The organism is Pontibacter deserti (assembly GCF_023630255.1).
Taxonomy (GTDB): domain Bacteria; phylum Bacteroidota; class Bacteroidia; order Cytophagales; family Hymenobacteraceae; genus Pontibacter; species Pontibacter deserti.
The window spans coordinates 576,715-634,385 of record NZ_JALPRS010000002.1 but is presented as its reverse complement, the minus strand read 5'-3'; the positions used below and the strand labels follow the sequence as shown (position 1 = coordinate 634,385).

The 57,671-nt window shown below is 43.7% G+C and carries 35 protein-coding genes (2 of these 35 only partly in view); 11 read left to right on the top strand and 24 right to left on the bottom strand.

Annotated elements, in window-relative coordinates:
• Window positions 1-418, bottom strand: partial view of a FecCD family ABC transporter permease gene (locus MJ612_RS14745; protein WP_187030895.1) — the 5' portion only. Its footprint begins 590 nt before the window's first position; 418 of the gene's 1,008 nt are visible here — the first part of the coding sequence; its start codon is at window positions 416-418; its stop codon lies off the left edge, out of view.
• Window positions 415-1,365: an ABC transporter substrate-binding protein gene (locus tag MJ612_RS14740; protein ID WP_250419202.1), complete on the bottom strand. Its 951-nt coding sequence runs from the start codon at window positions 1,363-1,365 to the stop codon at window positions 415-417. The genes MJ612_RS14745 and MJ612_RS14740 overlap by 4 nt, the downstream gene beginning before the upstream one ends.
• 22 nt (window positions 1,366-1,387) lie before the next feature.
• On the opposite strand from MJ612_RS14740, the gene rfaD reads away from it, so the two are divergent.
• Window positions 1,388-2,353 (top strand): ADP-glyceromanno-heptose 6-epimerase, encoded by a 966-nt coding sequence (gene rfaD, locus MJ612_RS14735; RefSeq protein ID WP_187030897.1) that lies wholly within the window; start codon window positions 1,388-1,390, stop codon window positions 2,351-2,353.
• A 142-nt stretch (window positions 2,354-2,495) separates the two neighbouring features.
• On the top strand, window positions 2,496-2,954 hold the full coding sequence (locus tag MJ612_RS14730) for a YciI family protein (protein WP_187030899.1): 459 nt from the start codon (window positions 2,496-2,498) through the stop codon (window positions 2,952-2,954).
• A 116-nt stretch (window positions 2,955-3,070) separates the two neighbouring features.
• Here the strand turns inward: MJ612_RS14730 and MJ612_RS14725 are convergent, their stop codons facing one another.
• The 19 genes from MJ612_RS14725 to MJ612_RS14635 all read right to left on the bottom strand — a co-directional run bounded on the left by MJ612_RS14725 (window position 3,071) and on the right by MJ612_RS14635 (window position 27,190).
• Window positions 3,071-6,556 (bottom strand): hypothetical protein, encoded by a 3,486-nt coding sequence (locus MJ612_RS14725; protein WP_187030901.1) that lies wholly within the window; start codon window positions 6,554-6,556, stop codon window positions 3,071-3,073.
• Window positions 6,549-10,256 (bottom strand): sensor histidine kinase, encoded by a 3,708-nt coding sequence (locus MJ612_RS14720; protein ID WP_250419201.1) that lies wholly within the window; start codon window positions 10,254-10,256, stop codon window positions 6,549-6,551. Before MJ612_RS14720 ends, MJ612_RS14725 begins: the two co-directional genes overlap by 8 nt.
• Window positions 10,257-10,322: 66 nt before the next feature.
• The gene (locus MJ612_RS14715) at window positions 10,323-10,709 is read right to left on the bottom strand and encodes a DUF983 domain-containing protein (protein ID WP_187030903.1); all 387 of its coding nucleotides are present in this window, start codon (window positions 10,707-10,709) and stop codon (window positions 10,323-10,325) included.
• On the bottom strand, window positions 10,693-10,968 hold the full coding sequence (locus MJ612_RS14710; RefSeq protein WP_250419200.1) for a hypothetical protein: 276 nt from the start codon (window positions 10,966-10,968) through the stop codon (window positions 10,693-10,695). The genes MJ612_RS14715 and MJ612_RS14710 overlap by 17 nt, the downstream gene beginning before the upstream one ends.
• Window positions 10,969-11,000: 32 nt before the next feature.
• On the bottom strand, window positions 11,001-11,558 hold the full coding sequence (locus MJ612_RS14705; protein WP_187030905.1) for a DUF420 domain-containing protein: 558 nt from the start codon (window positions 11,556-11,558) through the stop codon (window positions 11,001-11,003).
• Entirely contained in the window at window positions 11,536-12,162 is a 627-nt protein-coding gene (locus MJ612_RS14700; RefSeq protein WP_250419199.1) for an SCO family protein, read from the bottom strand. Before MJ612_RS14700 ends, MJ612_RS14705 begins: the two co-directional genes overlap by 23 nt.
• Window positions 12,163-12,214: 52 nt before the next feature.
• Window positions 12,215-12,556 carry a cytochrome C oxidase subunit IV family protein gene (locus MJ612_RS14695; RefSeq protein ID WP_187030909.1) on the bottom strand — a complete coding sequence of 114 codons (342 nt, stop codon included), beginning with the start codon at window positions 12,554-12,556 and terminating at the stop codon, window positions 12,215-12,217.
• A 73-nt stretch (window positions 12,557-12,629) separates the two neighbouring features.
• A complete protein-coding gene (locus tag MJ612_RS14690) occupies window positions 12,630-13,376 on the bottom strand; it encodes a cytochrome c oxidase subunit 3 (RefSeq protein ID WP_187030911.1) in 747 nt (248 codons plus the stop codon).
• A gap of 20 nt (window positions 13,377-13,396) precedes the next feature.
• Window positions 13,397-13,975: a cytochrome c oxidase subunit 3 gene (locus tag MJ612_RS14685; RefSeq protein WP_187030913.1), complete on the bottom strand. Its 579-nt coding sequence runs from the start codon at window positions 13,973-13,975 to the stop codon at window positions 13,397-13,399.
• 2 nt (window positions 13,976-13,977) lie between these two features.
• A complete protein-coding gene (gene cyoE, locus MJ612_RS14680) occupies window positions 13,978-14,838 on the bottom strand; it encodes a heme o synthase (protein ID WP_250419198.1) in 861 nt (286 codons plus the stop codon).
• A 44-nt stretch (window positions 14,839-14,882) separates the two neighbouring features.
• Entirely contained in the window at window positions 14,883-15,956 is a 1,074-nt protein-coding gene (locus tag MJ612_RS14675) for a COX15/CtaA family protein (RefSeq protein ID WP_187030917.1), read from the bottom strand.
• Window positions 15,957-15,964: 8 nt separating this feature from the next.
• A complete protein-coding gene (locus tag MJ612_RS14670; RefSeq protein WP_187030919.1) occupies window positions 15,965-17,797 on the bottom strand; it encodes a cytochrome c oxidase subunit I in 1,833 nt (610 codons plus the stop codon).
• Window positions 17,798-17,816: 19 nt separating this feature from the next.
• Window positions 17,817-18,884, bottom strand: a complete 1,068-nt coding sequence (locus MJ612_RS14665) for a cytochrome c oxidase subunit II (protein ID WP_187030921.1) — start codon at window positions 18,882-18,884, stop codon at window positions 17,817-17,819.
• Window positions 18,885-18,908: 24 nt separating this feature from the next.
• Window positions 18,909-20,168: a quinol:cytochrome C oxidoreductase gene (locus MJ612_RS14660; RefSeq protein WP_187030923.1), complete on the bottom strand. Its 1,260-nt coding sequence runs from the start codon at window positions 20,166-20,168 to the stop codon at window positions 18,909-18,911.
• 26 nt (window positions 20,169-20,194) lie between these two features.
• Window positions 20,195-20,842 (bottom strand): c-type cytochrome, encoded by a 648-nt coding sequence (locus tag MJ612_RS14655; protein WP_250419197.1) that lies wholly within the window; start codon window positions 20,840-20,842, stop codon window positions 20,195-20,197.
• Window positions 20,843-20,853: 11 nt separating this feature from the next.
• Entirely contained in the window at window positions 20,854-21,378 is a 525-nt protein-coding gene (locus MJ612_RS14650) for a DUF3341 domain-containing protein (RefSeq protein WP_187030926.1), read from the bottom strand.
• Window positions 21,371-22,807 (bottom strand): NrfD/PsrC family molybdoenzyme membrane anchor subunit, encoded by a 1,437-nt coding sequence (gene nrfD / locus MJ612_RS14645; RefSeq protein WP_187030928.1) that lies wholly within the window; start codon window positions 22,805-22,807, stop codon window positions 21,371-21,373. Before nrfD ends, MJ612_RS14650 begins: the two co-directional genes overlap by 8 nt.
• Window positions 22,808-22,827: 20 nt before the next feature.
• The gene (locus MJ612_RS14640) at window positions 22,828-25,818 is read right to left on the bottom strand and encodes a TAT-variant-translocated molybdopterin oxidoreductase (protein WP_187030930.1); all 2,991 of its coding nucleotides are present in this window, start codon (window positions 25,816-25,818) and stop codon (window positions 22,828-22,830) included.
• Window positions 25,819-25,861: 43 nt separating this feature from the next.
• A complete protein-coding gene (locus tag MJ612_RS14635) occupies window positions 25,862-27,190 on the bottom strand; it encodes a c-type cytochrome (RefSeq protein ID WP_250419196.1) in 1,329 nt (442 codons plus the stop codon).
• Window positions 27,191-27,681: 491 nt separating this feature from the next.
• On the opposite strand from MJ612_RS14635, the gene rpsF reads away from it, so the two are divergent.
• The 6 genes from rpsF to priA all read left to right on the top strand — a co-directional run bounded on the left by rpsF (window position 27,682) and on the right by priA (window position 34,651).
• On the top strand, window positions 27,682-28,047 hold the full coding sequence (rpsF, locus tag MJ612_RS14630) for a 30S ribosomal protein S6 (protein ID WP_187030932.1): 366 nt from the start codon (window positions 27,682-27,684) through the stop codon (window positions 28,045-28,047).
• Window positions 28,047-28,298: a 30S ribosomal protein S18 gene (gene rpsR, locus MJ612_RS14625; protein WP_007652662.1), complete on the top strand. Its 252-nt coding sequence runs from the start codon at window positions 28,047-28,049 to the stop codon at window positions 28,296-28,298. The genes rpsF and rpsR overlap by 1 nt, the downstream gene beginning before the upstream one ends.
• Window positions 28,299-28,311: 13 nt before the next feature.
• Entirely contained in the window at window positions 28,312-28,755 is a 444-nt protein-coding gene (rplI, locus tag MJ612_RS14620; RefSeq protein WP_187030934.1) for a 50S ribosomal protein L9, read from the top strand.
• Between the two features lie 129 nt (window positions 28,756-28,884).
• Window positions 28,885-29,868 carry a GSCFA domain-containing protein gene (locus tag MJ612_RS14615; protein ID WP_187030936.1) on the top strand — a complete coding sequence of 328 codons (984 nt, stop codon included), beginning with the start codon at window positions 28,885-28,887 and terminating at the stop codon, window positions 29,866-29,868.
• A gap of 78 nt (window positions 29,869-29,946) precedes the next feature.
• Window positions 29,947-32,004 carry a thioredoxin domain-containing protein gene (locus MJ612_RS14610; RefSeq protein ID WP_187030938.1) on the top strand — a complete coding sequence of 686 codons (2,058 nt, stop codon included), beginning with the start codon at window positions 29,947-29,949 and terminating at the stop codon, window positions 32,002-32,004.
• Window positions 32,005-32,119: 115 nt separating this feature from the next.
• Window positions 32,120-34,651, top strand: a complete 2,532-nt coding sequence (gene priA, locus MJ612_RS14605; protein WP_187030940.1) for a replication restart helicase PriA — start codon at window positions 32,120-32,122, stop codon at window positions 34,649-34,651.
• Window positions 34,652-34,848: 197 nt separating this feature from the next.
• Here the strand turns inward: priA and MJ612_RS14600 are convergent, their stop codons facing one another.
• Window positions 34,849-35,022 carry a hypothetical protein gene (locus tag MJ612_RS14600; RefSeq protein ID WP_187030942.1) on the bottom strand — a complete coding sequence of 58 codons (174 nt, stop codon included), beginning with the start codon at window positions 35,020-35,022 and terminating at the stop codon, window positions 34,849-34,851.
• 137 nt (window positions 35,023-35,159) lie between these two features.
• The gene (locus MJ612_RS14595; RefSeq protein ID WP_187030944.1) at window positions 35,160-37,718 is read right to left on the bottom strand and encodes a M14 metallopeptidase family protein; all 2,559 of its coding nucleotides are present in this window, start codon (window positions 37,716-37,718) and stop codon (window positions 35,160-35,162) included.
• A gap of 138 nt (window positions 37,719-37,856) precedes the next feature.
• Here MJ612_RS14595 and MJ612_RS14590 point away from each other — a divergent pair, with 138 nt between their 5' ends.
• Window positions 37,857-38,543: a TIGR02117 family protein gene (locus MJ612_RS14590; protein WP_187030946.1), complete on the top strand. Its 687-nt coding sequence runs from the start codon at window positions 37,857-37,859 to the stop codon at window positions 38,541-38,543.
• Window positions 38,544-38,789: 246 nt separating this feature from the next.
• On the opposite strand, the gene MJ612_RS14585 is transcribed toward MJ612_RS14590, so the two are convergent.
• The gene (locus MJ612_RS14585) at window positions 38,790-45,812 is read right to left on the bottom strand and encodes an Ig-like domain-containing protein (protein WP_187030948.1); all 7,023 of its coding nucleotides are present in this window, start codon (window positions 45,810-45,812) and stop codon (window positions 38,790-38,792) included.
• 655 nt (window positions 45,813-46,467) lie between these two features.
• Between MJ612_RS14585 and MJ612_RS14580 the strand changes: the two genes are divergently transcribed.
• Both MJ612_RS14580 and MJ612_RS14575 read left to right on the top strand, forming a co-directional pair.
• Window positions 46,468-49,047 carry a M14 metallopeptidase family protein gene (locus MJ612_RS14580; protein ID WP_187030950.1) on the top strand — a complete coding sequence of 860 codons (2,580 nt, stop codon included), beginning with the start codon at window positions 46,468-46,470 and terminating at the stop codon, window positions 49,045-49,047.
• Between the two features lie 466 nt (window positions 49,048-49,513).
• A protein-coding gene (locus MJ612_RS14575) for a gliding motility-associated C-terminal domain-containing protein (protein ID WP_187030952.1) crosses the window boundary here: on the top strand, window positions 49,514-57,671 show its 5' portion. Its footprint extends 1,190 nt past the window's final position; only the first 8,158 of its 9,348 coding nucleotides appear in the window; it begins with the start codon at window positions 49,514-49,516; its stop codon lies off the right edge, out of view.

The window sequence follows — 57,671 nt, the reverse complement described above, 5'->3', positions numbered from 1 at the left end:
TGCGGTAACCAAGTATAACCACCACCAGCGTAACTATAAAAGCGCCCGCCATGGCCAGCATCGGCGGCATGTAAAAACTACCGATAGTTATCTCTATAAACCCAAAGAAAACCAGCACCGCCCCCAATGATGCACCTGAAGCTGTACCAAGCAAGTATGGATCAGCCAGCCCGTTGTTTACCATCGCCTGCATCAAATACCCACAAAAAGCCAGCGCAGCACCAACAACCAAGGCCAGCAGCAAGCGCGGCAAGCGCAGATGCACAATAGCGTAATGAGTTGTATTATCGGGGTTATAATTCAAGAAAGCCTCGGCTATAGTTGCCAGGCCAGATTCGAAAGAACCCACCTGTAACCCCAAAACTATAACTATAGCGATGAGCAGCAGGGCAAGTATAAAGTATAAGCCGCGCATCATGGGTACAGAAATCCTTCCAGCTCTTTAAGCGACTCCACAATTCTCGGTCCCGGCCGCTCTATCAGGTTGCCGGTTGGCGCGTAAATTCTGCCGTCTTTGTATGCTTTTATCTTGCGCAGCTCAGGGTATTGGCTGAAAAAAGTCTGCTCCAGTTTTTCTTTGGTGCCGCCCATCAGCACATCCGGGTTCAGCTTTAAAATATATTCGCGGGTAAGGGCTGGGTAAGGCTGATCAAAGGTTTCCTTCACAGCGTTCTCCGCTCCTAAAATGCGGAGCTTATCAGTTAAAAGCGTGTTTTGCCCATACACATAGATCGGGTCGGTCCAGGTTATAGTTAGCACCTGCAGCTTGCTCTGGCGGTTTTTATACTTTGCTTCCAGCTGCTGCACTTCTTTTCTGAGTGAGTCTGCTAAATGATTAGCTACCTGCTCACGGCCTGTAATGCGACCAATGTCTTCTATCCCTTTTAAAACATCTTCTACAGTTCTGTACTTCTGGTAATACACCGGAATGCCCAATTCCTGCAGTCGGGCGGCATCATCGAGTGGCGTCATGCCTTCGCTGGTAAAGATCAGGTCTGGTTTCAGGGCAAGCACCTGTTCCATATCTACAGGGTAATTGCTAACGATGGGTTTGGTGTAAACACCAGCAGGATAATCGCAATCGGGTGTTCGGGCAATGATGTTGGCGGTATCAACTATAGCAAATAGCATTTCAGCCATTGCCGAAGTAAACCCGAAAACTCTTTTAGGTTGCTTAGGCAGATGTAGTTCCCGACCCAGATTATCGGTTATAGTTATCCCCTGCTTTTGTTCTTCAGGCTTTTGCTGGCAACTAACTATAGTTTGCAGCCCAAGTATAAGGCTCAGGAAGTATAAAGTATAAACTATGGTTTTGTTCTTCATCGGGGCAGGACCTGCTCTGGATATTTTCGTAAATTTACGCAAAATCTAACATAGCCCTAATTCTATGATCGTAGTAACCGGTGCTGCCGGGTTTATTGCCAGTTGCCTGGTAAGCCGATTGAACGCAGCGAACTTTAATGATATCGTGGTGGTGGATAATTTTTCTGTCGCTAAAAAAGAAGATAACCTGAAAGGCAAAAAAATAAAGGAGTTTGTAGACCGCGACACCTTTATAGAATGGCTGGACAAGAACTACGAAGAAGTAGAATTCATCTTCCACCTGGGCGCCCGCACCGATACCACAGAGTTTAACAAAGATGTATTCGACCTGCTGAACCTGAACTACTCCAAAGCCATCTGGAACGCCTGCTGCGAATACCAGATCCCGTTGGTGTATGCATCTTCGGCAGCAACCTATGGTTCTGGCACGTTAGGTTATGATGATGATGAAGCAACTATTCCGTTACTGAAACCGCTGAACCCATACGGTGAGTCGAAGAACGATTTTGATATCTGGGCACTGGAACAAACGGCAAAACCTTTCTTCTGGGCCGGCTTGAAGTTCTTTAACGTGTATGGCCCAAATGAGTACCACAAGGGCAAAATGGCGTCAGTTATTTTCCATGCCTACAACCAGATTAAGGCCCACGGCAGCATGAAGCTCTTCCGCTCGCACCACCCTGATTTTAAGGACGGTGAGCAGATGCGCGATTTCGTGTATGTGAAAGATGTGGTGGAAGTTTGTATGTTCCTGATGCACCACCGCAAAAACTCCGGTATCTATAACTTAGGTTCCGGCCAGGCCCGCACCTTCCTGGATCTTGCCCTGAATACCTTCGATGCCATGGGCGTAACCCCAAACATCGACTTTATGGATACTCCAGAAAACCTGCGCGACAACTACCAGTACTTCACGGAAGCCAACATGAGCAAACTCCGCTCTATAGGCTACGACAAGCCTTTTTATAGTTTAGAAGAAGGTGTGAAAGATTACGTGCAGAATTACCTGATTCCGGGGAAGTATTATTAGGAATTATGAATTATAAATGCTGAATTATGAATTGAAGTTCTTTGTTCAGCAAAACTTCTGAAAAGTGCAAGTATAGTTCAGGTGCTATGCTTGCACTTTTATTTTGAATCTGTAACTTGATGGCTGCTTCAAACTTATACTTATGAAATACATTTTCACACTTGCTATACTTTGCTGCCTGGGCTTTGCCGCAAACGCCCAAACACAAAACCCAACCTATAATAAAGCTCTGGCCGACTCGCTAGGTGCCGACAACTATGGCATGAAACAGTATGTGCTGGTTATACTTAAAACCGGCTCCAACACCACTACCGATAAACAGAAGCTGAATGAGTACTTCCGTGGCCATATGGAGAACATCGGCAGATTGGCGAAAGAAGGAAAGTTAGTAATAGCTGGCCCACTTGGCAAAAACGATAAAGCTTACCGTGGCATTTTTATACTGGATGCTAAAACCGTAGAAGAAGCTCAGAAGTTAGTAGAAACCGACCCTGCCGTTAAAGCCAAAGTTTTTGATGTGGAACTTTACCCTTGGTATGGTTCTGCTGCCCTACCTGTATACTTAGATACGCACAGCAAAATATCGAAGGAGAATCCGTAGGTCTGAACCTGGACTGACTGCTTGACCTCCGAGTGTTGATAAACCTCGGAGCGTCTTTTGGATCAGCCCTTGCTTCGTAGTAAAGACGCTCGTAGGAGCTGCGCGCGCTACGAGGTCTAGAAGAGCACCGACACCTGCGTGCGACCTGTATGCACCGCATTTATACCATTAGCTTTACGACCGTCGTAGTTTAAGGAGATGTTGAGGCCATTGCTCAGGCGTTGCTGCACATTCAGATTCCACGTTATGTTATTGCCAGGCCGAAGTGCGTTTAATATCTCATAACCCACATAAGAATTCTCATCTCCGGTATAGCCGATTTTTACATAACGCAAAGTACCCGTAACAGCGCGTTTGTTTACCTGGCTCAGCTTCGTCTCCAGGCCCAGTTCATGGAAATTAGCTTTCTGTTCACCTTCTGCTGTATTTAGCTCATCCTGGCGATGGGCGAACAGGTAGGTGCCTGTAAAACGTAGTCTTGTGTTGGGTTGATAAGCCAGTTCCGGAGTAAGTTCAGTTGACCGTATTCTGAAGTTCTTAGATTCTAAAAAATTCGATTGGTTCTCCCGCACATTCATGCCTATAGTTAGCTTAGAACTCAGCACTTCGTTCAGATTCATTCTGCCTATCATACTATGGCTGCCCACATTGCGGGTTTCGGTACCATTGGCAAGTAATGATTTCTGCTGGTTCTGCTGAAAAGTATATTCCAAGCCATACTGCGGGTTGCTGCGATTAAAGTATACCGAGTTGCGTAAGGTTCTCGCCATTGAGATCAGGAACTCATCTTCAACATCCTGACTAAAAGGATTAAAACGGTTCTGCAGGTCTTCGTCAGTTGTTTTTTTATCGATGCTGATAAATGTGAGCACAGCAAAACGCGAAGCAAACCCTCTTATACCTGCATCGGTGCGCCAGCTGCGGGGAGCGTTTGTGTTCAGGCGGTACGTAAACTGGTTGGTATAAGCGTTTATGTATTCGTCTGTTGGCAGAAATATCTTAATGTAACGCTGCTGGTCTACCGTCTGGGCTTCCAGGTAATCGTTCAGGTCGTTGGGATTTCCGCCTTCGCGCAGGTAATGTGTACCCTGCCCTGGCAAAGTCTCTCTAAAAATAAAAGTACGCTTGAGTTCGCGGCCAGTGCCTACGGCATAGGTCAGCTCAGACTGGAAACTGCCATCCAGAAAACCTGCATTCCAGTCTAAGCGGTTCTGTACCGTTTCTTCCAGTTTGCCATCCGATAGTTTCAGCTTTCGGTACGTTGCCTGCAGAGCCAGATCGCTTTCTGCACCTATAGGTGTGCTGAGAGCTGCATTATAGGTTTGCCCCACTTCGGGTGTACCAAATTCGCCATTCTTGGTTGGCCGTTGGTCGGTACGATGGCTGTAGTCTATCCTGAAACGGGTGCGGGCCGTGTCGTTACTTTCTACATAAAACAAGTGTTCGTCAAAGTACTGGGCTGAGCCAATTACAGAATCGGTACCTGTACTTGTGATCCTGTTCTTATCGAAGCGGTACAGGTAGCCCGGCGAAAAATTCTTAAATCTATACCTGGCTCCCACATCACCCCGATACCAGTCAGACTTATTGGTACCTTGCTCACTGTTCAGCATAAAAAAATTGTTGCGCAACTCTATTCTTCCGAGCTCCTTTAATAAATCCAGGTAATGCTGCACACCATTCAGCTGGTTTTCGCGGTAACGACGGCTGATGCGGTAACTATAGAGATTCTTTACATCTTTTAAAGCGCCTACCGAAAAATTAAAAATATGATCTTCGGCTTTTTCTTCCAGGTTCTGAAGACTCCAGTCGCGGTCAAATTCTATCGGGCGGTAACGGTCTATCGGCGCAAAGTTCTCGTCGATGTATTCATAGTTTAGCGTGCTGTTCAGTTTATACTTACCAAGTATAGGCAGGTCTTTATTTTCCACCTGGTAACCTACCCGCATCGCTTTTCCATTATCATCGGCAGCATCAAGAGGAGAAAAACGGTTTAGGTCGTTTTGCGATGCAGCACCTTCCATAAAAACCTTTATTCCTTTCTGTAGCTCATAGCCAGCTCCCATTGTTATCAGCTGCTTTTTACGGGGCGTTGGCACAATGCGCACCGGCAGGTAATTACCCTGGCGCACCCCATTTACAGGAGCCACCCATCGGTATACCCTTCCGTTTACAGTTGTATTTGCTACTACATAATCGCCGCGTCCCTGCCCTACTTCAGAGAAACGCACATTATAATAAGCAGAATCCGGATTGGTAGAGTATACATAAATCTCTGCCGGGAAACCATTAACTATAGTATCACGGCGGGCATACAAAACCTGGTTCGGATCAAAGACCACGCTATCCGCACCCGGAATAACAGCCTGCTCCAAGTCATCGCCTATACTTGCCAGTAGTTCCTTATCCTCATCGCTCAGGTCCAGGTTCAGCAGGTTATTCGGGTTATCCTGTTCGTTGTAGTAGTTACCGTAAATACTGAGTTTGTTCAGTTGCTGATAATGGCTCAGGTTGTAAATGCCGCGGCTATAGTTCTGGTCAGAGTACTCGAAGTCTACTTTAATGCGGGAGTTTTTAGTGATGATATGTCGGGTGGTAAACGTGATCTCCGCCTGATTATAGTCTATAGTATAATCGTAATCATAGCCGCGTACCAGTAGTTTGCCGTCCAGAAAAACCCGCTCTGAGTTTGCCAGCACAATAATAAAACGCTCGTTGTTCGGCCCTACCAGGCGGTACGGCCCCAAAACACCTTCCAGCGGCTGAATTTCCTGCGATGCAAACTTTCCTTTAGAGGCTGATGCTGCCACCGAAGTTATACCTTGTCGTTCCGGCGTTTTGCCTATAGTTGTTTCGAAGGCTGCACCTTGTACATTTTTATAGAACTGCAGAAAGTATGATGGCTTGTTCCGCAGTACCACATCGCCAGCCGTAAGCTGCCATAGCCTGTGTTTTAAGGTAATGTATACTTTATCAAACTCCTGCAACTGCTGTGTATTTCCTTCCGGCTGAAACGGGATGTTCTGGTCTGTGATGGCAGCGGTTATACTTATTTCATCGGTTAATTTACCATCGAGCTGCAGGTTAAGAGCAGAGTTAACAAACACATTTTGTGTATTACCAAACGAAATCCCACGACTTATACTTCCGGTTTTGTTCAGTCCGGGTGTCCTGAATATCTCTTCACGTTGGGTAATGTCTTCCTGGTAAAAGCCTTTGTTAAAAGAGCTCATGTCCAGTTTGTTAATATCCCTTCTGAAAGCTGGTTTAGTCAGGTTTAGAGGCAATATACGATAGCAGATCAATACCGAATCCGGCACAGCTTGCATCGTACCAAGTGTATCTATGGCTACAGAATCCGGGGCAGGAAAGCTGGTAAACGTAAACTCGTTGCGGCTATAGTTGTAATCAAATTGGTACTGGTCTTTTTCAGGCCCGAAGAACTCTATGGTAGAGGGCAGCACCGTCATGGAGTCCAGCATGATAGGCTCGGTTGTAACCCGTAACCACTGGCAGCGCCTGTTGCTCAGGGGCGTTTGGGCCAGCACAGGCAGGCAAATAAAGAAAAGTAGTACGCTAAGTATAAGCTTTTGCCTATGCATGGTTAGCCAGCGGTAATGTAATCTTAAAGGTAGTTCCTTTACCGTTTTCGGTCTCAAACCATATTTTACCACCTGCATTTTCGATACCGCGCTTGGCCACTGCCAGCCCTATACCTGAACCTGTATACTTGGTACTGAAGTTAGGTACAAAAACTTTATGCCGTATCTCTTCCGGTATGCCGCTGCCGTTATCCTTTATATTGATGTGTACCAGCTCCGAATTGCGGTGCAGCTCTACTTTAATGTGCGGTTTCCGGGTAGTAGGCACAGCCTGTATCGCATTTAGCAGCAGGTTGTTAAACGTACGCACCAGCAAACTTTCATCGGCCATCACCATTACTTCCTCAGCCGGAATGTTCGTGGTAATATTTGCGGAAGCAGGGTCGTTGTGCAGGTCAGCCGCTTTACGCAGTGCAGCAGCTACATCTACCAATTCCGCTTTTGGCTCCGGCATTGATGTAAAACTGGAGAACGATGTAGCGATATCACTCAGGATATTGATCTGTGTAATCAGTGTCTGTGAGATCTTACTGATGAGCTGCTCGGTGTTTGGTCTGTTCTCAGAGATCGCCTTCTGCAGGTATTGCAACGAGAGCTTCATCGGTGTTAACGGGTTCTTGATCTCGTGCGCTACCTGTCGCGCCATTTCGCGCCATGCGGCTTCTTTTTCCTGTATAGCCAAATCCTGCTTGTTCTGCTCCAGCGTTAAAAGCATTCTGTTGTACTCATTCACCAGCATACCAATCTCATCGGCCCCCTCATACGCCAGCATTTCGTTTTTCCCAGTCAACGAAGTACGTTTCAGTTTATCGGCAAGCAATCGTAACGGCACAGTAAGTGCACGCGATGCAAAGAAGGTAAGCAACATGAACATGATGAACATCACGGTAAAAATGTTCATCGTGGTTGTAATCAGCTCGATCAGTTTCAGGTCCAGCTGTTTTTCAGAGTCAAAGAACGGTATGCCTACAAAACCTGATAAGGATGACGGATCGTTATTAACGCGCAAGGGAAGGTATACGGCATTAAAGGTCAGGTTTCCGGCTTTCTCTTCAACTAAAACGCGAAGTGCCTGATGTTCCGAAATGGCTGCATACGCCTGCGGATTCACGAGCTTAGACAATAAGCCAGCTTCAAATATCAGGGGCTGACTTGTAATCAGCAAGCGTCCGTTGCGGTCGTATAAGTTAATATCGGTCTCGGAGATTGCCGCCAGCTCTGTAATCCGGGTTTGCAGTTCGTTCTTACTTGCCACATTACCTAAGCTAAGCAGCGAACTCAGCGTTTCCTGTACTACCCTGCCGCGTTGCTCATAGGTAGTCATCAGATCTCTTTTATAGGATGCTGTAACCAAACTGGCAGTAGTTATACTTACCAGTAACAACGGCAACAGTATACCGAAATTTAAAAATACCTGAATCTTGGTACTAAAGTTTGGCCGGAACTCCTGCAGGTAATTTCGTCGGAAGAACAGGATCAGAAGGCCAAGCAATATAAACCCAGCCATAAATACCAGGAACAGGTATGAGAAGTTTGATAGTATCTCTTTAGCGCTATACTTTTCAGTAGTAACTACCAGTACTCTATTCTTGCCTTCTTTAACTCCAAAATGGTGGTAATCTCCCTGGTTATGACCGTCTCTGTAAAATTCTGAGTGCCCAATGTGCGCCGGATCAAGATCCGATGCATAATCGTATTCTCCTTCACTAAAGCTTAGGTTTCTATCATCGTAAATAGCGTAGCTGAGCAGGTCCATCCGGAAAGGCTGGTTATGCTGCTGATCGCTCAACAACTCTGGCACTAAACTATGCGGAAGCAATTTCTGTAAGTTTAATTGCAGCACAATGGTACCTTTCTGCTGATACCCCAGCGGCACTTCGATCAGTTTTAAGTATAAGCGGGAATTATACCTGGCCGGATCCTGAATCAGAAATAGGTTCTTACGCTCTGTTCTGTTTTCCGGGGTGTCATACTTTTGCAGTAATTCCTGTAGTGTAGCTGCCGTTGTATCAGCGCTCTCCAGTGATCTCCCCTGGCTATCGAACAGCAATACATTGGTTTCATACTTATCAAAGTATTCTCTTAAGTACTGCTTTGTAATCTTACGTTTAATGAATGAGGCATCTACATATGGCCCCAGCATTTTAGATCTGATCAGCTCATCTGCAGCAATCTGGGAGGCCACTTCATCCAGAAAATACTCCCCGACCACATCGTTACCCTGCATTATACCGGAAGCAAAGGCCTGCTTATATTGCCTTACCTCGCTTTGGTAATGTCTGAAAAGCGCAAAGGCACCAATCAGTGCGCTCATCATGATAACTAGGAATATAAACAGGTAACTGCGGTAAGCTGCACTAACTATATTTTTATGCTGTGCCGATAAGATAATTATGAACCAGAAAAGGGTTCCGACAATCATTACCGTCCAGAACTTCAGGTTTGCCAGTACTGCTATCAACAATAGTGTTAACCCGATAAGCAGCAGCAGCCTGTATGCCCAGTACTTCTTTTCTTTGTATATGAGTACAATAAAGGTTGTAGCCAGCATATACGTAAAACCACATAGAGCCAGCGTATGCAGCAGCATGATGGAATAAAGTATAACCTTATACTTCGTAAACTCCATCGAGTGGTTAATGTCCAGTATTAGTGGGGAGTTATGGTAAATGCCATAATAGAACCTGAACAGCACGATCAGCAGCATGTATAAAGAAAGTATACAACAAACTGCAACTATCCGGCTTTGTTTTCTCGGTAACAGTTTCAGTTGCGCCTGCATATCATACCTGCTGTACAAGTATAAACCAGCCACTGACACTAACAACAGCAACAACATATTCAGACCAAGATCGCCGAGAGACGGTGACCAGCGCGAAGCCGCATATAATTTCGGATCAAATAATTCTATGTCGGCAATGGCAAAAGGCAGGTTTAAGAGCAGCAACATAATGCGCAGCACGATCATTAATACCAGTAGTGTAATAACACCCCTGCCATAGTTTCTGCGCCTGATCTCCTGAACACAGTAAGCAATTGCAGCTGCTATATAAAGTGCTAACCCCGACAGCAGCAGGATAAGCTGTATTATCTGCCGGCTTTCATCCACTTCAGGCTGTGTGAGATTCACAGAATAAAGGTATTCACCATCAGGCGATTTTATCTGCGGCAGTTTAGATCTTTCATCCAGTACTATACTAGTTAGTGGCTCCGCAAATATTTCTTTTGAAAGCGTTTTATTTAAGTATTCATTCCTGATCCGGTAATCAATTTCCAGCGGAATGTATACATAGATCTGGTAGCCACGTGCCTGGTGCGGAACAACTATAAGAGAACCATACTCACTACTAACAATGCCTACCTTTTTTGCTTCCGGTATCATATCCAGATCAGTATTCACCGAATGGTCGGACCAGAATAGAAGGTTGTTATTTTTATATACCAGTGTAGGATACTCTGCTTTAGATAATAAAGAAGAGAAAGAAATTGTTTTAGAGCCTATGCTCTGGCCTATAGTTACAGCCTGTATTTTTGCTCTGGAGATGCAATCATTTGTACGAGTCTGAATAGCACTTATTTCTTTATCCTCATCAGTAAATGCAACCGGGATTGCAATAAAATTAAAATGGACCGCCGCTGTAGCTATAAAACATAGCAACGACAGAGTAAATAGTATAAAGGGAGTTGCCTTCTGATTCAAGTTTTAACAGTTTATCCCACGAATTTAACTAAAACGCAGGATAAGCCCTATTGATTCAGTATAGATTTATACTTTGTTATAGGTTGGATTATAGTTAATTCCGGAAAAGAAATGCAGCATTAATATACGGGAATACCGGAAAAGCAAAGGCGCGGCAATTATTACTATACCGGCAACTGTTGTAATGTAAACCCAAGTTGGCGGATCTCCTGCAAAGTTGTAGAGCAGTATGCCCACCAACAACACTATCCCAACGGAGAAGCCATAACTGATATACATTGCCCCATAGAACAAACCTACTTCTACTTCATAATGAAGGCCGCAGACCGGGCAGTCTTCATACATGCTATCAAACTTACGCAGGTTATAGGCCGGATGCGTAAAGACTTTTCCTTGACGGCAACGTGGGCAAAGGCAGTTAATAATGGCTTCAGCTTTAGATGGTGCTGCCATTCTTTTTTTTCTTGTTGCTCTTATACCATAGAAATCCAACCGTACCTATCAGGATATAAGGGATCACCATCAGGTATAAGATACCGGTGTTTAATCCGGAACCAACTTCAGACTCAGGTTCTTTACTGCCTGTTCCTACATTAGATTCTACAGTTGCACGGCACATGGCGCACTGACTATAACCTTGCGTAGCTGTAATAAGCATCAAGCCTAACACCAGGCTAAAAACAAGAAGCACTTTTTTTATAGGGGTAATCATAAGACTCAAATTGTTAATCTATCTTACGTAACTCAGCTGTAGTACGGTGAAATAAGTAGATACACTAATACACCTGTTATGGCCACATACAGCCATATCGGGAATGTCCATCTGGAAATACGGCGATGACGCGAAAGCTGATTGGTAATACCAAAGTATACCGATAATAATACCAGCGGCACAATTACTACTGCCAATACTATATGCGTTAACAGTACAAAGTAATAGATATACTTCAGTACACCATCCCCGCCATAGATCGTTCTTTCCCCTAAAAAATGGTACGTTACATAAGAGACTAGAAATATGGCCGATAACCCAAATGCTGTTAACATAGCAGCACGATGTACCTTTACATTCTGCTTCTTAATGTTGATATAACCTACAACTAAGGCAATCGCTGTTAAAGAGTTAAGTATAGCATGCAATGGTGGCTGAAAAGATACATCAACAGCAGCATTGGCCGTAGATTTATCTAAAAAGAAAAGCGCTGCTACTGCCAGAGGTATAATTACTGATAGCACGGCTATCAGAAACATCATTTTCTTATCTCGGGCAGTGGTGGTATTATCTACTTTTACTGTACTCATCGAGTAAAACATTAATTTCTAAAATCATGCGATCAACTTCAGCAGGATCTGTCCCTTTATATACGCCTCTTACTTTTTGTTCTTTATCAACCAGCATAAAGCTATCATTGTGTATAAAGCCTTCTGCTCCTCCTGTTTTCTGTAGTGGCAAATGGAAGCCCTCTTGTGCTAGCTTATAAATTTCTTCTCGCTTACCTGTCAGGAAGTGCCATTGTGTGGTATCTGCTTTATAAGCTTCTGCATACTTGCTTAACACACTGGCTGAATCCTCTTCCGGCTTAACTGAGATAGAAACAAGCTGTATAGTTGGATTGTTCTGATAAGCTTCCTGCACCCGAACCAGTTGTGCATTCATCTTCTTACACATGTCAGGGCAATCTGTAAAAAAGAAACTAGCTATATAGATTTTGCCCTTCAGGTCTTCCTGAGAAAAACTTGTAGCGCTTTGGTCAATCAAGTTAAATTCTGGTACAGAGTTAAAAAGTGTATCACCTTTTGCATCTCGTAGTACCTCACCTTTATCATCAAGTTTCGGGAAGTATGATCTCAGCGTGAAATGATGCTCACCGAAAGTATAGATAAATATAAAAACGAAAATAGGCACTAATAGTAGGAGTCCTAATATTAGTGCCTTTAACTTAGTCATTCAGTACTTTTTATTTGAAATAGTTCGTTACCGACTCGAAGTAATAGCTTCCTTCTGCAATCAGGGCTACCATTAACCAGGCTACCAGTGCCATAGGTATAAGTACAGACCAGATCAAAGCTTTTGTCTCATGCTTTAAGTGCATAAACTCCCCTACAATGTAGAAAGCTTTGAAGATAGTAAGTATAATGAAGATTGCATTTCGTAGTGTTCCTGCATCCATAGTGAACGCAAAAAGGAATTCTACTGCAGTTAAACCTACCAGAATGATAAAAGTTCTCCAGATAGCTTTGGTCTGCGGCTTCGGAATTTCTCCGGTTGTATTATAATCGTGATCGTGATGCGTTGCCATTTTTTATAACATTTATACCTGAGTTTTCTTCCTTTCAAATACTACTTCAGGTCGTAGTTTATACTTTGTTCTATTAGATCAGGTAGAAGAATGTGAACACGAATACCCACACAAGGTCTACAAAGTGCCAGTAAAGACCAACTTTTTCAACCATTTCGTAGTGTCCGCGCTTATGGTAAACACCATTTACAGTATTAATGAAGATCATGATCAATAATACTACACCTGATAATACGTGCGTACCGTGGAAACCTGTTATAAAGAAGAACAGGTCAGCAAACAATGGCGGGCCGTACTGGTTTAATGTTAAGTTAGCACCAAATACGCGAGTACCATCTGCTAACAGCATACCAGTATCATCACCTGTTATAAAGTGAGTCCACTCCCACGCCTGGCAACCAAGGAAAGTCGCACCAAAAAGGATAGTCCAAAGCAACCACTTCTGCACATCATTTTTATCCATTCTGTGTCCTGCTTCTACGGCAAGTACCATGGTAACAGAACTTAAGATCAGGATCATGGTCATCAATGCCACGAATGCAAGCGGAAGATCAACACCATGTAATCCAGGGAAAGCATTAAATACCTTTTCTGGTATCGGCCACCATTCTGTAGAGAAAGTGAACGCTTCCGGTTCGCCTGTATAAGGCAAATGCTTATGGCGAGATAATCCGTAAACAATTAGGAAAGCTCCAAATGTGAACGCATCAGAAAGCAGGAAAAACCACATCATGAGTTTTCCATAGCTCGCTTTCATTGGTTCATTACCACCGTCCCATGTACCTGTGTTAGGTGCTTCCAGCGTAGTTGAAGTAGACATAGTTTATGTATAAAACGTGTTTAGTGATTTACCTGTAAAAAGAAGTACAAATATAGCCAAAGTCCTCCTAAAAAATGCCAGTATGTAGTACATAACTGTATACGCAGCATATTTTTTGAATGCACTTTATATTGAAGACTGGCTATCAGTACCATTAATAAAAATATAAGTCCGGTAATAAGGTGAAAACCGTGGACACCAGTAAGTACATACAGAAATGAGCCTGCCGGGTTGCTGTCTGCACCACCAAAGTATATGTTATTCTGTACCAGGTCGCCCCATGCGTTAAGCTGACCGTAAAGGAAAGCTGCACCTAATCCCATAGTAAGTAATACCATAATCTTTACCAGGTTCAGGTTATTCTTCTTGGCTGCAAAGTATGCCCATTGCATGGTAACGCTGCTTAACAAGATGATCACAGTGTTGATCACAAACATGCTAGGCAGGTCGAACTCCAGCCAGTTCCCTTCTTCTCTTCTCACGATGTATGCACTCGTAAAAGCGCCAAACATCATCAGGATACTGATAATGATCAGCCAGAGAGTAAATTTCAGCGGATGTACTCCGCCTGTAGTTTCGTTATCTATATTCGCAACCATAACTATAGGTTTACTTTATCTAAAACAAATGCGATCTGAACGATCGGTAAATATAAAAATGAACCAAACATGATATTCATGGCAGCCTTTTTAGAGCAGGTGCGCATAAGGTAAAATGTTTGTGCCAGAAACAGTACCCCACAAACTACAGCAATTAGTGCTGACGTTGTACCTGTCATACCAAACTGTAGTGGCAATAAGCTTAACGGGATCAGTACCAAAGTATAGATCATTATCTGGAAAGCAGTTTTCAGGTTTTTACCACCAGCCATAGGCAGCATTTTAAATCCTGCTTTTTTGTAATCATCATCCAGCACCCATGCAATTGCCCAGAAATGTGGAAACTGCCAGATAAACTGAATACCGAAAAGTATCCACGCTTCAACACCAAGTACACCTGTTGCAGCTACCCAACCTATCAAAGGCGGCATTGCACCAGGTATAGCCCCCACAAATACACATATCGGGCTAATACGTTTTAAAGGGGTATATACAAACCCATAAAGTATAAGCGAAAGCAACGAAAAAGCTGCTGTTAACAGATTGAAGGTATATCCTAGAATACACAACCCAGCCAACCCTGTTATGACACATACTGCAATAGCTTCAGCTATACTTACCGTACCTGTTGGTAAAGGACGCTTAGCTGTTCGCTTCATTAGCTTATCGTAATCCTTCTCTATGATCTGGTTAATGATATTCGCAGATCCCGTTACCAGTAATCCACCAATCATCACCAATGCTATTTCCCAGTAAGATGCTACCGGCCTGCCAAGTATAAATCCTATAGCACTGGAAAAGGCAACTGTAAAGCTTAGCCTGAACTTCAGTAGTTTGAAATATGCTGAGGCTTTAAGTCCCATATTTATATCTGGCAGTAGCGCTTTCTTCTCTTCTATCAACATCACTAAACTATAGCTACTGGCTTTTTAATTGCCTTTTTAGAGGCGTAATAATAAACAATCAAAATCATGAACTGCACCCCAAAAAGCAAAGCTGCAAATGTTAAGTGTAGAGGTTGCAAAACAGGTGGTATTGCAAAGTAACTTATTATGATACCAAATACTATTTCTGCTGAAACAATCACCAGCATTGCATTTGTCCAAAATGTAATTTGCTTATCTTTTAACTTATAAAGCTTATAAGCCAGATATGCATGCAATAAAACTATAACTATCGAGAAAGATCGGTGGATATAAAAATCTATTCCTAGGTTTTCAATCCATTTATCTCGTTGAGCCTCCCCTAAAGTATAGGCAATTTGATCGATTTCCTCCCTTATCTGTGTTCCCAGCAGTATCTGTCCAAATGTTGTCAGCAGTACTATCCAGATAAACAGATTCAATACACTATTATAAAGTAAGCTTTTTTCACTCTCCCTTTCCTTTACTCTTACTACTGCATATTGCAACAAACCTACTATCACAAGGGCCAAAGCCATGTGTATTGTTATAGTTACAGGCAATAGGTTTGTGGAAACAACAATAGAGCCCAGCCACCCTTCTATACCTACAAGTATAAAACTGATTAATGATAAGTAGAAAACAGTAGGATCAGATTTAAGAAAGGGAACTGAATATAGTAGTGTAAGGAAAATCAGAATGCCTATGGCAACTCCTACCAGCCTGTTCACATATTCTATCCAAGTTTTGGTTGGATTGAAACCTGTTTCGATGTATTGGCTTGGGTGTGAAAAGATATAAGATGCAATCTCCTCAAAACCTGCTTTGTCTAAATATCCAGCCAGCTTCTGGTTCTTCTCGATTCGCTTCTGCTTATATATTTCCAGGTAATCTTCTGGTAATTGGTTAACATTAGTTGGAGGAACCCAACTGCCGAAGCACTTTGGCCAGTCTGGACACCCCATTCCTGAACCAGTACTTCTTACGATTCCTCCAACTAAGATTAGAAAGTATACAGCAATAACTGTAAGAATTCCTATTCTTCTAAACTTCTTTGTCTTAGAAGATATGTTAACCATGAATGAAATTACTCTAGTACTCGCTCCTGTGGCAGATTAGATGTCTGCGTCTGAGAGAAAGGCACGTTCTGCGGAATAAAGTCTTCAGCAGCACCTGGTTTGCTATAATCGTATGGCCATCTGTAAACAGTTGGAATCTCTCCTGGCCAGTTACCATGTCCTGGAAGCACCGGTGTAGTCCACTCTAATGTATTTGAGTGCCAAGGGTTTTCTGTTGCTCTGCGTCCTTTAAAGATGCTGAAGATAAAGTTGAACAGGAATATAAACTGAGCACCGAATCCTAGGATAGCTGCAAGGCTGATAAAGGTATTCAGGTCAGTAAACATGTTGAATGCTTCAAAGCCTGTCCAGTTATAGTATCTTCTTGGGAAACCTGCTATACCGATATAGTGCATAGGCATAAATACCAGGTATACGGCAATAAAAGTCAACCAAAAGTGCACAAATCCTAGCTTCTCATCCATCATGCGTCCGAACATCTTAGGGAACCAGTGGTAAACACCTGTAAACATACCGAAGAACGCAGCAGCACCCATTACAAGGTGGAAGTGAGCAACTACAAAGTATGTATCGTGTAATTGAATATCAAGTGCAGAGTTACCAAGGATGATACCTGTCAGACCACCTGAAATGAATAGCGACACAAATCCTACAGCAAACAACATAGCTGCTGTGAAACGGATGTTACCTCTCCATAATGTAGCTAACCAGTTAAATACCTTCACAGCCGAAGGTACAGCAATGATCAATGTCAGGAACATGAATACTGAACCTAAGAATGGGTTCATACCAGTTACGAACATGTGGTGCGCCCATACTACAAACGATAGTACAGAAATACCTAACATGGAACCGATCATGGCACGGTAACCGAAGATAGGCTTTCGTGAGTTGGTAGCAATAACTTCTGAAACGATACCAAATGCAGGAAGAATTACAATATATACCTCTGGGTGACCTAAGAACCAGAATAAGTGCTGGAATAAGATTGGGCTACCACCTGTGTTCGATAAAGCTTGTCCGGCTATATAGATATCAGATAAGTAGAAGCTGGTACCAAAGCTACGGTCAAAGATCAAAAGTAATGCTGCTGAGAATAATACAGGGAATGATAATAAACCAAGTATAGCAGTCAGGAAAAACGCCCATATTGTAAGTGGGAGCTTTGTCATCGACATTCCTCTAGTTCTCAGGTTGATAATGGTTGTGATATAGTTAATACCACCTAATAAAGTAGACACAATAAACAATGCCATACTTACTAACCATAATGTCATACCTAAGCCAGAACCTGATATAGCCTGTGGTAATGCACTCAGTGGAGGATAAACTGTCCAACCACCACCTGCAGGACCTGTTTCTATAAACAGAGATGTGAACATTACTACGCTTGAAAGGAAGAAGATCCAGTAAGAAAGCATGTTCATAAAACCAGATGCCATATCACGGGCACCGATCTGAAGCGGAATCAGGAAGTTACTGAATGTACCACTCAAACCGGCAGTAAGCACAAAGAATACCATTATAGTACCGTGCATGGTAACAAGAGCCAGATAAAACTCCGGATCTAGTTTACCATTCTGTACCCAGCCTCCAAGTATAGGCTCCAGGAATGTGAAAGTAGCTTCTGGCCAGCCTAGCTGCAAACGGAACAGAACCGAAAGGAAACCTCCGATAAATGCCCATGCTATACCAGTGAAAAGGAACTGCTTGGCAATTACTTTATGGTCCTGGCTAAAAATGTATTTTTCAAAAAAGTTCTGATCGTGATGATGATCATGCTCATCGTGATGACCATGATGTAAATCAGATTGGTTGATAGCGATATCTGTACTAGACATTCTCTTAGTATTTAAAATGCTATAATTCTGTTTTCTCTACCTCTGCTGCAGCTTCCATCTGTGTTGCAGGCTGTTTTGCTGCAGTCGGCTGGAATTTAGCTATTACATCCGGATTTTGTGATGCAAATGACTTCTGCTCGGCTAACCATGCTTCATAATCTTCCGGCTCGTCTACAACTACTACATAACGCATTGCAAAGTGACCACGTCCGCAAATCTCAGTACAAGCCAACTCATACTTAAATTCCGGATTGCCTGTTTCGCTTTGCATTTCATATGTCGTTTTAGTAGGCACAAACCAGAACTTTGTAGGCATTCCTGGTACCGCATCCATCTTCTGACGGAAATGAGGCAGGAACACACTGTGGATTACATCTCTTGAGCGGATTTTAAATAATACTGGCTTCCCTTTAGGAATATGAAGTTCCAGCGGGTTTACTATATCGTCTTTAGAATTAGGGTCAGAGAAATCTATACCAAATTCATTAGTAGCGTCTATCAACGAAGTCTTAGTAATACCTAACTTACCATCAGCACCAGGATATCTTACCATCCAGTTGAACTGCTTACCCATAACTTCAACCACAACAGCATCAGCAGGAGCAGCACTTGTGATAGTAGACCATGTTTTCCAGCCTGCAAAAACCAAAACGGCCATAACTACTGCAGGTATCATAGTCCATACTACCTCTAGTTTGTTATTGTGAGGATAATAATAAGCACGCTTCTCATCTTTATGCTGATACTTATAAGAATACCAGAATAATAAGATTTGGGTGATAACAAACACGATTCCAATGATGATCATTGTTGTCCAGAACAAGCTGTCTGTCCATTCACCGTGCACGGAAGCCAAAGGCTGGTTCATTTCATCCCATGATGCAGAAAAAGACCAGGCAAAAGCTATACCGCCTATAATCAGGAATAGCAGCATCAGCGTACTATTCACTTTATTACTTGTTTTAGTTGTTCCTGCTGCCCTCTGAGATGAACCTCTGAAAATAGATGCCAGTGTTCCAATCCTGAAAAGAAGGAATAGAACTACTAAAAGCAGAAGGATAGATAAACCTATAGCGATCGTAATCATTATATTGTGTTTTTAGTAATTTCTCTAAACGTGATGGTGAATACTTTCTTCCAGGAAAGGGTGATTTACCGGCACAAGTGAAGCTTTTGCAAGACCCTTTGTGAATGTTACAAGGAATACCCCTAAGAAGATAAGTGTGGTACCAATCTCGATGAAACCTATACCTGCATCACCACGCATAGTTCCTGGCATCATCATCAGGTAGAAGTCTAACCAATGGCCGATCAGAATCGCGATTGTTACGATCTTTAACATGATCATCTGACGCTTTGCATCTCTTGTCATAAGAACAAGGAAAGGGAATACAAAGTTTATCAGTAAATTAACAAAGAAGATCCAAGCATAATGGTCACCTAAGCGGTCTAAGAAGTAGATTGATTCTTCTGGAATGTTTGCATACCAGATCAGCATGAACTGAGAGAACCATACATATGTCCAGAAGATTGAGAAAGCAAATACAAATTTACCTAAGTCATGCAGGTGGTTTGCATTAACCATTTTCAGGTAACCATTTTGCTTCAATATAATCACTGTTAGAGTGGTCGCTGCTAAACCTGATACAAACCAGCTTGCAAATACGTACCATCCGAACATAGTTGAGAACCAGTGTGTATCAATAGATAATACCCAGTCCCATGCCGCCATTGATGAAGAAACACCAAATACAACCAAGAACATTGCTGAAACTCTGATGCTCTTATGGTAGTAAGATGTTCCACCATGTAAATCTTCATTGATAGATAATCTTCTCAGCCAATTAAAGAAAAGTATCCAAAGGGCAAAGAAAACAACCATCCTGATCAGGAAGAACGCAGTGTTCAGATAACCTGATTTTCCTGAAATGATCGGGTCATAACGTGTATCATTTACATCGTAAAGGTATTCGTGCGTCCAGTGGAAAATGTCATGACCTCCGAAAAGGAAAACAATGATCATCACAACAGCTCCTATCGGAAGGAAATAGCTTAATGCTTCCGGAATTCGCTTTATCAATACAGACCAACCGGCATATGCCACATATTGTACTGCTACAAAGAAGGTACCTATAAGAGCTATACCTGAAAAATATACGTTATTCAACCATAGGTTCATGAATAAACGCTTAGACCAGGATGCTGCTTCATGAGTTGCTGCAGCCGCTTCTCCGTGACCTTCGCCATGATTCGCTCCACCACCGGCAGCCATGATAATGATTCCTGCTATTAACAGGATAACACCTATCGCTATCGTTAAGAAAAACTTGTTTGTTGTTTTTCGTGGTATAATGAGTCTTTCTTCTGTCATTATTGTCAAAAATTAATGCTCCAGTCTTAGTTATTAGGTGTTGCTGTTCTTGCTGCTTCTATTTCAGCAGTTGTTGTATCTCCAGCCGCTTCTGCTCCAGCTGTTACAGTAGTTCCTGTTTCACCTTTCTGCAGTTGCTGCACATACATTACAATTTTCCAACGCTCATTCGGATCAACCTGTGAACCATGAGGCATCATTCTACCACGACCATTTGTGATAACGTGGAATATATGACCTGCCGGAAGAGTGGCTACTCTACCTGCAGAGTAAGAAGGAACACCTTTAAATTTCTGTCCAACCAGACCTTGTCCATCACCCTGTTCACCATGGCATGGTGCGCAGAAACGAGTATAAAGAATCTTACCTTCTGCCAGATGCTTGTCTGTTCTTTCTAATGGATTCTGTAGTTCAACACCGGCTACTTCAGCAGTATCTGTTGTTAAATACATGTTGTATCCCTGCTTACCACGAGCAACAGTTCCACGAGCTGGCTGACGCATGTTCAATCCACCCGGGTTATACTTGTTCTCTTTTACCTGTGAATAAGGATCAAGAGGAACTGAATGGTACATATCTGGTGCATATTCTACACCTGGATCCTGCTCATTGCTGCAAGCTACAAGCATCGCAGTAGAAAAAAGTACAGCAGAGGCTTTTAAGCCTATATTCATGAAATTTTTCATTACTTGATTACCTCCTTCTCGTTTACTTCGATTGCGCCGTTATTGCGAAGCAGGTTGTTAAGAGCTGACATATCAGTTACGCCTTCTTTAACTTCTATCGCCATTACAAATTTATCATCTGTAGAGCGTTTGTCGAATACATTTACTTTGGTTGATGGCTTCAGACGTGATACAATAAAGAATGTGATCACCATACCGAATGCTGCACAAAGTACAGTTAATTCAAATGTTACCGGTATAAATGCCGGAAGGGAAATATGTGGCTTACCACCAATGATCATTGGCCAGTCAAATCCCAACATCCAGATCTGCATCCATAGTGCGAAAGATGTTCCGAAAAGACCGCAGAAGAATGCTACGATCGGAAGTCTTGAACGCTTGATACCTAATACATCATCTATACCGTGTACCGGGTAAGGCGAAAATACGTCATATATCTTAGTACCGGCAGCCCGAACATTTTCGATGGCTTCTAGAAGCACATCCTCATCATCGTAGATACCTAAAACGAACTTCTTATTCATTGCTATGATGTGTATTAGTGTTAGACTCAGGTGCAGTGCCATGCATTGACTTTGCATGAGAAGTATGGTGATGCTTCACTTCTGAAGAAGATTTCAGAATTGCTTTTACCTCTGCCATGTTTACTACCGGGAAGTACTTACAGAACAGAAGGAATAAAGTGAAGAATAAACCTATTGTACCTACATATATTCCGATATCGATAATGGTTGGAGAGAACATTGCCCATGATGATGGCAGGTAATCTCTGTGCAGCGACGTTACGATGATCACGAAACGCTCGAACCACATACCAATGTTAACAAAGATTGATATGATAAAAGTAGCTGTTAAACTTCTTCTGATTTTTCTGAACCAGAAAAGCTGAGGTGTGATTACGTTACAGGTCATCATTGACCAGTATGCCCACCAGTAAGGTCCAAATGCACGGTTAATGAAAGCATACTGCTCATATTCAACACCTGAATACCAGGCAATGAAGAATTCTGTAGTATAAGCAATACCTACAATAGAACCTGTAAGGATAATTACCTTATTCATTGATTCCACGTGCTCCAGCGTAATGTAGTGCTCCAGGAAGAACACTTTTCTGGTGATGATCATCAGGGTTAACACCATCGCGAAACCTGAGAAGATAGCACCTGCTACGAAGTATGGAGGGAAGATGGTGGTGTGCCATCCTGGAATAACTGACGTTGCAAAGTCCATAGATACAATGGTGTGTACAGAAAGTACCAGTGGCGTTGCAAGACCAGCAAGGATTAATGATACAGTCTCATATCTAGACCATGCCTTAGCAGAACCAGTCCATCCCATTGATAGGATTGAATATGCTCTTCTTGCAATAGGACCAGTAGCTCTGTCACGGATGGTAGCAAAGTCAGGGATAAGACCGATATACCAGAAAACCAGTGAAACTGAGAAGTAAGTTGAGATCGCGAATACGTCCCAAAGTAGTGGAGAGTTGAAGTTTACCCAAAGCGAACCGAATGTGTTTGGCAATGGTAATACCCAATAAGCTAACCACGGACGGCCCATGTGTAATACCGGGAACATCGCGGCACAGATTACGGCGAAGATTGTCATCGCCTCGGCTGCACGGTTAATTGAAGTTCTCCACTTCTGACGGAACAATAAAAGGATTGCTGAGATTAGCGTACCGGCGTGACCAATACCTACCCACCACACGAAGTTGGTGATATCCCATGCCCAACCAACTGTTTTGTTCAAGCCCCATTCACCGATACCATACCAAAGGGTACGGTAAACAGAGTATAAAAATATGGCGAGGCCTACCAGGGCAACAGCAAGAGCAGCAGCCCAACGCACGTTAGGCTTTGCTTCTACTTGTCTGCAGACATCTTCGGTGATGTCGTGGTATGTTTTCCCTCCTGTTACCAGAGGCTCTCTTATCGGAGATACATGCTGCATAACTCTCTCGAATTTTATTTTTAAGCTAAGTTTCTAATTTTAGTCAAGTAAGTCACGTTTGGCTGAACGTTTAGCTCTTCCAGTACGTGGAATGCGCGTTCACCTTTTTCGCGAGCCAGAATTTTAGAGATACGGCTTTCTTTATCAAGCATATCACCGAACACGATCGCTTCTGTTGGGCAAGACTGTGCACAAGCAGTTACAATTTCACCATCTTTCGGTCTTCTGTTCTCACGCTTCGCTTCTAACTTACCAAGCTGTACACGCTGCACGCAGAAAGAGCATTTCTCCATTACACCGCGACCACGTACTGTAACATCTGGGTTAAGCACGAACTTAGCCAGGTCGTTATTCATAGTATAGTCGAACTTATCGTTGTTTGAATATGCAAACCAGTTAAAGCGACGTACTTTGTAAGGGCAGTTGTTTGCGCAATAGCGAGTACCTACGCAACGGTTATAAGCCATCTGGTTAATACCTTCTGAGCTGTGCATGGTAGCAGCAACAGGGCAAACAGTCTCACATGGAGCATGGTTACAGTGCTGGCATAGCATTGGCTGGAAGATAACAGAAGGATTTTCTGCAGGATCTTCCATAGTTGCATAATCCTTCTCCTCGTGCTCTACTGCGCTGTAGTATCTGTCGATACGCATCCAGTGCATTTCGCGACGGTTAAGAACTTCTGCTTTACCTACTACCGGAATGTTGTTTTCTGCCTGACAGCTAATTGTACAAGCACCACAACCTATACAAGAGTTAAGGTCGATAACCATACCCCAGTGGTGGTTCTTGTATTCATAATCATCCCAAAGTGAGATAGAAGATGGTTTCGCAGGACCTTCATGTGTAGCTATGCGAACATATTCTGTTACTTCTTTCGGATTCTTTACATACTGAGCCAGTGTATTTTCCTGAACTACCAGACGATCCATGATCGTGTGGTGTGTTTGCATCTGAGCGATTTCAGAAGTAGCTTCTGTTTTCTCGATTTTAACCGGGCTAGTATAAGCTATGCTGTTATTAACAACTGTTGCAATCGGGAAAGCATTTGCTCCTAGTCCTTTTGCAACAGGCATTGATGTGATATCACGGCCGTAACCCATAGCTATACCTACTGTACCTTGCGCCTGACCTGGCTGAACCAGCACAGGAAGCTCAATAGATTTACCATTAGCCATAGTTACTCTAACTACATCACCTTGTACCAGCTTCATGTCTTCAGACATTTTGCGTGACATGGTTACATAGTTGCCCCAGGTAGCTTTAGTAATAGGATCAGCCATTTCCTGAAGCCAAGGGTTGTTGGCTTCAGTACCGTTACCGATAGCTACTTTTTCATAAAGAACAGCTTCTATAGCACCTGCTGCAGGTTTTGCAGTTCTGGCAGTTATAGTTGCAGGAGTGAATGTGTTGCTCACAGTAAGCATGCTGCTTCCGTTCTGCAATACACCATCATGAACTGCTTTTTCCCATCCTTTATTAAAGTCACCTGTAATTACTTTTCTCCAGTTGTTACGGATATATTCGTAGTAGCTGGTATTATTTCCACTCCAGGTTAACAGGGAGTCCTGCATCTGGCGTGTTGTAAATATTGGCGACAGAACTGGCTGGGCTAAGCTGATGTAACCTTTCTTAGGCTCGAAGTCATTCCATGATTCCAGATAGTTATGATCCGGAGCCACGATGTCTGCCAGCGCTGCAGTTTCATCCACACGCTCAGCAAAAGACACTTTTAAGCTTACTTTCTTTAATCCGCTAACAACTTTGTCAGCAAGCGGATGGTCATAAGCTGGGTTTGCATTATAGAAGAACACAGCACCAACAGTACCGTTGTTCATGTCATTGATCAGGCGGATCATCTGCGCATCGTTACCCTGCTTTACAAAGTAAGGAGTTGCAGAATCTATAGTTGATCCTTCAGCACCAAGTGACTGGTTAATAGCTGTAACCATTGCCTGTACAGCCGGATCGTTAGAACCAGATACTACAAGCGCTTTACCAGCATTCGCCTTCAGGTCTTTAACTGCATTTGCTAATGCTTTTGCATCTATACCTTCAACATTACCTGCTGCACCACCAGTAATTGCTTTATGAAGCGCTGAAACTACAGCGTATTCATCAGATGGTTTAATTGGAACACGAATATCAGCGTTAGCACCAGTAAGCGACATAATAGTCTCAAACTGGTAGTGGCGTGACATATCTTTTTTGTCAGCAGATACTTTTCTGTTGGTGATGTATTGCTTAGCAAAGATAATCGGAGCTAACCATGTACCTAAGAAGTCTGCATTTATACTTACAATGATGTTTGCTTTGCTGAAATCATATCCAGGTACAACACCATTGTTAGCGCTTAAAAGAGCTGAGGAAGAGTTAGCATCATAAACTACGTGTTCGAAGTTACCGAAACGTGAGCCGAACTCATTGATCAGTTGTTTGGTAGACGGAGAAATAACCGTTGAAGAAACGATAGCTACTTTACCATTTACAGAACGTAAACGAGAAGCTATTTCACGGTCAACTTCTTCCCACTTTGCTTCTTTACCTTTTAATAAAGGTGTGCGAAGTCTGTTGTTATCATACACACTCAGTACTGAAGCCTGTGCTCTTGAGCTTGTACCAATTGGAGTAAGTGCAGATGTAGGGTTTGGCTCGATCTTGATCGGGCGTGCTTCACGGGTTTTAACAAGAATACTGTTATAATCACCGTTCAGGTAATATGTTGTAGCATACCAGTTAGCTGTACCTGGCTCCACATCAACTGGCTTGTTCAGGTAAGGAATAGCTTTTCTTACCGGCGCCTCGCATGAAGCAAGAGAAACGGCAGCTACACTGAATCCAAGAAGCTTCAGAAAGTCGCGGCGGTGTGTTTTACCACTTCCTGAAGTTTCTTCACCACTAGTTTCGTTAACCGGCAGGAATTCTGGAAACTCATTATGAGCATGCTTAGCGAACTCCGGAGTATTCTCTAACTCCTCAATTCCTTTCCAGTACTTTATTCTGTCTTGCATAATATATTTAGAAAACTCGAATATTCAGATAATAATTGACTGCTTAGTAATGGCATTTAGAACATTCTGTACCACCATTTGAAGCTACTGTGAAAGCACCTTTAGAAGAAGCATCATGCAACTTCACCAGGTTATCATAGTACTCGTTTCCTTCTGTGTTCAGAGGTGTCTCGCGGTGACAGTCGATACACCAGCCCATTGTTAGCGGAGAGTATTGATATACTACATCCATCTCCTGGATAGGGCCGTGGCAAGTCTGGCATTCAACACCACCTACCTGCGTGTGCTGCGAGTGGTTAAAGTATGCCAGGTCTGGCAGGTTGTGAATACGAACCCACTCAATTGGTTTATTGCGCTCAATAGCTCTGTAGATCTTCTGAATCTCAGGAGACTCTTTCTTGATCTGGCTATGGCAGTTCATACAGATGTTTGCTGATGGAATACTGGCACTCTTGCTTTCATAAACAGTGCTGTGGCAGTAGTTACAGTCGATCTGATGTTCACCAGCATGAAGTTTGTGTGAGAAAGCGATCGGCTGCTTAGGCGCATATCCTTCCTGTATACCTATACCCATTACTTTATCAAGTGACAGGTCAAGTAACACAACCACAAAAATCAGAAGTACCAGCGTACGTACAGCTTTTGACTTATAGATCTTAGAGAAATCAAATCGCTGATTTACAATTTCTCTGTCTTCTTCAGCCAGGTCACGGTTCTTATTCAGGTAGTTCTTCAGAAGTGATGTGATCAGTAAAAGTGTTACCACAAGAACGATCAACACTATAATAAGAACAACCAGTACGATGTCAAGGTAACCTCCTACGGCTCCAACAGCTTCAGTACCAACGTTCTCACCCGGAGTAGTTCCTTCCGGACCTGCAACAGTTGTAGGAGCTGCTGCCGCAACATCTGCCTGAGAGCCTACATATGCCAGAATTGACTTGATCTCATCATCAGAGAAGGCAAAGGAAGGCATTGCCTGCTTGTTATACTCATTATATACAGCAACAGCATCTGCATCTCCAGACTGGATAAGTGCCTGAGAATTCTTGATCCAGCTAATCAACCAGCTTTCACTTCTTCTCTTCTGCACATCTTTCAGGCCAGGGCCTACTATAACATCGCTACCAGCAGAGTGACAAACCGCACAGTTGTTTTTGAACAATGCCGCACCTGCATCAATTACAGCAGGATCCGCAGAACCCGCCTGAGCACCTTCGGTAGAACCTGGCTCTACTCCTTTGGTAGCTACATCTGCCTGCTCGCTTTCACCTCCTTGTGCCTGCACCCCGAAGGTCACAGTCAAAGAGAAAAGGAATGCAAGGAAGATCTTGTGTTTTGTTTTAAGTATACAGCTAATCATAGCCATCATCACTTGTGTGTTTAGTATAATGGTGAATTTACTTTTCGGGCACAAATCTACTATGCGAATTCCATTATTCAAACATATACTTTTTATTTTTGGAACCATACCTGTACCCCTGTGGTTTACATCCGCTGAACTATTAAAATCCCGTCTGTTATACAATTTAAAGCCTTTTTATTTAGAATGATTATAAATTGAAACTCCTTTAAAGGAATGCTGTTGCTATTTGTTTTGTATAATTATAGTGCAGTTTTAGTGCAATGTCCAGCAGGTATACCTACTATTACTCTTTATAGTTATTAATGTAGCATTTTGATGTTCTCAGGCCTGCTGTTTTAAAGGACTATTGGTGTACATATTTATTACATATAATGCAAAATGGGCAAGGCAAGAGGTGGGTTATCTTAACAGAGCTGTATTTTATAGTGTAAAGTATTGTTTTTGAAAATAGTTAGCTGTAATTTTGCGTGCTAAAATCAAAAAATTCTAACAAAAGAATGGAATTAAAAAATTACGAAACGGTCTTCATCCTGACTCCGTTGCTTAACGAGACTCAGATGCAAGAAACGGTCGAGAAGTTCAGACAGGTGCTTAAGGAAAATAGCGCCGACATTATCCACGAGGAGAACTGGGGTCTGCGTAAGCTTGCTTACCCAATCCAGAAGAAATCAACTGGTTTCTATCATCTAATCGAGTTTAAGGCTCCGGGTACAGTAGTAGATCAGCTTGAGCTGGCTTACCGCCGTGACGAGAAAGTTGTTCGCTTCTTGACTACTGCACTGGATAAGCACGCAGTTGCTTATAACGAGCGCAGAAGAAATGGCGAGTTTAAACAAGCTAAAAAAGAGGAGGTTAAAGGATAATGAGCTTAGTTAACGAAAGAGTACACAAGCAGGAGAATCGTCAGAAATACTGCCGATTCAAGAAAAGCGGAATTAAGTACATCGACTATAAAGATGGTAACTTCCTGCTTAAGTTTGTAAATGAGCAAGGCAAGATCCTTCCAAGAAGATTGACAGGTACTAGCCTTAAGTTCCAGCGTAAAGTATCTCAGGCAGTTGCAAGAGCACGTCACCTGGCTATTTTACCTTATGTAACAGATTCTTTAAAATAAGGAGGGATTAGAGATGGAAGTAATACTTAAAGATGACGTTAAAGGCCTAGGCTACAAGAACGATATCGTAACAGTAAAACCAGGTTACGGCCGTAACTACCTTATCCCACAGGGTTTTGCAGTTATCGCTGATAAAGCTAACAAGAAAATTGTTGCTGAAAACGTACGTCAGGCTGCTCACAAAGCAGATAAAATTAAGAATGATGCACAGGAGCTGGCAAACAGCATCGGTGACCTTACTTTAGAATTACCGGCAAAAGTTGGTGAAACTGGTAAAATCTTCGGTTCAGTTACTACACTTCAGTTATCTGATGCTCTTAAGGCAAAAGGTATTGAGGTAGATCGTAAGCGTATCTCTTTTGACCAGGAAGTGAAAACTGCCGGTGAGTATACAGCTACAATCAACCTTCATAAAGAAGTGAAGCACACAGTTAAATTCAATGTAGTAGCTGAGTAATTAGCACTATACTTATAGGAAAGCGTCTCGGAGTACTTCGGGACGCTTTTTTTATGCCTATATCTGCAGGTAAAGTATAAATTACAGCTATACTTCGTAGTTTTATAGTTAAGGCAATACCTATCAACCATGTTTCGTACGGAAGTTCACATACCATCAACCGGGATTAACCTGCAATTGCACGACAAAGTAGTAACTATAGGTTCCTGCTTTGCGGAGGTAATTGGTACGAAGCTCCGGGAATACAAGGCAGATGTAGTGATAAACCCCTTCGGCACAATTTTTAACCCGATCTCGGTAGGCCGTTTGCTGCAGGCTGTCGCCGGAGGACCTTTTAATCTGGAACAAAACCTGGTACTGCGCGATGGCATCTGGTATAGCTATGACCTGCACTCTTCCCTCTCCTCTCCTGATAAAAACGAGCTGCTGCAATTAATAGAAGCCCGCATAGAGCAAACACGGGAACATTTAAGCCAGGCAAAACTGCTAATCATTACTTTGGGTACGGCTGTATCTTATAAACTCGCAGACACAGGAAACATAGTTGCCAACTGTCATAAATTAGCAGCCAAACAGTTTAGCAGAACCTTATTAACCATAGAGGAAATCACTGAAAGTATAGAAGTAAGTTACCATGCATTAAAGAAGCTAAACCCTGAACTACAGCTTATACTTACCGTGAGCCCGGTGCGGCATGTAAAAGAAACATTATTGACTAACAGTGTAAGCAAATCTATACTTCGGGTTGCCACACATTACCTTACCGAACAACATCAGGATATTTTATATTTCCCAGCGTACGAGATAATGCTTGATGACCTGCGGGATTACAGGTTTTATGGCCCGGATATGCTGCACCCCACTCCTACTGCCGAAGATTATATCTGGCAAAAGTTTATTGCAGCTTACCTTCACCCACTTTACCAGGAATTTTTACCTGCATGGGAAAAAATTAGAAGAGCAGTTGCTCACCGGCCATTCCATCCGCACGCTGAAGCACATCAGTCATTTCTTAATAATACATTAGCTCAACTGAAGCACTTGTCAGTTAAGTATAATATTTCTACAGAAATGGAGGAACTTGTACTCCGCCAGCAGCTTACGTCTACTTAATATTTACCTGCCTTAACAACCCAGTGCCTGTGCGTCGTAAAATAAAGTATAGAAGTATAGACCACCAGCACAAGAAGTATGGCAGACAGGAAACCTAACCGGCTTATTAAAGAAAGTAGTCCTTACCTGCTGCAGCACGCTTATAACCCTGTTGATTGGTATCCGTGGGGTGAAGAGGCACTGCAACGCGCAAAACAGGAAAATAAACCAATATTGGTAAGTATAGGCTATGCCGCCTGCCATTGGTGCCACGTAATGGAGCATCAATCATTCGAGAAAGAAAAAATAGCGGCTGTGATGAATGAACATTTCATTTGTATAAAAGTTGACCGCGAAGAACGTCCGGATGTAGATGCCATTTATATGGATGCCGTACATGCGATGGGTTTACAGGGTGGTTGGCCCTTAAATGTATTCCTGACTTCAGAAGCTAAGCCGTTTTACGGAGGTACATACTTTGCCCCTCAGCAATGGGTACAGCTGCTCCAAAACATAGCCAATGCCTATCAACAGAACCGCCAGGACCTTCATGAAACAGCAGAACAGTTTGTAGAACACCTAAATATAAGCGACCTGGAGAAGTATGGCCTGAAGCAGAGCGACAAACAGGTAAACGAAGAAGACTTGCAGCAGCTATACCGCAACCTGAGCAAACGCTTCGACAGGGAACGCGGGGGACTAGCTCCGGCACCAAAATTCCCGATGCCAACCAATTTCCTGTTCCTGCTGCGCTATTTTAATCATACACAAGATAAAACTGCACTTGCCCAGATAAATCTCACTTTACGCGAGATGGCTTTGGGTGGCCTTTATGATCAGGTTGGAGGCGGATTTGCACGTTACTCTGTGGATACAGACTGGCTGGTACCGCACTTCGAGAAAATGCTCTATGATAACGCCCAGCTTGTTTCACTTTATGCGGAAGCCTATCAGGTAACGAAAAACCCGCTCTACAAGCAGGTAGTTTATGAAACGATCAGTTTTGTAGAGCGCGAACTGATGAGTAGTGAATTTGGCTTTTATTCCTCATTAGATGCTGACAGCGAAGGGGAAGAGGGGAAATTTTATACTTTCACAAAAGATGAATTAAGCAAGCTTCTAAAAGATGAAGAGCCACTTTTCTCCAAATACTATAATGTAACCGCAGCAGGCAACTTTGAGCATGGCCGCAACATTTTGCACCGCCGCGAAAGCGATGAATCTTTTGCAAAAGAAAACGAACTTGAGATTGAAGTGCTTCAGGAAATGGTGTCTGCGTGGAAAAAGAAGCTTATGAAAGTACGTGCCAAGCGTGTCAGGCCTGCACTGGATGATAAGATATTATGCTCCTGGAATGCCTTGATGTTAAAAGCCCTGGCTGATGCATATTATGTTTTCGGGGAGAAACCCTTCCTGGACCTGGCCCTGAAGAATGCAGAATTTATTTTTGAAGAACTAAGAGAGGGCAACAAGCTTTGTCATAACTATAAAAATGGTAAGGCAACTATAGATGGCTTCCTGGATGATTACGCTTTACTGATAGCAGCACTGTTACGCTTATATGAAGTAACTTTTAATGAAGAGTGGCTACAGCAGGCAAAACGGTTTACTGATTATGTAATCAGTCATTTTCTGGATCAGGAAGATAGCATGTTCTACTTCACAGATAAAAGCGATGAAAAACTGATTGCCCGTAAAAAAGAAATTTTTGATAATGTGATCCCGGCTTCAAACTCAGTAATGGCTAAAAAACTGCACAAGTTGGGTTTATACTTCGATAATGCAGCTTACCAGCAAATAGCAGATAAAATGCTGAATACAATTATTCCGCTGCTGATAAAAGAGCCATCGCATCTTAGCAACTGGGCCATTTTATACTACAATAAGCTTACCCCAACCGCCGAAGTTGCTATAGTTGGGAAACAGCTACCCCAAATGCGGGAAGAGCTTAGCACTTTTTACCTCCCAAACATGGTGCTAATGGGCAGCGACCACAAAAGCAAACTTCCGCTACTTGCAGACAAAGTGCCTGTTGATGGTAAAACCACTATTTATGTTTGCTATAATAAAACCTGCCAGTTGCCTGTGCATACTCCTGCCGAAGCTCTTAAACAACTACAGGGCTGGCAACAACAGGTAAAATTTCCGGCTTTATAGTTTATTTATAGGTAGCCTTATCAGGTTTATTAACCATACGGTTATCTTACTTGGTATCTTGCTACATGTCGTGCTTTTTCCCGACATTTGTATAGATCAAGTATAACTTTCACCCTTGTCAGAGCTACTCAATTTTAATTTCCCGCCGGAACCGGCCGTAGATCGCGTTACGCTTTTTGCTGATGTGATACTGCCCTTGCCGTTGCCAAAGCTGTATACTTACCGCATCCCGTTTGAAATGAACGATGAGGTAATGGTGGGCGCGCGGGTAATTGTGCAGTTTGGCTCTAAAAGGATATTAAGTTGTATAGTTGCTGATATCCACGACCAGGCGCCGGCTGATTATCAGGCCAAGTATATACTGGATGTATTGGATGATACACCTATAGTTACAGTACCGCAGCTAAAGCTTTTTAAGTGGATTGCGGATTATTATATGTGTACGTTAGGTGAAGTGATCAATGCGGCGCTGCCATCGGCCTTAAAACTTAGCAGCGAATCCCGGATACAGCTCCACCCGCACTTCAACCCAGAAGAAGACGACATTCCGCTGGCAACCCAGGAAGTAAAGATCATTTATGCATTGCAGCAGAACCAGGCCATGACCTTTACTGACATCGGTAATTTGCTGCAGATCAAAAGCTATCATAAGTTTATAAAATCGCTGATCCAGAAAGAAGCGATCATTATATATGAGCAGGTAAGTGATAAATTCTCGCCTAAAGTGGTAAAGAAAATACGCTTATCTGAGCATTTTGTGCAGGAAGAGGGTATGCTGGAAGAGCTGTTCGAGCAACTGACGCCCAAACCAAAGCAGCTGGATATACTGCTGAACTACCTGCAAAAAGTGCCGGTGCACCAGGATGTAAACCTGAACTATAAAGGCATCGAGAAATCTATACTTACAAACAACCCGCACCTGTCTAGATCATCCATCGATTCGCTGATAAAGAAGGGTGTGCTGGAACAGTTTGATCAGATTATTTCCCGCTTCCCGGTAGATGATTCGCCACGCCAACTGCCGATGACGCTCTCCGAGCACCAGTTGCAGGCGAAAGATGAGATACTGGGGCTATTTAAAGAAAAAGACACAGTGTTGCTGCATGGCGTTACAGGTAGTGGCAAAACCGAAGTATACATCGACCTGATAAAACATGCCCTGGAAGGTGGCGGACAGGTGTTATACTTATTACCGGAGATTGCCCTTACTGCCCAGATCGTGACGCGCCTGATGAAAGTGTTTGGCGAAAAACTGGGAGTGTATCATTCCAAATTTTCGGATAATGAGCGCGCCGAAGTATGGCAGGGTGTACTTTCAGGCAGATTTCAGGTGGTAGTTGGCGTTCGTTCATCAATTTTCCTGCCGTTCCACAATTTGTCGCTGATTATTGTGGATGAAGAGCACGAAGCCAGCTACAAGCAATACGAACCGGCCCCGCGCTATAATGCCCGTGAAACTGCCCTGATGATGGCACACTTGCAGGGAGCCAAAACATTGCTTGGCTCAGCCACTCCATCCATCGAGACATACTATAACTGCAAAACCGAACGCTGGGGATTGGTAACCATGCTGAAACGGTTTGGTGAAGCACAATTGCCAGACGTGGAACTGGTAAATACCCGTGAGGAGCAGCACCGCAAAACCATGCACAGCCATTTTTCCAGCCGGTTGCTGAACGGTATTGAAGAACGCTTAAAACGCCACGAACAGGTTATACTTTTCCAGAACCGCCGCGGCTATGCCCCTTTTATTGCCTGCGACGAATGTTCCTGGATTCCGAAATGTCGTAACTGTGCCGTGAGTTTATCTTACCATAAGTTTAGTGGTGAGCTTCGTTGTCATTATTGCGGCTATCACGAGCGCATGCCTTCCGATTGCCCTGCCTGCGGTACCACTACACTTAAAAGTATGGGCTTTGGTACCGAGAAGATTGAGGACGACCTGAAACTGATGCTGCCAAATGCCGAAGTGCAGCGCATGGACTTGGACACGACCAAGAAAAAGAATAGCTATCAGCAGATTATTGCCGATTTTGAGAATGGCAAAACCAATGTGCTGGTAGGTACCCAAATGGTTACAAAGGGCCTGGACTTCGAAAACGTGAGCCTGGTAGGTATTCTTAATGCTGACAGTATTATCCATTTCCCGGATTTCAGGGCACATGAACGGGCGTTCCAGCTATTTGTGCAGGTAAGCGGACGTGCAGGACGCAAAGGCAAGCCAGGCACTGTTGTTATCCAAACTCGCGACCCCATGCAGTCTATCTTCCGGAAAGTGAAAAGTGTGGATTATGAGAGTTTGTATGCCTATGAAATAGAAGAGCGGATGCGTTTTTCTTATCCTCCGTTTGTGCGCATGATACGGATAACTGTAAAACATGCCGAGGAGCGTACATCGGAAAATGCAGCTATAGTGCTGGCAAAAGACCTGACAGACAGGCTGGGTAAACAACAGGTACTTGGACCGGAAATCCCATATATATTCCGTATCCGGAATTTATTCCTGAACGAGATTCATATAAAGCTTCCACGTGAAAATGTGAATCTGCGTAATGCCAAAGGACAGATAGCACAGGCTATCCAGCAATTATACTTATTACCTGATTTTAAGGGGATAAAGGTAGTGGCTGATGTGGACCCGGTGTAAGACCTGAAATTTATACTTGTCAAAAAAGCGCCAGAACAAGCAGTAAAGCACCTTTTAAAAAATAATTAATTTTTTATACAATAAAAGTAACCTTGCCAAAACACTAGCGTATATATAGATACCTTTGGCTAAAAGTTGAAAACCTGAAAATCTTAAGCATCTACCAAGACACTTACGGATTTTCAGGTTTTTCCTTTTTATATGCCTTTCCTGAGCCTATACACATACATTATACCTGCCAGCAGGAACAGCACACCCAGCACTATATCCATCGTATCGCTTTCACCTTTCGCAAAACGGTATGCATTTAAACCTGCAGCTGCAAAACAGGCCACAGCAAGTATAATTTTAAAGGTTCTGTTATCTCTCATTACAATTCTTTTGTTGGGTAAAGTATAAGTACTAAGTTATAATATAATACTGTACATGCATAATCCTGCATAAGCTATAACATAAAAAAGGTCTTCCGGCACAAACCAGAAGACCTTTACTTTTGATAAAGCTATACTTACTGCCCTACCACAAATACTGCGTTTCCGAACATAAGCTTGCCACTATGCCAGAAACCACGGAAGAGCGGGTTATCTGCCATATAAATTACCTGACCGTCGCCCATTGGCTGTGAACCAAGTATAAGCGCATCCTGTAGTTTCTCTTTTATAGCTGAACCCACAAACCCAGTAGTATAGTTGTCCTTTTTCAGTACACCTACATTCCAGCCCTCTTCCAGGTATTTAAAGGTATTTGCTGAACGTATCAGGGCAAAATAGGTATCACCGTAGCCAAATGAGAGTGGGTGGGTTTTATCCAGATTTACCCGGAACACACTGCCTTGTACTTCTTCGGCCAATGCCTGGCGCTCCCGATCTCCATAAGCTTTTAAATGCTGATAAGGATTTTCTTCCTTCTTGTCTTTTACTTTTTCTTCTTCACTCTTCTTGGTGTCTTTATTTTTCAGGTTGAAATCTTTTTTACCAACCAGAAATGCAGCAGCAGTTTCCATTGCAATCAACCTTCCGCCACTTCTAACCCAGTTTTTTACCTGTTCCAGGGTCTGCTCATCCAGCACTTTACCATAAGAACCTGATGGAAGTATAAGTACATCGAATTCATGCAATGGCACATTTCTAAAGTATGAGGTATTGATCGCAGTAACAGGGTAGCCAATCTGCTGTTCAAAGTAGTGCCATACTTCCCCGAACGCATACGGCGATACACCTTCTCCGGTCATGACAGCTACTTTCGGCATTTTTAAATAACGCACAGAACCTGATCCAAAGTCGGCGCCACTGCTTACGAAACCTGTGCCTGTTGCTCCCAGCGTTATACTATGCTGCTTTGCCAGGTCACGAACTATAGTATCAAATTTATTACCCAGGCGCTCATTACCAGTACGTGTAATAATCAATGTGCCAGGTGCGAACTGCTGCTTATCCGTTTCAAACCCTTTTTCAGCCATACGTACTTTTACCCCCTGCTTCATCAGCTCTGTCAGAAATTTGAGGTCCTGCAAGCTGTTCCAGCGTGCCAGGTAAGCATAAGGCTTTTCTATAGTTGGAGTGGTAGGTGCAGAAGCTGCCTGCTGTTTGTTTTGAGGCTCCAGTTGCTTTTTAAGTGCGTAACCTTGTACACCAAATGCATACGGCATAGCCCAGGATGTAATATCATAGGTTAGGGAATCTTCCAGCTGGGCATGCGGCTCGAACAACACTTTTACCAGCGTAGACTTCGGCTGGTACAGGCTGATCACCACATCTTTCTCCCCTACTTTTACATTTTCTTCTTTTCCGTTGGCATAGTTAAAACCTCTGCCAGATGTACTTCTACCGGCATAGCCATACTGTATCTGTTGGCGGTCCAGGTAATCGGTAAGGGCTTTTACGTTTCCTGCACCACTGCCTTCGGTTTTAATTACAAAGGCTTTATAGTCTCCGGTAGGTTTTGTTCGGTTGTTGTCGTAGTATTTCCTGAACTCCTGCTTTATCTGGTCTGCTTTTTCTGAGGTGGCCTGCATGGTAGCCATACTTGCCGCTACGTGGTGTGCAATACGGTCTGTAAGCGTAAGCGTATCGCCACTCTGTGTTTTTATAGCCAGCCCTGCTCTGCCAGATCCTCCCTGCTCATAAGTCATACCGATGGCACCATTAAAAGTAGGCCAGGTATCGCCGTAGCTTGGGTAAAACAGGTCGAAATTTTCGCGCGTAAAGTATAGCCAGTTGTTCTTATCAAAATACTGGCGATTATAATCTCCAATGGTATTCTGGAACTGGCGCTGCCATGGCGTTATACTTTCGTGTAAAGGTTTTGCTGCCGGCGAAAAATAATACGGCGACTCTACTCCCATCTCATGAAAATCAGCATGCACCTGTGGCAGCCAGTTGTTATACACCACCATGCGCTGCTTCGATTCAATTTGCGTTTGCCACGCCCAGTCGCGATTCAGGTCGAAGTAATAATGGTTTGGTCTGCCTCCCGGCCACGGCTCGTTATGTTCCCAGGCATAAGGCGAAGCATTTCCTCCTTGTCCGGCAGTTTGTTTATACCACTGCACATAGCGCTCACGGCCATCCGGATTCACACATGGGTCAAGTATAACTACCGTATTTTTTAACCAGCTCTGCGTTTGCGTATTTGCCGGGTTGGCCAGTTCATATAATACCTGCAGCACTGCTTCGGTACTTACAGACTCATTTCCGTGGATGTTATAGCTTAGCCAGACTATAGCCGGCTGATTTCCCTGCACCTGGCCTTGTTGTATGCCTGCCATTCTAAGGTTATTTTCACGGATCTGCTCCAGGCGCGGGAGATTTTCTTCAGATGCCACATACGCCAGTACCAGCGGACGACCTTCATAGGTTTTTCCGTATTCCTGTACTTTCATGCGGGTTGGTACCTGTGCTGCCAGGTAGTTCACATAGTCGAGCACGCGGTTATGAGTGGTAAATTGCTGCCCAAGCTTGTAGCCAAGAAACTGTTCGGGAGTTTGAATACGCTGCTGCGCCCAGGCCACCTGTACGCTTAGCCATACCAGCAGAAACGCAGACAGCCACTTAAGAGAATCTCTCATAAATTAAATGTATAGGATGAAATAAGGGAAGTATAACTATAAGCGTAAAGTTACTGATTTTGCACTTTAATACTGCCTTATACTTTATTACCTGAAACTGGTTTGTTTACTTCTTAACAGCTTTCGTAAAATGAGGGTATGCCAACAAAACAACGTATAAAACAGCTGCTTTACCGCACATTTTATGTTTTAGGATTCATGATTATATTAACTATAGTTACGGCACTTATACTTAGCATTTTACCTGTTAACAGGGACTATACACAGGCGCAGGAAGAACATATTGAAATCTTCATTACTTCTAATGGTATACATACAGACCTGGTGCTTCCTGTTGCAACACCTTATATAGATTGGCGCGACAAGATTTCGCTGCAGCATTTTGCAGGGGCTAACAACAACTTTACGCATATCGGATTTGGATGGGGAGACCGCGAGTTTTACATGCAGACCCCAGAGTGGAGCGATTTAACCATAGAGGTCGCGCTTTCAGCTATGTTCTGGCCATCGGCATCTGCCATGCACGTAGAGTATATACCTAAGCCATTGATCCCAAACAAACACCAGCGCCCTATTAAAGTTACTCCTGAACAGTACAAAAAGCTCGTAGCTTATATTTCAGACTCTTTCCAGCGCAGAGGTGAATACTTTATTATTATACCTGGCAAAGGCTATACTTCTACCGACAACTTTTATGAAGCTAAAGAGCTGTTTTATTTCCCTAAGAACTGTAACAACTGGGTAAATGGAGGCCTTAAAGCGGCAGGCTTAAAAGCTGCCTTCTTTGCACCTTTTCCTTATGCAGTTATGCGCCATTACAGGTAGAGGCTATTCAAAAAATTAATGTATAAAATCGCCTTCTGAGCAAGCAATACTTCACGCCTCAAGTATAGGTCACACAACTATACTTTAATTACCAGCAACCCAACAAAACTTTTGAGCAGCCTTTATTTGCTCAGGCAACCAGATAGTTTTGTGTTTTGTATTTTTATACTTACAATTACAGTTACCCCTGAACGCAAAAGAGACGGGTAAAATACCCGCCTCTTTCAGCTTTAAACCCTAATTAGTTCATTGTTTTAATAATTTGAAATTATCCGTGCGTCCGTTTACACGGGTGGTTACTATGTAGATACCACTTGGCAAGCTTTCTCCCAGATCAAGTGTTACAGTGGTTTTACCTTGTGCCACTTCCATTAATTTGGTCGTCACTTTCTTGCCCATTATATTGGTCACGGTAATTTCCAGCATGCCATCTTTCTCTGCCTCTACATCCAGCTTCACTTCTCTCGTGAATGGGTTCGGATACGCCAGTATGTTATTGCTCACGTTACCAAAGGTTACCATCTTCGGACCGAAATAAGTGAACTTGCCATCCGTATCCATCTGCTTCAGTCTGTAGTAGCGTGTGCCATACTTGCCATCTTCCTTATCAACAAACTCATAGGTCTGTTTCAGAGAAGTATTTCCGTTTCGGGTGGCTACAAAGTCAAGCTTTCTGTACGTTCTGCCATCCTGAGACACCTGTACTTCAAAGCCTTCGTTGTTCTCTTCCATGGCAGTAGCCCATTGTATCACTACATTGTTACCCTGCTTTTCAGCTCTCAGGTAAATAATCTCTACCGGAAGTGGTTTGATCGGCAGATTTGAGAATACTGGCAGAGATAAAGTGCTGTAGCATTCGCCGGCTCTGCCCGAGATCACCACTTTTACTTCATATGGTTCATCACTCACAGTCAGGCGTTTGTATACATTGCTAGTACCACTCTGTACCTGTGTCCAGGTATCTGTAAACTGGCTACCTACATACCACATATAAAGTGTAGCATCTCCATTATCGGCGTAAGTTGAGTTTACTGTAAATACAGCTGTCTCATTCAGTTTAACCGGATCAGCATCTGTAATTGGTCTGCCATCTTCATGTGTAGCCGTCATTTGGCCGGTTGGCACAACGGTAGGTTCAACTGTTAAAGTACCCAGGTTTATAACTACTGGTGTTGGTGTACATGTACCGCTTACTTTTACAGTATATTCACCATTATGGCTCGTTTGCGCACTGGCTATACTTAAGCTGTTGGTATTGTTTCCTATTGATACGCCATCTTTAAACCACTCATAAACCAGACCTGTACCCGTTGCATTTACACTCATGTTCACGGTTGTACCCTGGCATTGTGTAGCTGCACTCATGTTAGCAGATGCAACTACTGGCTCGTTTACTACAAGAGGAGCTATAGTTGATGTTAACACACCGCAGGTACCTGTAACTCTTACAGTATAGTCGCCGGCATCTGCTGCAACTGCTGAAGGAATACTATAGGTAGGTGAAGTGGCCCCCGGTATCAGGGTAGTACCTTTATACCATTGGTAAGCAACATTTGTACCGGTTGCTGCCGCACTAAATGATACCGGTGATCCGGAACAAACTGTCAGTCCTTGCGGCTGTGTTGTAATTCTGGTTAGCGGATTAACAAGCAGTTCAGTAATATTTGAGGTAACTGTAGAACTACAAGCTGAAGTTGTGCCGTTGCTTACAGTTACATAATATTTGCCTGCATCTGTTAAAGCCAGGTTGCTTATTGTAATAGCGTTTGTTGTAGCGCCGCTTATTTTGCCGGTAATATTTGCAAGCGGAGTAGCTGAACCTTCCTTATACCAGGCATACTGTAAGTTAGAACCAGTAGCTGTTACGCTTAGGGTAACATTTCCGGCTTCGCACTGGGCAGGTATTGGGTTAAGGTTAGCAGTTATAGCAGCAGGCTGATCTATTTGTATTGTTACAGCATTAGAGTTAGGTCTGCCTGCACATTTAGATTGTGCTCTATATTGATCAAGTATAGAATTAAATCTTACATAAACCTTATCTCCATTTACCAGGTCTACATTAGCAGTATTCACAGCAAAGTTAAAAGTGTTTGAGCCAGCATAGGCAGCTGTAGCTAACACTAAGCTACCTCTCTCGCGAACAAGCTCTACCTGTAAGTTTGCTATACTCCAGTAAGGGAAAGAAGAGTCAAGTGTGGCAGTAAAGTTTATTATACCAACCTGGCAGATCGGGTTAGCAGTCAACATACTGGTATACGACTCCATCTCAGCACTATACTTTCTGTCAGAGAGCTGGCTGGAAAGAGTTGGAACACATGCGCTGCTATTTTTAGATGTTACATATACTCCATAGTAGTCCATAGATGACAAGCCGGCATCGGTGGTTATAGTACCATCATTTTTCCTCTCAACTTTCTCATTCTTATGCCACTGATACTCGAAATCGTTCGAATTTACTAATGTACCACCAGTTACAATTGGCTCGAAGAACCTGTAAGCCATCGCCTTGATAATATCCGGAGTACCGGCTGGGAACGGATAATTCGGGTTAGCAACCGGGAAGCTTCCGCTGCCAGGCGGCACAAATGATCCGTTCTCATAGATTGGTCGGCCAAGATCATCAACTAAGTAAGGATAAACTATACTTGTAATATCGCGGTAGATCTTAGTAGTATACTGCACATTATCCCCTCTACAGAAAGGCATCGGTATAGCTGTAACTACTACTCTGTAAGTAGATCGTTTGACGGTTACATTTTTAGTAATGCTGTTGGTACAACCAGCAACAGTTACTGTATAAGTTATAGGTACAGTTACTGTTGTAGTTGAAGCAGGCACTCCATTAAAAGCGTTACAAGGGTTAAAAGTTGTTCCGCTCACACCAGGACCGGAGAATGTTCCACCTGATGGGTTCTGGCCTGTTAAAGTTACAGTGCCATCTCCAGAGTAAAACACCTGTCCTTCTGTTACACCAGTAAAGGCTGGATCTGGCTTAGGTTTAACTGTTACCACTACATTCTGGGTATTAGAACAACCGTTTGCAGTTATAGTATATACATAAGTTACAACTTTATCAGTAGTAGTTGTGTTGGTCAGCGTCTCGTTTATACTTCCGGTACCTGTAGCCGCAGCATTACTGATACCAGTCACCGCAGCCCTGCTCCACAATGCCACCGCACCACCTGGCGAAACAGTAGCATTATAAGTAAACGCCGTACCACTGCATATAGCAGCAGGAGTTAGTGTACCTGTCAGTTTAGGTGTAGGATAAACCGTAATAGTAAAAGACTTCTGAGCAGCAGGACAGCCATTAACCGATGCATTTACAGTTACAGTAGTGGTTAAATTAGAAGTTGTTGTATTTGTAGCAGCATAAGCACCGATATTTCCTGTGCCGCTGGTTCCAAAACCAACATCTTTTGAAGACGTCCAAGTGATAGTTGACCCGGCTACAGAGCTTTCAAAATTGATTGCCGAGCCAGCTGCGCCATTACAGTAGGTTTTGTCCTCTATTGCTGTAATAACAGGAGTTGGTTTAACTGTATAAACTACATCATCAGAAGTCAAACATCCGTTTGTAGTTACAGTCATAGTAAGTACTGCACTACCTACACCTGTTATGTCTACAAAATTATTATAAATCCATGGGTAAGCTAAGTTAGTAACTGAAACACCAGGATCAGTACTCTTAACAGTCCATTTAACCTGATTACCCGCTTCACTACCACTTCCACTAGCCTGTCGCCAGAATCTTGTAAAGGTAGCACCAGCACATAACGTCTGATCAGGTCCTGCATTGGCTGTTGGATAAGGATAAACATTAAGTGTGATATCCTTTGTCGCGTCGGTACAGCCGGCAACGGTACTGCTGGAGGTTAACCTAACTGTTACGGTACCTATACCAGCTATAGTAGCCTGTGTATTACCTGTATTCGGACTACTGAAGTTGCTTAATGTTGCAGAACCTGTTGTGCTTACCACACTCCAGTGCGGCGTACCGTTTGTAGCGGTACCTGTTAAGTCGAAAACAGTAGTATTATTTTCGCCAACGCACTTAGCTGCAACCGGAGCAGATGCAGTTACTATAGGCTGAGGATTTACAGTTATAGTTGTTGCAGTTGCGCTGGTTGTAGTACATCCTGTAACTGAATTAGTTACCTTAACTGTATAGTTACCGGCTGTAGTTGCAGTATAGTCTCTGTCTGTACCGCCGGTTGTTATAGTTGATCCATTTCTAAACCATTGATATACATAATTTACACCTTGAGGAGCGCTAAGAACAACTGATCCTCCTTGGCAGAAAGTAGTAGGGCCACCAGCTGTGATATCTGCAGTAGGTAACGGATTTACGGTTAGCGTTACAGTACTATTGGCAGTTGTACAGTTAGAAGCGTTGTTCGTAGTACGTAATGTGATTGTGCCTGAGCCCGTACCTGTAGCAGTTACAGTAGCAGTTGCTTTACCGGTAGTTGCGTTGTAAACCGGATTACTGATTACATAATTACTATTAGACGATAACCATTGTGCCGTACCTCCCGAAAAGTCACCTAATACAGTGAATGAAGTTGTATTTCCTGCACCTAAGCATTTTTGTTCATTTGTACTAGTGATCGTAGCAATTGGCTGTGGTAATACATTTACTACTACTTTAGCTGACATCTTCGCGCAGCCTTCCACAAGGTTTGTTACTTCCACCTGGTATTCACCACTTTCAGATGCAGTAAAGCTCTCGCTACTGGCACTTTCAATCTCACTACCATTCTTAAACCACTTATAAGTATAAGGATTCTCAGGATCAGGAGACTTATTTGCACTCATTTTAACACTACCTCCCTGGCAGAAAGTACTTGAGCCTGTCAAAGTGATATTTGCCTCAGTAGGGATCTCAGCTACAATTACAGTTAATGTTTCTGATGTTTGCTGGCATCCATTCTGGTTGGTAACTACCAGGTAGTAATCTCCGGAAGTTGTAGCTACATAATCTTTAGCAGTACCTACCTGTGCATTATCTGCTGCATTAAACCACTCATAAGTAAATGTATCGGTATCCGGCAGCGCAGTTGGAACTAGCACCACTGAATTACCTTCGCAGAATTGAAGTGGGCCGGTTGGAGTTATACTTACTGTTGGTAGTGGGTTTACAGTAGCTACTACAGCTACTCGCTCACTTTCGCAACCAGTTGTGGTATTATAGCTGCTGGCATAAAAAGTAGTAGTAGAAGTAATGGTTGGAGTTGTATAGGTGTTACCAGTTGCAACTGGGCTTCCGCCTGTAGCAGCAGTATACCATCTAATATCGTTACCGTTTTCACCAACTGTAGCTCCCAATGTAACTTCACCCTGATCACATACCTCTCCTCCGGTTACAGTTGGTGCAGCAGGTATAGGGTTAACTGTTACTGTTACTGGCTCTGAAGCAGAACTGGTACAGCTGTTGCCGTCAGTTACCTGCACAGTAAAGGTGCCATCTGCATCTACAGTTATAGATTGGGTAGTTGCACCGTTGCTCCATAACCATGAGGAACCGTTGCTGGCAGTAAGTGTTACTGACCCGCCCTGGCAGAAAGTAATCGGACCATCTGGAGTGATAGCTGCAACTGGCAGCGGGTTAACTGTAACTGTAACAGGCGCTGAAGTACGCGCACATCCATTTGCTGCGGCAACTGTTACAGTATAGCTACCTGCGGTAGTGGCTGTAAAAGTTTCAGAATTGCTACCAACAGCTGTACTGCCGTTAAACCACTGGTAAGTATAGGTTTCGCCATTCGGTGCTGCCGGGGCATTTAGAACAATACTACTGCCTTCGCAAATCGCAGTTGAGCCAGTATAATTTATGGTTACCGGAGGTGCCGGTAATACATCAATATTAAATGTTACTGTGCCTGATGTGCCACAGATATTTTTGGCGCTGGCCGTTATAGTTACTGCACCCGACGCATCTATACCTGGTGTAAATCTGGTTTCGTTTGCGCTACCTGTACTTGCAAATGTACCGCTACCTGCTGTAGCAGACCATGTATAATCTGTAAAACCTGCCGGAGCTGTAAATACTACATCCTTACCAGCACAAACTGTACGGTCACCGGCAATTGTGGCATTACTGAAAGATGGCTTGACATTTAAAGTCTGAGGATTTGAAGTTATAAGAGCAGGAGGACCTGGATTTTGTACAGTTATACTAATATCGCCTGCAGTAGCAAGATCTGAAGCCAGCAAGACTACTTGTACTTGGGTAGCACTTACAAATGTTGTTGCCCTGTTTTGTCCGTTTACCTGGCCAACTGAGTTCTTTTCGAAGTTAGTACCTGTCAACGTGATGGTATAATCTCCGCTACCTTCAGTAATACAGTTTGCTGGTAATGTTGAAAGAGTAGGAGTTTTGCTGTTTACATTAAATGCTGCACTTGTAACTCCTGTAAGTGTTCCGCTGGATGCAGTTAAAGTATAACCTGTTCCGGCTGCATCTATACTTAAACCAGAGAAAGTAGCAATGCCATTAACAGCTGCAACAGGACCTCCACCACTTAATATACCATTACTCCCTGATGGGTTATTGCCTATAGCTATACTTACTTGAGCTGTAGAACCTGCTCCTGAGGTAACTATATTGTTAAATTGATCTTGAATAATAATAGTTGGGGATGGTGTAATTGAATTTCCTGTAAGTACATTTGATGGTTGTTGGCCAAATACTATTTTCTTGGCTGCACCATTTGTATGGTTGATTTGAACCACACTAGAGTTAGAAAAAATAAGAGCTCCTCCAGCAGTTACAGCTACAGTTTCTGGTGCTGTTGCACCATCTAAAGCCCTAATTCTAATACCACTAATTATTATTTCTTCTATTTTATTATTTACAGCACCATTGTAAAAAATGGAAATCTTACTGGCAGTAATACTAGAAACTGTTACTGTGAATGTTTTACTTGAATTATCAGTTTCGCGTCCTAACAAAGTTATACCAGTAGGATTAGTAGTATAGAATTCCCACCCACTAGGTGCATTCAGATCAATGGTATTGTTAGTTCCAAATTCTGTATTAGCACTCTCCCTAAAGTTAATTGTTCCAAGAGTGGTATAAGCTGTTGTTGTTGAGTTTGCTGCCAGATCGGCAGAGACAGAGATAGGATTTACACCAGTTACAGTTATACCTACAGCTGCCCTTAAATAAGCTGCCGAGATGATGAGGAGGAGAAGCGTGGTGGTGGCAATCGTGAAATGCTTGACTTCTCTGAACTCTGAAATCAGTTTAGTAAAATTTTTCTTCATGTGTTAATGACTTTTAGGGATTTAAGCTGGGTTTGGGTCGGGTTGCAAGTGGCACGTTTGGTTTATGAAGTGCAGTGGAGTGTTTTAAGCTTTAAAAAGACAATAGACAGCCGGCCACCTTGAAAAAGGCAGCATTAAAAGCTTACTATAAGCAGAACTTATAGCTGTGCAGGCATCAACGTACAGTTATATTTGGCGGCAAAAGCGAAGAATTCAAATAATCCTTCATTATCCTCCTAATATTTTGTACTTTAAGGTATAAATATGGAGATGGCATAAAAGCTTAGCATGGATGTATGCTACATATTATTACCATAGTACAGTATATACTTTATTAAGTTACAATATTTTTATACTTTTTTTATTTGTGGTTGAATTATGCTCGTTAATTGCTCAAATTGAACTATATGCATAATTATAAATATTTTAATACAGCTATATAAAATTGCGTAAGCAGCCATCTTAACAAAGCATGTATCTACAAAGAACTGCACCTTGAAAAAATAAAATTTATCACCTCATCAAGCATATAAAAGAGCAGACTTTACCTGAGCTGCTTGACATTAGTTATGAAGGGAACTTATACTTGCAAAAGCGTGCATAAAAGAGCAAATTGCATTAGCTAATCTCTATACCTTAAAACTTATACTTACCCATGAAGAAACTGTACACACTTGCTGTTACAGCACTTTTATTATGTAGTAATTGGGTATTTGCCCAGACTACGCTTTCATATTACCTGCCTAAAGGAGTAACCTATAGCAAAAGCATCCCTACACCGCATCAGGTACTGGGCTATGAAGTTGGTGAATGGCACGTGAGCCATGACCAGTTGGTGATGTATATGCGCCACATGGACCAGGTATCTGACAGAATCACGCTGGCAGAATATGGCCGCACCCATGAGAACCGACCGCTATACTTACTCACCATCACATCCCCTGAAAACCACAAGAACATAGAACAACTAAAGGCTGATCATAAACAACTGACAGACCCAAGCAATTCTTCGAAGCTGGATATTAAGAATATGCCGGCTGTTATCTGGATGGGCTATAGCGTGCACGGCAACGAACCTAGCGGAAGCAACGCTGCGCTGCTGGCAGTATACCATTTGGCAGCAGCCCAGGGACCGGAAATAGAAAAGCTTTTAAAAGAAACCATTATACTGGTTGACCCCTCTATTAACCCGGATGGGCTTAACCGTTTTGCAAGCTGGGTAAATACAAACCGCGGCGAGAACCTGGTAACTGACCCGAACAGCTCTGAGTTTAATGAAGTATGGCCACGTGGCAGAACCAACCACTATTGGTTCGACCTTAACCGCGACTGGTTACCACTTCAGCACCCAGAGTCTCAGGGAAGACTGGCAAAGTTCCACGAATGGAAACCAAACCTGCTGACGGACCACCACGAAATGGGCACCAACGCCACATTCTTTTTCCAGCCGGGTATACCAAGCCGCAACCACCCGCTTTCCCCGGAAAACGCATTTAAACTGACCCAGAAAATTGGTAACTACCACGCCAAGGCACTGGATAAGATTGGCTCCTTATACTATACAGAAGAAAGCTACGATGACTTTTACTATGGCAAGGGATCAACCTATCCGGATGTGAATGGCGCAGTTGGTATTTTGTTTGAGCAGGCAAGTTCCCGCGGCCATGCCCAGGAAAGTATAAACGGTGTGCTTACCTTCCCGTTCACGATCCGAAACCAGTTTGTAACCACGCTTTCGTCGTTAGAAGCTGCACAGGCCATGCGCGAAGAACTACTAGCACATCAGCGCGATTTTTATAAGCAGTCTCTGAACGAATCTAAAAAGACAGCAACCAAAGCTTATATTTTTGGGTCAGAAAAGGACCCGGCGCGCGCCTATCATTTAGCTGAGATCATTCGTCAGCACCAGATCGCGATTTACCGACCAAAAGAAACTATAAAAGTTGGCAATAATACCTATAGACCTCAAAGTGCTTATGTAGTGCCACTGGAGCAGCCGCAGTATAAACTGATTGAAGCAATGTTTGAAAAGCGTACTACTTTCAAAGACAGCCTTTTCTACGACATCTCAGCCTGGACCTTTCCGCTCGCTTTTGACCTGGAGTATAATGCCCTGACCGGCAAAAACTATAAAACATCGCAGCTTGGCGAGAAAATGGATAATCCGCAGCTGCCAGTTGGTAAAATCAATGGTGGCCAGAGCAACTATGCCTATGCTTTCGAATGGAAAGATTACTATACCCCACGTGCACTTAACACTTTATTTAACCATGGCATACAAGCTAAAGTAGCTACTGATAAGTTTAAGACAAGCGATGGCAGATCTTTTGATTATGGAACTATACTTATACCTGTGGCTGGTCAGCCGGTTTCCGGAGCGGATTTGCATCAACTATTAGAAAAAACGGCAGCAGCCAATGGTTTAGAAGTATATGCTATGCCAACAGGCCTTACTACAGAAGGTATAAAACTAGGCAGCCCGATGATGCAGAACCTGCGCAGGCCAAGTGTAATGCTTTTAACCGGCGATGGCGTAAACAGCAACGATGCAGGCGAAGCATGGCACTTACTCGACAACCGTTTCGACATTAAAACCACACTTATAACAGCAGATAACTTTAACCGTGCCAACCTGAGCCGCTATAATGTACTGGTAATGGCTGATGGGTCTTATAACGATGTATCAAAAGACAAGCTGCGTGCATGGGTGCAGCAGGGCGGAACTGTCATAGGCATGGGAGAGGCTATCAAATGGTTAGCTACCAACGGCATCAGCAACATCACTTTTAAAGAAAACAAAAAGGAGAATACAGAAACAGAACGTAAGCCTTACGCTGACTTAGACAGCGAATCTGGGGCACAGGTAATAGGCGGCGCTATTTTCGAAACTTCCCTGGACCTGACCCACCCACTCGCGTATGGCTATACCGATAAGCAGCTGCCAATTTTCCGCAGCAACACCTTGTTTATGGAACCTGCCAAGAACCCATATGCAAACCCTATTATGTACACTGCTAATCCGTTAATGGCTGGTTACATATCAAAGCAAAACCTGCAACTGGCAAAAAACTCTGCAGCTGTGGCTGTAACTGCAATTGGGGCAGGTAAAGTAATTGCTATGCCTGATAACCCGAACTTCAGAGCATTCTGGTATGGTACTAACAAGCTATTCCTGAACAGTATTTTCTTCGGCCAGATCATCAGCAGTGGTTCTGCCCGCGCCGATGAAGAATAAGTATAAAACAAGCTAAAACAGGAAAGCCCCGGTCAAATGATTGGGGCTTTTTTGTTTGATTTAAAGGTCAATGGTATATCAGGCTATACTTCTATTTTGTACTTAACAAACCACTCCCTCCTCTATCAACTATAATACAAATTCATACAGATATAAATTATTACATACATTATTTATAAAATCATAATTACTACTAGCTTTTATTTTTCCTTTTAATTAGCTAGTAGATATATTATAGTTATGTTATTTATTAACTTTCAGCGCAATACGAACAAAAATTTACTTTTCCAGAAACTATATTTTAGTAATATTGCTTACAAATCCAGCTCAGATTTTCTGATTATTATTCAAATTAAGTTATTGATACATCAAACATAACGCATGTTTACAACATCAATAATTAATACTTTTTTTGTGCAATTTTTACAAAGGTGATTATTAAGTGCTACAGTAATACTAACTGCTTATGAGAATACTTTTACCGCTGCTGTTAACCATATTGTTTTTCGGGTTTTCACCATCAGCTGCATTGTCGCAACAATGCCAGGAGCCGGAGGTTACCTTACCGGCTGCACAGCGTTACTGTGGACCAACCACTATTTCGTTTAGTGCTACCAACCCTAATCATCAGCCTGTATATACTGCCAACCCGGGTGGTACAATTACCAAGTATAGTTGGGTGCTTAATGGGTACGAGGTGTCTACGGCGGCTTACCCAAGTATAAACTTCCCTACACCAGGTACGCATACCATCAGTATTACTGTAACTAAAAGTTGTGGCGAGACTGCCACCGCTTCGCAGCAGATAACTATTGATAAGATACCTACTGCACCAGCCGTTGAAAGTATAGCCGTATGTACCGGCAGCAACGCTACGCTTTGGGTAAGTAACCCGGATCCGAACCTGCTATACAAGTGGTACGATAGCAACGGAGTGTTATTGGTTTGGGGTACATCTTATACAAAGACCAATGTTACAAACACAACTGTTTACATAGAAGCGTTGACTAACACGGGTTGTACGTCTCCGCGCACAATGGCAACTATAACCGTATCTTCTACAAATGGTAATGCCACACTTTTAAACGGAGATCAGCAGATCTGTGCCGGCACAGTTCCTGCCATGATAACAGGGAACGCACCACAAAACATGACATTCCAGTGGCTGCAAAGCACCACGAACGCCACCAGCGGTTATAGCCCGATCGCATCAGCAAAAGACAAAGATTATACTCCACCAGCACTTTACCAGACCACCTGGTTTAAAAGAATAGCCTACAATGGCGGTTGTGGCGAAGAAACGAACCCGGTAAAAATTACGGTAACACCAATGCCAGCTACGCCTATAGTTTCTGATGCATTGGTTTGCTATGGCACACGTGCTACTTTTACTGTTACTAACAACGATGGCAACACAGTTTATAAATGGTATGCCACAGCAACGAGCACTACGCTACTGGGCACAGGTCCGACGTTTGTAACACCAAGCCCGGTAACTGGCCCTGTTTCTTATTTCGTAGAAGCAACCACTACTGCATCTACTAATTGCTTTGTCTCCTCCCGAGTTGAAGTTAAAGCCAATTCTACTCCAACTATAACCAATAATACTATCAGTGCCGATCAGGCCATGTGTACGGGTGGCAAACCTGAACCACTTACTGGATCAACCCCGGCAGGTGGCGGTGGCGGCTACATTTACCAATGGCAGCGCAGCACCAACGGCAGCACCTTTACCGATATACCTGGAGCTAATGCCGTAAACTATGCCCCGGCATCACTTACAACAACTACCTGGTTCCGCCGCAGAGTAAAAGCAGCCAGCACCTGCCCCGAAACATATAGTAATACTGTTCTGATAACTGTAACGCCGATGCCGGCTTCTATTGATATAGTAGAGCCGATGATATGTTATGGTTCGCCTGCTACCATGGTGGTTACAAATCCGGACCCTGGCTTTACTTATAGCTGGTACGATGTAGAAGTTGGTGGAACTGTGCTGGCAACCGGTACTTCTTATACTACAGTACCCCTTACAACCAGTAAAACTTATTATGTTGAGGCTACCGCAACTTCAGGTTGTTATACTACACGTCGCTCCGTAGATGTAACGGTTACAGCATTACCTCCTGCCCCTACTGCAGCAAATGCTATAGTTTGCGAAGGCAACAGTGCTACTCTGGCAGTTAACCCAACTGATGCTACTATTTTCTACAGATGGTACGATAGTAACCAAAACCTACTGGCAACAGGTATAAATTATAACACAGGCCCACTTACAGCAGATGCTGTTTTCTATGTAGAAGCCGTAACGAAAGCATCCCCTGGTTGTGCCAGCCCGCAGACAATGGTGCAGGTAACAGTTACCCCGGCTATAACAAACAATACGCTAACCGCAGATCAGGCTATTTGTAGTGGCGCTACCCCGGCTGCATTACAAGGTACGCTACCTGCAGGTGGCGGCGGAGGCTTTACTTACCAGTGGGCTTTCTCTGAGGATGGCAGCCTTTTCCAGAATATAACAGGTGCAACAGGTAAAGATTATGCACCGGGTGCACTAACAAAAACCACCTGGTTCCGCAGAACAGTTACAGCTTCCGGAAAATGTGCTCCTTCTGTTAGCAATGCTGTTAAGATTACTGTAAATCCATTGCCTGCCCAGCCTGTCGCTCAGAATCAGAACATTTGTACCGGCACAGGAACTACATTACAGGTTACTTCACCGGATGCAAACCTTACCTATAAATGGTATGCCACTGCAACAGGAGGAACAGCACTGGCAACAGGCACCAGTTATAATACAGGTATCCTGACATCAAACAAAACATACTACGTAGAGGCAGTTTCAGGGTCGGGATGTATAAGCACAGCGCGCGGTATGGTTACGGTAACTGTAACCCCACTACCAGCCATACCTGAAGCTGACAATGCTGCTATCTGTGCCGGAAGTACAGCAACGTTAAAAGTACTGGCAGCAGATGCAAACCTGGTATACCGCTGGTATGATGCTGAAACAGATGGCACTTTGCTAGCCACAGGCACCAACTATACCACCGACATATTATCAGCAAACACTACTTTTTACCTGGAGGCGGCCACAGCAGGCGGTTGTACCAGCCCCGATAGAAAAGCAGTGTATGTAACAGTAACTCCATTGCCAGCTATACCTGATGTAGATAATACTACTGTCTGTTCGGGTGATGCTGCAGTATTGTTTGTTAAAAACCCTGACCCTACGGCTACTTACAATTGGTACTCAGGTGGCACATTGCTTTCTTCAGGCGTTACTTTTACAACAGATATCCTGGGTAGCAGCACTACTTTTTATGTTGAAGCAGTGGCTAACTCCAGTACTGCCTGCACAAGCCCGGCCCGCAGAACAGTAATTGTAACTGTAACTCCAAACATCAGCAATAATACTATCTATGCAAACCAGACCATTTGCAGCGGCGGCACACCAAACACTTTAACTGGTACTACGCCATCAGGTGGAAACGGAACCTATACTTACCAATGGGAACGCAGCGAAGACGGCGTTAACTTCTCAAGTATAGCCGGCGCCAATAATGCATCTTTCGCGCCCGGTTCGCTTACCATCAGCACCTGGTTCAGAAGAAAAGTAAAATCGTCGGCAGGCTCTTGTCCTGAACATGTAAGCAATGTTATAAAAGTTACTGTTTCTCCGCTTCCGGTTACGCCTGCTGCAGCAAGTATAACTATATGCTCCGGCGAAACTGCTAAGCTTAACATTACCTCCCCCGATGCATCTTTAACTTACAAGTGGTATACTTCTTCAACAGGAGTAAACCCGCTTGGAGTAGGCCCATCATTAACTACTGAAACACTTACAGCAACTACCACTTATTATGTTGATGCTACCAGCTCGGCTGGTTGCGTTAGTGGCAGAAGAGCAGTTACGGTTACGGTTAAACCACAACCGGCTACACCTCAGGCTTCTGACCGAACTATATGTTCCGGCCAGACTACTACCCTTTCGGTTACAGCGCCGGATCCTACGTTAACATATCGCTGGTATAATGTTAACGGTGACCTTCTTACAACCGGAACAACGTATACTACTGAAATTTTAACTAACAGCACCACCTTCTTTGTTGAGGCATCAACTGTAACAAGTCCTGTCTGCACCAGTTCGCGCAAAGCTGTAGTAGTAACTGTTAGCCCGATCCCGACTACTCCGGTTGCTTCGGATGCCGCCATCTGCACAGGCACGTCAACGAACTTAACTGTGCAATCGCCTGATGTGAACTTAATCTACAACTGGTATACTTCGCCAACAGGAGGTTCTGCCATTGCAACGGGCGTTACATTTAATACGGGCAACCTTACTTCTAACAGAGTATATTATCTGGAAGCAGCTACAACAGCAGGTTGCGTAAGTACAAGAGCTCAGGTTACTGTAACCGTAACACCGCTACCAGCTACACCAACTGCTGAAAGTATAGCTATTTGTGCGGGTGCTCCTGCTACCCTGGCTGTTAAAGATCCGGATGCAAACTTAACTTACAGATGGTATACAGCTGCTTCAGGCGGAACATTACTGGCTACAGGTAATACTTATGCAATCAACTCTGTTAATGGCACAGTTACTTATTATGTAGAAGCAGTTACAACCGGCGGTTGCGCCAGTGCGTCTCGTGGTGCAGTTACAGTACAGGTTACATCACTTCCGGCTACTCCGGATGCTGACAATGCAATTATCTGCGCCGGCGACAACGCTACCCTTTGGGTGAAAAACCCTGAACCAGGCCTGATCTACCGCTGGTATGAAAGCGGCATTTTAGTAGCAACCGGTATCTCTTACACAACTGAAATCCTAGGCTACAGTGCTACTTATCAACTGGAAGCTGTTATAAACACGATAACTGCCTGCGCAAGTCCGTCCCGCAGAACAGTATCTGTAACTGTAACAACCCCGATCACAAACAATACGATCTCAGCAAACCAGACCATTTGCAGCGGTAGCACACCAGCCCAGATTACAGGAACACTACCAGCAGCTAACGGCAGCGACTTTGCTTACCAGTGGGAACGCAGCGAGAATGGCACAAACTTTACGGCCATCGCAAATGCTACAAGCCAGAACTATTCGCCAGCCGCTCTTACTGCTACAACCTGGTACCGAAGAAGAGTAAAAACAGCCAGTGGTACTTGTCCGGAGCATTATAGTAACGTGGTACAGGTTACCGTAGCACCAATACCTGTAACGCCACTTGCTGACAGCAAAACAATATGCGAAGGCAGCACTACTACACTTAAAGTAAACACACCGGATGCTACACTTACCTATCGCTGGTACAATGTTGCTACCGGCGGCAGCAGCCTGGCTACCGGCGACTCTTTCACTACAGGTATACTTAGCAGCTCCGTTACTTATTATGTAGAAGCTGTAAGTGCAAACGGATGCTCCAGTGCCCGTAAAGCTGTAGCTGTAACCGTTACACCAACACCAGCCCTGCCACTTGCCGAAGACCAGACGATTTGTGCAGGACAGCAGGCTACACTAGCTGTAACATCTCCTACACTCAGCTATACTTACCGCTGGTATGATTCGGGTGGTGCGCTACTGGCAACAGGTACTACTTATACTACAGGTGTACTTAACAGCAATGCCATATATTATGTTGAGGTAACTACAGGCGGAACGCCAGCTTGTACGAGCGGTCGTAAGGCAGTAGCAGTAAATGTAACGCCACTGCCAACTGTTCCGGTAGTAAATAACGTTACTGTTTGCTCCGGGTCTCCTGCTACTTTAACTGTTAGCACTGTAGCACCAGATGTTACTTATAACTGGTATACTGTAGCAACAGGCGGAACGCCAGTTAGAACCGGATCCAGCTATACTACTAACGCGCTTACTTCTAACAGAACATTTTATGTAGAAGCTGTTTCGGCATATGGTTGCATCAGCTCATCACGCCGGGCAGTATCTGTTACGGTTACGCCACAACCGGCAATGCCTGTCGCTTCTGATCAAACGATTTGTGCCGGCGAGCGAGTAACGTTTACTGTTTCGTCACCTGATGCCACCCTGATTTACCGTTGGTATGACAAGAATGGAGCACCGCTGGCAACCGGAACCAGTTACCAGCCAGCTGACCTTCTGTATGCAAACACAACATTTTATGTTGAAGCCGCCACTCAGTCATCGCCAAGCTGTGTCAGCCCTCGCGAAGCTGTTAATGTAACAGTTACACCGCTGCCAGCCGCTCCGGCGGCTGATGATGCCCGCATTTGTGCGGGAAGTACGGCTACTCTTTTCGTGAAGAATGCAACACCAACTATAGTATACAACTGGTACGATGACAACGAAACACTGCTATCTACCGGCACAACCTTTACTACTCCGGTGCTAACTGCAGATGCTGTTTATTATGTAGAGGCAGTCACCACATCAGGATGTATAAACCAGGCGCGTACGCTGGTTACTGCATTTGTTTCTCAGCCTATTTCCAACAACACTGTTACAGCAAACCAGACTATCTGCAGCGCATCTGTACCGGCAAAACTTATAGGTTCATCGGCCATGAGCGGTAGCGGAACAGTTACTTACCAGTGGGAAAGCAGCGAAGACGGCATCAACTACAATATTATACCGGGTGCTACCGGCAGAGATTACCAGCCACCTGTTACGTATGTAACTACCTGGTTCAGAAGAGTGGCGTTTGTGCCTACAGGTACCTGCCCTGAGCAGAAAAGCAACATAGTAAAAGTCACAACCATTGCTGCCCCTATAACTCCACAAGCCAATAACATTACAGCTTGTGCCGGTGCAAAGGCAACCCTGGCTGTATCGGCTCCTGAGCTAGGTTATACTTACCGTTGGTTCAGTGTGGCTACAGGGGGTAACAGCCTTGCAAGTGGCATCATGTATACCATAGATGGCGTTCAGGCTGAAACTACTTACTATGTAGAAGCAGTGAATGGAAGCGGTTGCGTTAGCCCACGAAAAGCTGTAAATGTTTTTGTAACGCCACTTCCATCCATACCACAGGCAGCAGACAAAGTGATCTGCTCCGGCGAGCACACAACCCTATCGGTTAATAACCCGGATGTAAAACTGAACTACAGATGGTTTGACGGAAACGGAACGCTGGTAGCCAATGGCTCATCTTTCCAGACCAGCAAATTAACTCAGAACACTGTTTATTATGTAGAGGCTTATACTACCACTGCTCAGGCTTGCGCCAGCCAGCGCAAAGCGGTAACAGTAAGTGTAATGCAACTGCCGACAGCTCCTGAGGTAGACAACGAGGCCATCTGCTCCGGTACCGGCACTACCTTGGTTGTGAAACAGGCAAGCGCTGGCTTAACCTATAAATGGTACAGCGTAGCAACAGGCGGCATAGCACTTGCATCAGGAACAACTTTCGAGACAGGCGCTTTAACATCAGACAGAACATACTTTGTTGAAGCTCATAATGGTTCAGGCTGTATAAGTACCAGAACTGCTGTTACTGTTAAGGTTTCGCAGTTACCAGCTACGCCAATGGCAGCTAACCAGGCAGTCTGTGCCGGCCAGACAGTAACATTGCGCATAACACAGCCTGATGCTGCTTTGAACTACAGATGGTATGATGGAGCAGGTAAATTGCTGGCAACCGGCAGCAGCCACTCTATCAGTGGGCTTACAGCCAGCACCACGTATTATGTAGAAGCAGTAACAGCTACAGGTTGTGCAAGCCCTACACGCAAAGCGGTGGTGGTAAGTGTAGCGCAGTTACCGGCTACACCGGCTGTTTCCAATGCTTCAATCTGCTCCGGCGAAACCGTAACACTGTTTGTTAAAAATCCTGACCCTGCACTGGAGTACAGATGGTATAACGATGCCGCCGGTACTACACTGATAGGTTCCGGTATTTCCTATACTTCACAGGAAGCGCTGTACTCAAGCAAATCTTACTACATCGAAGCCGTAAACGCAGCAGGTTGTATCAGTAGCAGCAGAGTACAGGCCAACGTACTGGTAGTAGGCAAACCAGGCCTTCCGGTAGCTGATGATGCTACAGTTTGTACTGGCAGCAGTGCTACCTTATCAGTTGTTGCACCTGAGGCTGAACTAGTGTACAAATGGTTTGATGCCAATGGCACATTCCTGCACACCGGCACTACTTACACTACTGTTCCATTGTCATCTAAGGCTATATTCTATGTAACGGCTTTCAGAGCTATACCTGGCACAACACAATACTGTGCAGGTCCATCAGAAGCAGTAACTGTGAATATTTCTTCTGCGATATCCAATAACACCATTACCTCAGGTGAGCAAACAATTTGCAGCGGCGCCATACCAGCACCATTACAAGGTTCATTGCCTTCAGGTATAGGTGCAGCCACACCAGCTTACCAGTGGGAACGCTCTAACGATGGTGTAAACTATGTAAGTATAGTTGGAGCTTATGCGCAGAACTATGCACCGGATGCACTAACGCAGGATACCTGGTTCAGAAGAAGAGTAAGAGTGGCCGGACCATGCGGCGAAAGTATAAGCAGCGCAGTAAAAATTACAGTATCTCCACTGCCAGCTACGCCACTAGCCGATAATATTACGATTTGCGAAGGCAGCACTGCTACGCTTCGTATCAAGAATCCCGCTACTGGCGCCAGCA

What these genes read in the sequence shown, in the direction of transcription:
- rfaD (WP_187030897.1), top strand. Translation starts at nt 1,388, where the DNA reads ATGATCGTAGTAACCGGTGCTGCCGGGTTTATTGCCAGTTGCCTGGTA.
- MJ612_RS14730 (WP_187030899.1), top strand. Translation starts at nt 2,496, where the DNA reads ATGAAATACATTTTCACACTTGCTATACTTTGCTGCCTGGGCTTTGCC.
- MJ612_RS14725 (WP_187030901.1), bottom strand. Translation starts at nt 6,556, where the DNA reads ATGCATAGGCAAAAGCTTATACTTAGCGTACTACTTTTCTTTATTTGC.
- MJ612_RS14715 (WP_187030903.1), bottom strand. Translation starts at nt 10,709, where the DNA reads ATGGCAGCACCATCTAAAGCTGAAGCCATTATTAACTGCCTTTGCCCA.
- MJ612_RS14710 (WP_250419200.1), bottom strand. Translation starts at nt 10,968, where the DNA reads ATGATTACCCCTATAAAAAAAGTGCTTCTTGTTTTTAGCCTGGTGTTA.
- MJ612_RS14705 (WP_187030905.1), bottom strand. Translation starts at nt 11,558, where the DNA reads ATGAGTACAGTAAAAGTAGATAATACCACCACTGCCCGAGATAAGAAA.
- MJ612_RS14695 (WP_187030909.1), bottom strand. Translation starts at nt 12,556, where the DNA reads ATGGCAACGCATCACGATCACGATTATAATACAACCGGAGAAATTCCG.
- MJ612_RS14690 (WP_187030911.1), bottom strand. Translation starts at nt 13,376, where the DNA reads ATGTCTACTTCAACTACGCTGGAAGCACCTAACACAGGTACATGGGAC.
- MJ612_RS14685 (WP_187030913.1), bottom strand. Translation starts at nt 13,975, where the DNA reads ATGGTTGCGAATATAGATAACGAAACTACAGGCGGAGTACATCCGCTG.
- cyoE (WP_250419198.1), bottom strand. Translation starts at nt 14,838, where the DNA reads ATGGGACTTAAAGCCTCAGCATATTTCAAACTACTGAAGTTCAGGCTA.
- MJ612_RS14675 (WP_187030917.1), bottom strand. Translation starts at nt 15,956, where the DNA reads ATGGTTAACATATCTTCTAAGACAAAGAAGTTTAGAAGAATAGGAATT.
- MJ612_RS14670 (WP_187030919.1), bottom strand. Translation starts at nt 17,797, where the DNA reads ATGTCTAGTACAGATATCGCTATCAACCAATCTGATTTACATCATGGT.
- MJ612_RS14665 (WP_187030921.1), bottom strand. Translation starts at nt 18,884, where the DNA reads ATGATTACGATCGCTATAGGTTTATCTATCCTTCTGCTTTTAGTAGTT.
- MJ612_RS14660 (WP_187030923.1), bottom strand. Translation starts at nt 20,168, where the DNA reads ATGACAGAAGAAAGACTCATTATACCACGAAAAACAACAAACAAGTTT.
- MJ612_RS14655 (WP_250419197.1), bottom strand. Translation starts at nt 20,842, where the DNA reads ATGAATATAGGCTTAAAAGCCTCTGCTGTACTTTTTTCTACTGCGATG.
- MJ612_RS14650 (WP_187030926.1), bottom strand. Translation starts at nt 21,378, where the DNA reads ATGAATAAGAAGTTCGTTTTAGGTATCTACGATGATGAGGATGTGCTT.
- nrfD (WP_187030928.1), bottom strand. Translation starts at nt 22,807, where the DNA reads ATGCAGCATGTATCTCCGATAAGAGAGCCTCTGGTAACAGGAGGGAAA.
- MJ612_RS14640 (WP_187030930.1), bottom strand. Translation starts at nt 25,818, where the DNA reads ATGCAAGACAGAATAAAGTACTGGAAAGGAATTGAGGAGTTAGAGAAT.
- MJ612_RS14635 (WP_250419196.1), bottom strand. Translation starts at nt 27,190, where the DNA reads ATGATGGCTATGATTAGCTGTATACTTAAAACAAAACACAAGATCTTC.
- rpsF (WP_187030932.1), top strand. Translation starts at nt 27,682, where the DNA reads ATGGAATTAAAAAATTACGAAACGGTCTTCATCCTGACTCCGTTGCTT.
- rpsR (WP_007652662.1), top strand. Translation starts at nt 28,047, where the DNA reads ATGAGCTTAGTTAACGAAAGAGTACACAAGCAGGAGAATCGTCAGAAA.
- rplI (WP_187030934.1), top strand. Translation starts at nt 28,312, where the DNA reads ATGGAAGTAATACTTAAAGATGACGTTAAAGGCCTAGGCTACAAGAAC.
- MJ612_RS14615 (WP_187030936.1), top strand. Translation starts at nt 28,885, where the DNA reads ATGTTTCGTACGGAAGTTCACATACCATCAACCGGGATTAACCTGCAA.
- MJ612_RS14610 (WP_187030938.1), top strand. Translation starts at nt 29,947, where the DNA reads ATGGCAGACAGGAAACCTAACCGGCTTATTAAAGAAAGTAGTCCTTAC.
- MJ612_RS14600 (WP_187030942.1), bottom strand. Translation starts at nt 35,022, where the DNA reads ATGAGAGATAACAGAACCTTTAAAATTATACTTGCTGTGGCCTGTTTT.
- MJ612_RS14595 (WP_187030944.1), bottom strand. Translation starts at nt 37,718, where the DNA reads ATGAGAGATTCTCTTAAGTGGCTGTCTGCGTTTCTGCTGGTATGGCTA.
- MJ612_RS14590 (WP_187030946.1), top strand. Translation starts at nt 37,857, where the DNA reads ATGCCAACAAAACAACGTATAAAACAGCTGCTTTACCGCACATTTTAT.
- MJ612_RS14585 (WP_187030948.1), bottom strand. Translation starts at nt 45,812, where the DNA reads ATGAAGAAAAATTTTACTAAACTGATTTCAGAGTTCAGAGAAGTCAAG.
- MJ612_RS14580 (WP_187030950.1), top strand. Translation starts at nt 46,468, where the DNA reads ATGAAGAAACTGTACACACTTGCTGTTACAGCACTTTTATTATGTAGT.